Annotated in this window: 44 protein-coding genes (2 of these 44 only partly in view); 26 read left to right on the top strand and 18 right to left on the bottom strand. The window is 66.9% G+C overall.

Annotated elements, in window-relative coordinates; translation table 11 throughout:
• Both HCA61_RS05305 and HCA61_RS05300 read left to right on the top strand, forming a co-directional pair.
• Positions 1-15,122, top strand: partial view of an amino acid adenylation domain-containing protein gene (locus tag HCA61_RS05305; RefSeq protein ID WP_346777490.1) — the 3' portion only. It extends 3,610 nt beyond the left edge of the window; only the last 15,122 of its 18,732 coding nucleotides appear in the window; its start codon lies off the left edge, out of view; it ends in the stop codon at positions 15,120-15,122.
• Positions 15,122-16,891 carry a polysaccharide biosynthesis tyrosine autokinase gene (locus HCA61_RS05300; protein ID WP_169687125.1) on the top strand — a complete coding sequence of 590 codons (1,770 nt, stop codon included), beginning with the start codon at positions 15,122-15,124 and terminating at the stop codon, positions 16,889-16,891. Before HCA61_RS05305 ends, HCA61_RS05300 begins: the two co-directional genes overlap by 1 nt.
• Here HCA61_RS05300 and HCA61_RS05295 read toward each other — a convergent pair.
• Positions 16,862-17,380 (bottom strand): protein tyrosine phosphatase, encoded by a 519-nt coding sequence (locus tag HCA61_RS05295; RefSeq protein WP_169687124.1) that lies wholly within the window; start codon positions 17,378-17,380, stop codon positions 16,862-16,864. The genes HCA61_RS05300 and HCA61_RS05295 overlap by 30 nt on opposite strands.
• 208 nt (positions 17,381-17,588) lie before the next feature.
• Here HCA61_RS05295 and HCA61_RS05290 point away from each other — a divergent pair, with 208 nt between their 5' ends.
• From HCA61_RS05290 to HCA61_RS05280, 4 genes are all read left to right on the top strand, one after another.
• Positions 17,589-17,750 carry a hypothetical protein gene (locus HCA61_RS05290; protein WP_169687123.1) on the top strand — a complete coding sequence of 54 codons (162 nt, stop codon included), beginning with the start codon at positions 17,589-17,591 and terminating at the stop codon, positions 17,748-17,750.
• A 175-nt stretch (positions 17,751-17,925) separates the two neighbouring features.
• Positions 17,926-18,576: a hypothetical protein gene (locus HCA61_RS05285; protein ID WP_169687122.1), complete on the top strand. Its 651-nt coding sequence runs from the start codon at positions 17,926-17,928 to the stop codon at positions 18,574-18,576.
• A gap of 169 nt (positions 18,577-18,745) precedes the next feature.
• Positions 18,746-18,880, top strand: coding sequence for a hypothetical protein (locus HCA61_RS26550; protein WP_277351980.1), 135 nt, complete (start codon positions 18,746-18,748; stop codon positions 18,878-18,880).
• A gap of 78 nt (positions 18,881-18,958) precedes the next feature.
• Positions 18,959-20,155, top strand: coding sequence for an aminotransferase class I/II-fold pyridoxal phosphate-dependent enzyme (locus HCA61_RS05280; RefSeq protein ID WP_169687121.1), 1,197 nt, complete (start codon positions 18,959-18,961; stop codon positions 20,153-20,155).
• A gap of 169 nt (positions 20,156-20,324) precedes the next feature.
• Here the strand turns inward: HCA61_RS05280 and HCA61_RS05275 are convergent, their stop codons facing one another.
• The 4 genes from HCA61_RS05275 to HCA61_RS05260 all read right to left on the bottom strand — a co-directional run bounded on the left by HCA61_RS05275 (position 20,325) and on the right by HCA61_RS05260 (position 22,924).
• Positions 20,325-20,675, bottom strand: coding sequence for a hypothetical protein (locus HCA61_RS05275; protein WP_169687120.1), 351 nt, complete (start codon positions 20,673-20,675; stop codon positions 20,325-20,327).
• Between the two features lie 86 nt (positions 20,676-20,761).
• Entirely contained in the window at positions 20,762-21,439 is a 678-nt protein-coding gene (locus tag HCA61_RS05270) for a PaaI family thioesterase (RefSeq protein WP_346777489.1), read from the bottom strand.
• A 97-nt stretch (positions 21,440-21,536) separates the two neighbouring features.
• Positions 21,537-22,094, bottom strand: a complete 558-nt coding sequence (locus tag HCA61_RS05265; protein WP_169687118.1) for a nuclear transport factor 2 family protein — start codon at positions 22,092-22,094, stop codon at positions 21,537-21,539.
• On the bottom strand, positions 22,091-22,924 hold the full coding sequence (locus HCA61_RS05260; protein WP_169687117.1) for a TauD/TfdA family dioxygenase: 834 nt from the start codon (positions 22,922-22,924) through the stop codon (positions 22,091-22,093). Before HCA61_RS05260 ends, HCA61_RS05265 begins: the two co-directional genes overlap by 4 nt.
• A 94-nt stretch (positions 22,925-23,018) precedes the next feature.
• On the opposite strand from HCA61_RS05260, the gene HCA61_RS05255 reads away from it, so the two are divergent.
• Both HCA61_RS05255 and HCA61_RS05250 read left to right on the top strand, forming a co-directional pair.
• Complete coding sequence (locus HCA61_RS05255) at positions 23,019-23,936, top strand: TIGR03564 family F420-dependent LLM class oxidoreductase (protein ID WP_169687116.1); 918 nt, start codon at positions 23,019-23,021, stop codon at positions 23,934-23,936.
• Positions 23,937-24,099: 163 nt separating this feature from the next.
• Entirely contained in the window at positions 24,100-25,005 is a 906-nt protein-coding gene (locus HCA61_RS05250; RefSeq protein WP_169687115.1) for a type IV toxin-antitoxin system AbiEi family antitoxin domain-containing protein, read from the top strand.
• An 87-nt stretch (positions 25,006-25,092) separates the two neighbouring features.
• Here the strand turns inward: HCA61_RS05250 and HCA61_RS05245 are convergent, their stop codons facing one another.
• The 4 genes from HCA61_RS05245 to HCA61_RS05230 form a co-directional block, all read right to left on the bottom strand.
• A complete protein-coding gene (locus tag HCA61_RS05245; protein WP_169687114.1) occupies positions 25,093-25,371 on the bottom strand; it encodes a PASTA domain-containing protein in 279 nt (92 codons plus the stop codon).
• 61 nt (positions 25,372-25,432) lie between these two features.
• Complete coding sequence (locus HCA61_RS05240; RefSeq protein WP_240958956.1) at positions 25,433-26,332, bottom strand: hypothetical protein; 900 nt, start codon at positions 26,330-26,332, stop codon at positions 25,433-25,435.
• Between the two features lie 45 nt (positions 26,333-26,377).
• Positions 26,378-27,463 carry a potassium channel family protein gene (locus HCA61_RS05235; protein WP_169687113.1) on the bottom strand — a complete coding sequence of 362 codons (1,086 nt, stop codon included), beginning with the start codon at positions 27,461-27,463 and terminating at the stop codon, positions 26,378-26,380.
• Positions 27,464-27,503: 40 nt separating this feature from the next.
• A complete protein-coding gene (locus tag HCA61_RS05230) occupies positions 27,504-28,133 on the bottom strand; it encodes a TetR family transcriptional regulator (protein WP_169687112.1) in 630 nt (209 codons plus the stop codon).
• A gap of 149 nt (positions 28,134-28,282) precedes the next feature.
• On the opposite strand from HCA61_RS05230, the gene HCA61_RS05225 reads away from it, so the two are divergent.
• Positions 28,283-29,743 (top strand): DHA2 family efflux MFS transporter permease subunit, encoded by a 1,461-nt coding sequence (locus HCA61_RS05225; protein WP_169687111.1) that lies wholly within the window; start codon positions 28,283-28,285, stop codon positions 29,741-29,743.
• 111 nt (positions 29,744-29,854) lie between these two features.
• On the opposite strand, the gene HCA61_RS05220 is transcribed toward HCA61_RS05225, so the two are convergent.
• The gene (locus HCA61_RS05220; RefSeq protein ID WP_169687110.1) at positions 29,855-30,721 is read right to left on the bottom strand and encodes an alpha/beta hydrolase; all 867 of its coding nucleotides are present in this window, start codon (positions 30,719-30,721) and stop codon (positions 29,855-29,857) included.
• A gap of 137 nt (positions 30,722-30,858) precedes the next feature.
• On the opposite strand from HCA61_RS05220, the gene HCA61_RS05215 reads away from it, so the two are divergent.
• From HCA61_RS05215 to HCA61_RS05205, 3 genes are all read left to right on the top strand, one after another.
• Positions 30,859-32,103: an amidohydrolase gene (locus HCA61_RS05215; RefSeq protein ID WP_169687109.1), complete on the top strand. Its 1,245-nt coding sequence runs from the start codon at positions 30,859-30,861 to the stop codon at positions 32,101-32,103.
• 93 nt (positions 32,104-32,196) lie between these two features.
• The gene (locus HCA61_RS05210) at positions 32,197-33,720 is read left to right on the top strand and encodes an MFS transporter (RefSeq protein ID WP_247273222.1); all 1,524 of its coding nucleotides are present in this window, start codon (positions 32,197-32,199) and stop codon (positions 33,718-33,720) included.
• Entirely contained in the window at positions 33,707-34,270 is a 564-nt protein-coding gene (locus HCA61_RS05205; protein WP_169687107.1) for a TetR/AcrR family transcriptional regulator, read from the top strand. Before HCA61_RS05210 ends, HCA61_RS05205 begins: the two co-directional genes overlap by 14 nt.
• A gap of 101 nt (positions 34,271-34,371) precedes the next feature.
• On the opposite strand, the gene HCA61_RS05200 is transcribed toward HCA61_RS05205, so the two are convergent.
• Both HCA61_RS05200 and HCA61_RS05195 read right to left on the bottom strand, forming a co-directional pair.
• Positions 34,372-35,151, bottom strand: a complete 780-nt coding sequence (locus HCA61_RS05200) for an enoyl-CoA hydratase (RefSeq protein WP_169687106.1) — start codon at positions 35,149-35,151, stop codon at positions 34,372-34,374.
• Between the two features lie 81 nt (positions 35,152-35,232).
• Positions 35,233-36,117: a LysR family transcriptional regulator gene (locus HCA61_RS05195; RefSeq protein WP_169687105.1), complete on the bottom strand. Its 885-nt coding sequence runs from the start codon at positions 36,115-36,117 to the stop codon at positions 35,233-35,235.
• Positions 36,118-36,253: 136 nt separating this feature from the next.
• Between HCA61_RS05195 and HCA61_RS05190 the strand changes: the two genes are divergently transcribed.
• Genes HCA61_RS05190 through HCA61_RS05180 form a run of 3 tightly spaced genes read left to right on the top strand, consistent with a single transcriptional unit; the run spans position 36,254 to position 40,513 of the window.
• Positions 36,254-37,603: an MFS transporter gene (locus HCA61_RS05190; protein ID WP_346777488.1), complete on the top strand. Its 1,350-nt coding sequence runs from the start codon at positions 36,254-36,256 to the stop codon at positions 37,601-37,603.
• A 34-nt stretch (positions 37,604-37,637) separates the two neighbouring features.
• Entirely contained in the window at positions 37,638-39,341 is a 1,704-nt protein-coding gene (locus HCA61_RS05185) for an acyl-CoA dehydrogenase family protein (RefSeq protein ID WP_169687104.1), read from the top strand.
• Positions 39,341-40,513, top strand: coding sequence for a CoA transferase (locus tag HCA61_RS05180; RefSeq protein WP_169687103.1), 1,173 nt, complete (start codon positions 39,341-39,343; stop codon positions 40,511-40,513). Before HCA61_RS05185 ends, HCA61_RS05180 begins: the two co-directional genes overlap by 1 nt.
• Before the next feature lie 126 nt (positions 40,514-40,639).
• Here HCA61_RS05180 and HCA61_RS05175 read toward each other — a convergent pair whose 3' ends face one another.
• Both HCA61_RS05175 and HCA61_RS05170 read right to left on the bottom strand, forming a co-directional pair.
• Positions 40,640-41,281 (bottom strand): RES family NAD+ phosphorylase, encoded by a 642-nt coding sequence (locus tag HCA61_RS05175; protein ID WP_169687102.1) that lies wholly within the window; start codon positions 41,279-41,281, stop codon positions 40,640-40,642.
• On the bottom strand, positions 41,274-41,888 hold the full coding sequence (locus tag HCA61_RS05170) for a hypothetical protein (protein ID WP_206039672.1): 615 nt from the start codon (positions 41,886-41,888) through the stop codon (positions 41,274-41,276). Before HCA61_RS05170 ends, HCA61_RS05175 begins: the two co-directional genes overlap by 8 nt.
• Positions 41,889-42,039: 151 nt before the next feature.
• On the opposite strand from HCA61_RS05170, the gene HCA61_RS05165 reads away from it, so the two are divergent.
• Genes HCA61_RS05165 through HCA61_RS05150 form a run of 4 tightly spaced genes read left to right on the top strand, consistent with a single transcriptional unit; the run spans position 42,040 to position 45,408 of the window.
• On the top strand, positions 42,040-42,966 hold the full coding sequence (locus tag HCA61_RS05165) for an ABC transporter ATP-binding protein (protein ID WP_169687101.1): 927 nt from the start codon (positions 42,040-42,042) through the stop codon (positions 42,964-42,966).
• The gene (locus HCA61_RS05160) at positions 42,963-43,724 is read left to right on the top strand and encodes an ABC transporter permease (RefSeq protein ID WP_169687100.1); all 762 of its coding nucleotides are present in this window, start codon (positions 42,963-42,965) and stop codon (positions 43,722-43,724) included. The genes HCA61_RS05165 and HCA61_RS05160 overlap by 4 nt, the downstream gene beginning before the upstream one ends.
• Before the next feature lie 50 nt (positions 43,725-43,774).
• Positions 43,775-44,806, top strand: a complete 1,032-nt coding sequence (locus HCA61_RS05155) for a sensor histidine kinase (RefSeq protein ID WP_169687099.1) — start codon at positions 43,775-43,777, stop codon at positions 44,804-44,806.
• The gene (locus HCA61_RS05150) at positions 44,803-45,408 is read left to right on the top strand and encodes a response regulator transcription factor (protein WP_169687098.1); all 606 of its coding nucleotides are present in this window, start codon (positions 44,803-44,805) and stop codon (positions 45,406-45,408) included. Before HCA61_RS05155 ends, HCA61_RS05150 begins: the two co-directional genes overlap by 4 nt.
• Before the next feature lie 59 nt (positions 45,409-45,467).
• Here the strand turns inward: HCA61_RS05150 and HCA61_RS05145 are convergent, their stop codons facing one another.
• Positions 45,468-46,787, bottom strand: a complete 1,320-nt coding sequence (locus HCA61_RS05145) for a diacylglycerol kinase family protein (protein ID WP_169687097.1) — start codon at positions 46,785-46,787, stop codon at positions 45,468-45,470.
• A 140-nt stretch (positions 46,788-46,927) separates the two neighbouring features.
• Here HCA61_RS05145 and HCA61_RS05140 point away from each other — a divergent pair, with 140 nt between their 5' ends.
• Both HCA61_RS05140 and HCA61_RS05135 read left to right on the top strand, forming a co-directional pair.
• Entirely contained in the window at positions 46,928-47,341 is a 414-nt protein-coding gene (locus tag HCA61_RS05140; protein WP_169687096.1) for a hypothetical protein, read from the top strand.
• Positions 47,342-47,355: 14 nt separating this feature from the next.
• Entirely contained in the window at positions 47,356-48,762 is a 1,407-nt protein-coding gene (locus tag HCA61_RS05135; RefSeq protein WP_169687095.1) for a DUF2252 domain-containing protein, read from the top strand.
• A gap of 26 nt (positions 48,763-48,788) precedes the next feature.
• Here HCA61_RS05135 and HCA61_RS05130 read toward each other — a convergent pair whose 3' ends face one another.
• Positions 48,789-50,288 carry an MFS transporter gene (locus tag HCA61_RS05130; protein ID WP_308198770.1) on the bottom strand — a complete coding sequence of 500 codons (1,500 nt, stop codon included), beginning with the start codon at positions 50,286-50,288 and terminating at the stop codon, positions 48,789-48,791.
• Between the two features lie 172 nt (positions 50,289-50,460).
• Here HCA61_RS05130 and HCA61_RS05125 point away from each other — a divergent pair, with 172 nt between their 5' ends.
• From HCA61_RS05125 to HCA61_RS05105, 5 genes are all read left to right on the top strand, one after another.
• A complete protein-coding gene (locus HCA61_RS05125; RefSeq protein ID WP_169687094.1) occupies positions 50,461-51,135 on the top strand; it encodes a hypothetical protein in 675 nt (224 codons plus the stop codon).
• Positions 51,136-51,268: 133 nt separating this feature from the next.
• Positions 51,269-51,475, top strand: coding sequence for a hypothetical protein (locus tag HCA61_RS05120; protein WP_169687093.1), 207 nt, complete (start codon positions 51,269-51,271; stop codon positions 51,473-51,475).
• 90 nt (positions 51,476-51,565) lie between these two features.
• Positions 51,566-52,885, top strand: coding sequence for a UDP-glucose/GDP-mannose dehydrogenase family protein (locus tag HCA61_RS05115; RefSeq protein ID WP_169687092.1), 1,320 nt, complete (start codon positions 51,566-51,568; stop codon positions 52,883-52,885).
• A 179-nt stretch (positions 52,886-53,064) separates the two neighbouring features.
• The gene (locus HCA61_RS05110; protein ID WP_169687091.1) at positions 53,065-54,474 is read left to right on the top strand and encodes an Hsp70 family protein; all 1,410 of its coding nucleotides are present in this window, start codon (positions 53,065-53,067) and stop codon (positions 54,472-54,474) included.
• 399 nt (positions 54,475-54,873) lie between these two features.
• Complete coding sequence (locus HCA61_RS05105; RefSeq protein WP_240958955.1) at positions 54,874-55,509, top strand: endonuclease domain-containing protein; 636 nt, start codon at positions 54,874-54,876, stop codon at positions 55,507-55,509.
• Between the two features lie 77 nt (positions 55,510-55,586).
• Here HCA61_RS05105 and HCA61_RS05100 read toward each other — a convergent pair whose 3' ends face one another.
• On the bottom strand, positions 55,587-56,846 hold the full coding sequence (locus HCA61_RS05100) for a YibE/F family protein (protein ID WP_169687090.1): 1,260 nt from the start codon (positions 56,844-56,846) through the stop codon (positions 55,587-55,589).
• Between the two features lie 307 nt (positions 56,847-57,153).
• A protein-coding gene (locus HCA61_RS05095) for a pyridoxal phosphate-dependent aminotransferase (RefSeq protein WP_169687089.1) crosses the window boundary here: on the bottom strand, positions 57,154-57,671 show its final stretch. 748 nt of this gene lie beyond the right edge of the window; only the last 518 of its 1,266 coding nucleotides appear in the window; its start codon lies beyond the right edge, outside the window — the gene reads right to left on this strand; the stop codon is at positions 57,154-57,156.

The following is a 57,671-nucleotide window of genomic DNA, read 5'->3' as shown; positions in this document are numbered from 1 at the left end:
CCGATTCCGCGAGCCCCGCGGGGCGCGAACTCGCCTACTGGAACACGGCTCTGGGTGGACTCGACTCCGCGGCACCGCTGCCCACCGACCGGCCCCGGGGCGGTGGGTTCGGCCCGGCCGCCACGGTGGAGTTCACGGTCTCCGCGGAGCAGGTCGACGCACTGCGCGCGATCGCCGCTGCTCACGACGCCACCGTGTTCATGGCTGTGCACGCCGCGGTCGCGGTGTGGTTGTCGGTGTGGACTTCGGGTCGCGACATCGCGATCGGCACGGGCACCGCCGGCCGCGACCATCCCGACCTCGACGCCCTCGTCGGCATGTTCGTCGGCACCGTCGCATTGCGACTCGACGTCGATCCCGCCGCGCCGTTCACGTCGTTGCTCACCGCAGCCAGGAGCACCGACGTCGACGCGTTCGCGCATGCCACCGTGCCGTTCGAGCAGGTCGTCGACGCACTCGGATTCAGTCCGTTCAGCGTGATGCTCGCCTACGACAACGTCGACGTCCCCGATCTCGAACTGCCGGGTCTCACGGCGAGGCCGCAGGAAATCGGCTCGGCGCAAGCACGGTTCGACCTCGAGATCTCGATACGTGCCATGCGCGATGGGTCCTTGACGGGCCGGCTCGTCTACGACACGGAACTGTTCGACCACGCCACCATCGCCACGTGGTCGCAGCGACTGGGTGTGGTGCTCGAACATGTGGCGCAGCACCCTACCGCGCCGGTGAGCGATGTGGACCTCGGTGCTGTGCCGGTGACGGTGGCCGAACCCGGACCCGAGGCCACCTTCGCCGAGATCATCGAACGATCCTCGGCGCGGGTGTTCGAGCCGGGTGGCGAGCCGCTCCATATCGCAACTGCTGCGCGTCCGCTGGCGTGGTCGCTGATCGGCAGGGGAGTGGGAGCCGAAGACCGTGTGGCGGTGATGTTGCCGCGCGGGGCGTCGTCGGTGGTTGCGGCCGCCGCGGTGTCGCTGACCGGCGCGGCGTTCGTGCCCGTCGATCCGGGTCAGCCCGCCGCCCGCATCAATGCGCTGCTCACCGACTCCGACGTCGAATTCGCCGTCGCGGGCCCCGGCGTGCCCGTCCCGGCCGGTGTGGAGATCGTGCCGTTCACTGTCGACGGGAACACCCGGGAAATCACCGATGCCGACCGTGTGCGCCCGGTGCATCTCGACAATCTCGCCTATCTCGTCTACACCTCGGGCTCGACGGGCAAGCCGAAGGGCGTGGCGGTGTCGCAGCGCGGACTCGGGCCGCTCGCACACTCTTTCGTCGAGCGTTTCGCGCTGCACGACGACGCCCGTGTATTGCACTTCGCGAATCCGGCTTTCGACGGTGCCGTCCTCGAACAGGTGATGGCCCTGACAGCAGGCGGAACGCTCGTGGTGGCGCCACCCGATGTGTTCGGCGGCGACGAATTGCTCGAACTGCTTCGACGTGAACGCATCACGCACTGGTTCACCACGCCGTCGGTGCCCACCCAGCTCGACCCGGACGGACTCGACCACCTCGAAGTCCTCGCGGTGGGCGGCGAGAGGTGGCCGGAGGAGACCGCGGCACGGTGGTCGCCGGGCCGCACCATGCTGAATGTGTACGGGCCCACCGAGACCACGGTGATCGCCACGTCCAGCACCCCGCTGCGGCCCGGCGACAAGCTCACCATCGGCACCGGCCTCGTCGGTGTCACCGCGGCGGTGCTCGATCACCGATTGCAGCCGGTGCCCGACGGCGTGACCGGCGAGCTCTACCTCATGGGGCAGGGCGTGGCGCGCGGCTACCTCGACGCGCCCGCTCTCACCGCCGAGCGTTTCGTCGCCGATCCTTTCGGGGGCGGACGCATGTACCGCACGGGCGACCTCGTGCGCTGGACCCGTGCGCGGTTCTGGCAGTCAGGGCTACCAAAAGCGCGCACGGGCGACGACGTCGCACTCGAATTCGTGGGCCGCGCCGACCATCAGGTCAAGATCCGCGGGTTCCGCATCGAACTCGGCGAGATCGACACCGTGCTGCAAGACAATCCGGGTGTGCGTACCGCCGTCACCCTCGTCCGCGATGGCGCGCTCGCCGCTTACGTCCACAGCCCCGACACCGAACTCGACGGCCGGGAGATCCGCGAGCGGCTCGCCGCGCGCCTGCCGCGTCACATGGTGCCCGCCACCGTCACCGTGCTCGATGCGGTGCCGCTCACCAGCACCGGGAAGATCGACCGTGCCGCACTGCCCGAACCGGCCGGTGCATCCACCGTCCACGGGTTCCGGAGCGTCACCGAAGAACTCGTCGCGGGGATCGTCGGCGATGTGCTGGGTGCTCCCGCCGTGTCGGGCGACGACGACTTCTTCGCGATCGGCGGCAACTCGCTGCTGGCGACCACCCTCGCAGCTCGCCTGGGTGCGGTCGCAGCGCGACGGGTGGGTGTGCGCGACGTGTTCGAGAACCCCACCGTCGCCGACCTCGCACGCGCGCTCGGCTCCCCGGGCGCGGTCGCCGCCATCCCGCTCGTCCACAGCGACGACACCACCGACGCACCGCTCGCCCCCGCGCAGCAGCGCATGTGGCTCGTCAACCGGTTCGACGTGGCCGCCGGGACGGACGGCGGCGACCACATCGCGTTCGCCGTCGACCTTCCGCGAGACACCGACCTCGACGCGCTGCGCGGCGCGTTCTCCGACGTCATCGCCCGGCACGCGACACTGCGCACCATCTATCCCGACGGCGGTGACGGGCCGCGTCAGCACCTGCTCGACACCGTGGAACTCGACCTCACACCCGTCGATGCACCCGCCGACCTCGACGATCGGATGAACGAGTTCGCCCGAACACGTTACGATCTCACCTCCGACGCGCCGATCCGCGCGAAGCTGTACCGCACCGGCGACGGGTTCACACTCGCTGTGGTGCTCCACCACATCGCAGCCGACGGATTGTCGCTGCTCCCTCTCGGACGCGACGTCGCGACCGCATATGCTGCTCGTCGAGCCGGCGAGACCCCCGACCTCGCCGGTTCTCCGGTCACCTACCGCGACTACGCGCGCTGGCACGCCGCCGTTCTCGGCGACGAGAACGATCCCGCGAGCCTCGCCGCGACGCAGCTGGCGTACTGGAAGCGGACGCTCGCAGGCGCCTCACCGCTGCTCGAACTTCCCGCCGACCGCCCGCGCAGCAACGTCACCACCGGCACGGCAGGGCAGGTCGGTTTCACGGTGCCCGCCGAATTGCACGCGGCGATCGACAAGCTCGCCCGAGCCAACGACGTCACCCCCTTCATGGTGGTGCACGCCGCATTCGCGACGCTGTTGTCGTCGCTCGCCGCCACCGACGACATCGTCATCGGCACGCCGGTGTCGGGACGTACCGATGCCGGGCTCGACGACATGGTGGGCATGTTCGTCGGCACTGTTCCGCTGCGTGTGTCGGTGCGGCCGTGGGAGAGCTTCACCGACCTCCTCGCCGACGCGCGCCGCGCGGATCTCGATGCGTTCGCTCACGCCGACGTGCCGTTCGACCGGATCGTCGCAGCGGTGGACGCGAGCGCGAGCGGGCATCACCCGGTGTTCCAGGTGATCCTCGCCTACGAAAGTTTCGGCATCGACACCTTCAGGGTGCCCGGCACGACCGTGCGCGAGTTGCCGTCGGGCACTGCGCGGGTGGACCTCGAGCTGAACCTTCGCGATCACCGCACCGACGCGGGCACGCCCGCGGGTTTCACCGGAACCTTCAGTTTTCCTGCGGAAATGTTCGACACGGCCACCGTGGTGGAGTGGCGGAAATCGTTTGTGGGTATCCTCGACTCGGTTACCGCAGACCCGGCTCTGCCCGTCGGCGGTATTCCACTGCGTGGCGCCGACCACACCCCCGTCGGCGTCACGCTTCCCCCGGTGGCCGCTTCGCCCATCGATCTCCTTGCCGCTCGCGTCGCCGACGACGCCGAGGCCGTCGCGTTGTCTGCCGACGGACAGTCCCTGAGCTACGGGCAACTGTGGTCGCGTTCGGGCGGACTCGCCGCGGTGCTGCGTGAGCGGGGTATCGGCACCGACGACGTGGTGGCCGTGGCGTTGCCGCGTTCGCTCGATCTCGTCGTCACGCTCCTCGCCGTCGCCCGGGCCGGGGCGATCTACCTGCCCGTCGACGTCACTCACCCCGCGGCGCGTCTGCAGACCCTCTTCGAAGATGCGTCGCCTTCGGTTGTGCTCGCGCAGAGCGGTTTCGACTCACCCGTGCCCGCATTGCACATCGACGACCCCGTGATCGCTGCCCGCATCGACGACGGCGCCGATTTCGACTCGTCCACCCACACCGACAGCGGCGCCTACCTGATCTACACGTCCGGTTCCACGGGCACCCCGAAGGGTGTGCTCGTCACCCACCGCAACCTCGCAACGCTGCTTGCTGCCACCACATTCGATCTCGGTTGTGTCCCCGGTGACGTGTGGACGATGTTCCACTCGCCTGCCTTCGACTTCTCGGTGTGGGAGATGTGGGGAGCGCTCACCACGGGTGCGCGTCTCGTCGTGATCGATCACCACACGGTCCGCGATCCTGCCGCTTTCGCCGAACTTCTCGGCCGAGAGCGCGTCACGGTCCTGAACCAGACACCGCGCGCTTTCTACCAACTCGCAGACCTCGACGTGACCCTGCCCGGCCTGCGCCTCGTGATCTTCGGCGGCGAAGCACTCGACCCGGCGCGGGTGGTGCCGTGGGCGCAGCGGCACCCGCACGCACATGTGGTCAACATGTTCGGTATCACCGAGACCACCGTGCACCTCACCGCGGGGGAAGCCACAGCACCGGGAATCGGCAGCCCCCTTGCGGGGACGGCAGTCGACCTCCTCGACGTGTCGCTGCGGCATGCGTTGCCCGGCGCGATCGGCGAAATGTATGTTGCCGGTGATCAGCTGGCCCGCGGCTACCGCGGGAGGCCCGGACTCACCGCCACCCGGTTCGTCGCCGCTCCCGGTGGGGCCCGCCGGTACCGAACCGGTGATCTCGCCCGCCGCGATCGCGCAGGTGGGCTGCGTTACCTCGGCCGCGCCGACCACCAGATCGAACTGCGCGGCTACCGCATCGAACCCGGCGAGATCGAAGCGGCACTGCTCGCATGCGATGGCGTGTCCGAGGCCGCGGTGCTGCTGCGCGACGACAAGCTCGTCGCCTACCTCGTGGGCGGCGACAGCACCGCTGCGCTGAACGAACTGCGCCGCACCCTGCCCGACTACCTCGTGCCCGCGGCTGCCGTGTCGCTCGGTGAGCTGCCGCGCACCGCCAACGGCAAACTCGACCGCGACGCGCTGCCTGCACCCGAGGTCATCGGTGCCGGAGGAGCGGCCCCGCACGGGCCTGTCGAAGAACTCGTTGCCGAGGTCGTCCTCGATCTCCTCGGTGCGGGCAACGCGAAAATCTCTGCGACCGAAGACTTCTTCCACCTCGGCGGTAACTCGCTGCTCGCCACCCGCCTCGCTGGCCGACTCACCGACATCACCGACGTCGACGTCACCGTCCGCGACATCTTCGACGCCCGCACCGTCGCGGGACTCGCCGCGATCGTTGCGGAGCGCACCGGCGCCGGACGCTCGCGTCCGCCACTGGTGGCCGGTGAGGGCCCCGCCCCGCTGTCGGCAGCGCAGCAGCGTTTGTGGTTCGTCAACCGGTTCGACCCGGCGTCGCCCGGCTACAACCTTCCGTTCGCGGTGCAGCTCGACGGTGATCTCGACGTCGACGCGCTCGCCGCAGCGCTGAGCGATCTCGTCGAGCGGCACCGCACCCTGCGCACCGTGTACCCCACGGCGACCGAACAGGTGCTGCTGCCCGCCGAACGCGTCTCCGCCGACCCCATCGCGACCCCGGCTGATGCGCTCGACGATGCCGCAGCCGAATTCGCGGCTGCCGGTTTCGATCTCACCGTCGACCGGCCGATCCGCACCCGGCTGTACCGGACGGTACCCGGGCGACACGTGCTCGTGGTGGTGCTGCACCACATCGCCGCCGACGGATGGTCGCTGACTCCGCTACTGCGCGACATCGCCGTCGCCTACGCAGCCCGCCGCGCGGGAACGTCGCCGGCGTGGACGCCGCTGCCCGTGCAGTACAGCGACTACGCGCGACGTCAACGCGCGATCGCCGAAGACCAGCTCCCGTTCTGGCTCACCGAACTGGCCGGACTGCCCGACGAAACGACCCTGCCCGGTGACCGGCCGCGCCCTTCCGAACCCACCGGGCGCGGCGCCGCGCATGTCGTGTCGCTCGACGCCGATCTGGTAGACGGCCTGCACGATCTCGCCCGCACCGGACACGCGACGCTGTTCATGGTGCTGCACGCCGCACTCGCGACCCTGCTGCAACGACACGGCGCCGGACGCGACATCCCCATCGGCACCGTCGTCTCGGGCCGTGGTGAACCGCAACTCGACGACCTCGTCGGCATGTTCGTCGGCACCCACGTGCTGCGCACCGACGTGAACCCCGATGCGACGTTCGCCGAGTTCCTCGAGCAGGTGCGTGGCCGCGACGTCGCCGCCTACATGCATCCCGATGCGCCGTTCGAGACGCTCGTCGAACACCTCAACCCCGTGCGCAGCGCGGCGCGTCACCCGCTGTTCCAGGTGTCGCTGTCGCTGAGCCGGCCCACCGTCGGTACCGCCGAACTGCCCGGCGTCGAGGTCTCGGTGCTGCCCATCGACACCCGCTACACGCAGCTCGACCTGCAGGTCACCGCAACCCCGACCGACACCGGACTCGAGATCGAATTCTTCTACAGCACAGACTTGTACGATGAGGCGACCATCACCGCTGTCGCAGACCGATACACCGCGATCCTGCGGGCCGCCGCCGGAGACCCGCACGTCCGCCTCGGCGACATCGACCTCATCGACGGGCAGACCCCCGTCGTGGCGGGACGCTTCGCCGCCTCGACCCGGTCACTGCGGCAGCGCCTCGCCGCGGGCGCCGACTTCGGCGGCGACAACCTGGCCGTGCGCGACGGCGACCGTGAACTCACCTACCCCGAACTCGTCTTCTACGCCGACGATCTCGCCGCACGCCTGCAGGACGAGGGTGTGCGACCGGGCGATGCGGTGGCGTGCGCATACCCGCGGTCGCTGGAATCGGTGCTCGCCGTGTGGGGCGTAGTCCGGGCCGGGGCAGCCCCGATGCTCGTCGATCCCGCCCAGCCCACCGCGCGTCTCGCCGCGATGCTCGACGGTGTCGCTGTCGGAGTGGGGGAGAGCGACACCCTGCCCACCGCGGTGAGGTGGATACCCGTCGACAACGGCACCGACTACGACCCCACCCCGGTGTTCGAGCCTGCGCCCGATTCGCCCGCGTACTACGTGTTCACCTCCGGCACGTCCGGAAACCCCAAGGGCGTCACCATCACCCAGCGTGGTGTGAGCGCCTTCGCCGACGACATCGCCCAGGATCTCGCTGCCACGCCCGGCGACCGGGTACTGCACGTGGCCGCGCCCAGCTTCGACGCGGCGATGCTCGAAATCCTCACCGCGGGGATCTCCGGTGCGACGCTGATCGTGGCCGGCGCCGACAGCTACGGCGGCGCCGCCCTCGGCGACCTCCTCGACCGCGACGCCATCACCCACGCGGTGATGACCCCGTCCACCCTCGCGACCGTGCCGCCGCGCGCCCTGCCGCGCCTGCGGGTGCTCATGCTCGGCGGCGACCGGCTCACGTCCGCGCTCGTCGACCGCTGGTCGCCGGGACGCACCCTGATCAACAGCTACGGCCCCGCCGAAACCACCATGTTCGTCACCAACTCGCGGCCACTGCAGTCGGGCGACGACATCGTGATCGGCAAGCCCGTGCGTGCGGCGTCGGTGGTCGTGCTCGACGACCGGCTGCAGCCGGTGCCCGTCGGCGTGATCGGCGAACTGTATGTGGGCGGCGGACGTCTCGCCACCGGCTACCGAGGAGCCCCGGCCCGCACCGCCGAACGCTTCATTGCCGCACCGGACGGCACCCGCCGCTACCGCACCGGCGATCTCGTGCGGTGGCGCCGCGACGGCACCCTCGAATTCCACGGCCGCAGCGACAGTCAGTTCAAACTGCGCGGGGTGCGCATCGAACCCGGCGAGATCGACGCGGCGCTGTCGGCTCTGAGCGGCGTCGACCGTTCTGTCACATTGCCGTGCAACGGGATTCTCACCTCGTACGTCACACCCGCCGAAGTCGACGTCGACGAGATCCGCGGCGCCCTTCGCAGCGTGCTGCCCGCGCATCTCGTGCCCACGGTGATCGTGCCGCTCGAGGCGATCCCCCTGACCGCGCACGGCAAGCTCGACGTCGCGGCGCTGCCCGCGTTGTCGTCGCCGGAGTCGTCCGAGCCCGCGACCCCCACCGAGATCACGGTGGCACGGATCCTGAGCGATCTGCTCGAGCGTGACACGGTGGGTCGCGGCGACGACTTCTTCGGCATCGGCGGCAACTCGCTGCTCGCGACCGTCCTCGTCGGACGTCTGCGCGACGAGACCGGTGTGAGCGTGTCGCTGCGGACGCTGTTCACCCATCCGACCGTCGCCGCGCTCGCCGCGGTGATCGACGCAGATGGCCCCACACGTGACGACGGGCCGGTCGCGGTGTCGCCGCGACCCGACCGCATCCCGCTCAGCCGCGCCCAGCGTCGCCTATGGGGCCTGGGCACCCTCGCACCCGAGGCATACCGCCTGCACAGCACCGTCCGGCTGCGCGGCCCTCTCGACGTGTCGGCCCTCGAAGAAGCACTCGACGACGTGACGCAACGCCACGAAATCCTGCGCACCGACTACGTCGTCGACGGCGACGGTGTGCAGCAGGTGGTGACCGGACGGGGACGGTGGTCGAGCCGGCTCGAACCCGTCGCGGAGAACCTGCACCTGCTGCATCTCGACGTCGACCACTCGATTGCCGACGGCGCGTCGCTGCGCCCACTGCTGCGTGATCTCACCGTCGCCTATCTCGCGCGGGTCGCAGGGATGGCCCCGCAGTGGGAGCCGCTGCCACTGCAGTACGCCGACTACGCACTGTGGGAGCAGAACCGCGGTGTGCCCGCAGTCGATGCCGAACACTGGCGGCGCGCGCTCGACGGTCTCGTCGTCAGCGAACTGCCCGCGGACCACACCGGCGCCGAGAGCATCGCGCAACGCGTCGACTTCGAAATCCCCAGCGACGTGCGCGAACGTGTCGCGGAGCTGGCTCATGAACACGGCGCCACCGAATTCATGGTGCTGCACGCCACGCTGTCGGTGCTGCTCGCCCGACTCGGCGCGCACGACGACGTCGCGGTCGCCGCCGTCACCGGTGGACGCCACTGGGCGCAGCTCGAAGACCTCGTCGGCCCGTTCCTCGACACCCTGGTGCTGCGGGCGCGCGTCTCGGCCGATATGCCGTTCGCCGGTCTGCTCGCCCAGGTACGCGACTTCGACGTCGCCGCCTTCGATCACACCGCCATGCCGTTCGAGCAGGTGGTCGCCGACATCCACGGCACCCCGCAGGTGGCGCTGGCGGTGCAGGACTTCGGCGTGGAGCCCCTGCAAGTGGGTGAGCTGACGCTCGAAGCCCAGGAAAGCGTCGACGACACACCGAAATTCGATCTGCAGTTCTCGCTGGCTGTGTCGCCCGGTGGCTATGCCGGGACGTTGTTGTTCGACGCCTCCCGATTCGCCGAGCCCACCGCCGCGCGACTCACCGAGCGATTCGTGACGATCCTGGGCGCACTCACCGCCGCACCTGACGCCGCGGTGGGAGAAGCCGAGTTCGCCCCGGTGGCCGAACCTCTCGCCGGCGGTGCCCCTGCACAGGCGCGCACCCTGCCGGAACTGCTGCGCGCCACCGCCGCGGCGCATCCCGACCGCGAAGCGCTGCGCGGCGACGGCATCTCGCTCACCTACCGCGAACTCGACGAACAATCCGACGACCTCGCAGCCGACCTGCGCGCATCCGGTGCCGGGCCGGGCCGGGTAGTGCACATCGACCTGCCCCGCAGCGTCGCCTACATCCGCATGCTGTGGGCCGTCACCAAGACTGGTGCGGCGTTCACGTCGTCCGCCGGCATGGAACCCGCGGGTGTGGGGGAGCAGTGCCCGCCCGACGTCGCCTATGTGGTTGCGACGTCCGGTTCCACCGGCACTCCGAAACGTGTCGCGGTGACGCACCGCGGACTCGGGCCGCTCGCCGCCGAAATCGGGCGCCGCTACCGGGTGAATCCCGGAGATCGTGTGCTGCACGGCTACTCACCCGCCTTCGACGCAGCGCTGCTCGAGCTATTGCTCGCACACACCACCGGGGCAACGCTGGTGGTTGCGCCTCCGGACGTGTATGCAGGACCCGATCTGCACCACCTGCTCGTCGACGAGCACATCACCCACTACCTGTCGACACCCACAGTGCTCGGCACCCTCGACCCCGATGGGCTGCCCGACCTGCGCGTGGTCGCGTCGGGCGGCGAATCGCTCGCACCCGCTCTGGCCGCGCGGTGGGCCACCGGCCGCACGATGCTCGATGCCTACGGACCCAGCGAAGCGACGATCGTCTCGACCCTCGTCGAGATCACCGGCGACGCACCGGCGGGCATCGGCAGCCCGGTGCCCGGCACCGTCGCCCACATCCTCGACGCCCGCCTGCAGCCGGTGCCCGACGGGGCCGTCGGCGAGCTCTACCTCGCCGGTGAAGGATTGGCCGCCGGCTACCTCGATGCGCCCGCGCTCACAGCCGAGCGCTTCGTCGCAGCGCCGGACGGCACCCGCATGTACCGCACGGGCGACCTCGTGCACCGCACCGGCGACTCACTCGCCTACCGCGGCCGCACCGACCGGCAACTCAAGGTGCGCGGCGTGCGCATCGAACCCGGCGAACTCGAAGCGTCGCTGCTCGCACAGCCCGACGTGCGGCACGCCGCGGTCCTCGCGCTCGGCGGCACGCTGGTGGCGTTCGTCGCAGGTCACCAACTGACCGCGCATGACGTGCACGCGTCGCTGTCGCTGGTGGTGCCGCCGCAGCGTATGCCCGGCCGGGTGCGTGTCGTGGACGCGCTACCGCTGACCGGCAACGGCAAACTCGACGTCGCGGCGCTCGAAGCGCTCGATGCCGCGCAACCGTTCGACGACGTCGTGATCGACGATCGCCCGCTCACCGACGCCGAGGAGCTCGTCGTCACGATCGCCGAACACGTCCTCGGCACCCGACCGTCCGCGCACCGAAGCTTCTTCGCGGCGGGCGGCGATTCGTTGTCTGCCGTCGGGTTCGCCGCGCGCCTGACCGACGCGTTCGGCACGGAAGTGCCCGTGCGCGCGGTGCTGCACGCGCCGACCCTCGCGGCACTCGCCCACGACATCGGGGGCGAGCGGACCGACGATGCCCGGGCCCAGCTGCAACGATCCAGCGCTGACGAACCCGCGCCGCTCGCTCCCGCGCAGCGACGACTGTGGCTGCTGAACCGTCTCGAACCCGACACCGCTGCGTATGTCGTGCCGGTCGTCCTCTCGGTCACCGGTGACCTCGACATCGACGCGTTGGCTGCGGCGGTGGGTGACGTGATCGACCGCCACCGGCCCCTGCGCACCGCTCATCTCGACACCGGCCAGATCCTGACCGATCCGCCTGTGCTCGAACACCTCTCACCCACGGATGTCGCCGCCGCGATCGCCGAGACCGTCACGACGCCGTTCGATCTCGTCACCGAGGCGCCGCTGCGGATCCGCCTGCTCGACGTCGAACCCGGCAGCTGGATCCTCGCTGCCGCGGTACACCACATCGTGTTCGACGGCGGCTCGGTCGGCCCGCTGCTCGACGATCTGTCGCGCGCCTACACCGCGCGCCTCGCGGGAGGGGCACCCCGATTCGCGGAGCTGCCCGTCACCTACGGCGACTACGCCCGCTGGCAACGTGAGCTGCTCGGCGATCCCGCCGACCCGGGCGCGCTCGCCGCACGGCAACTCGACTACTGGGCAACCACTCTCGACGGCGTCCCCGACAGCCCGCTACCGCTACCCACCGACCGGCCGCGGCCCCCGCGTCCGACGCACCGCGGCGAGCAGACCGTCGTGCGCCTGGGTGCCGAGCTTCACCAGCGGTTGCGCGAGAGCGCACGCAGCCACGACGTGACGGTGTTCATGCTGGCCCACGCTGTGCTCGTCGCGCTGCTCGCGCGCCGCAGCGGACGCGACGACATCACCGTCGGCACCGTCGTGGCCGGTCGCGGCGACCGCCGGCTCGAGCGTCTCGTCGGCATGTTCGTCGGCACCGTGCCCCTGCGTACCGTCGTCGACCCCGCCCAGTCCTTCGACGCCCTGCTGAGCGAGGTGCGATCCGTGGACCTCGGCGGGTTCGCCCACGCCGACGTGCCGTTCGAAGAAGTGGTCGCGAAGGTCGCGCCGACCCGCGAACGGGCCTACCACCCGCTGTTCCAGGTGCTGCTCACCCACCGCGGCGTGGTCGGTGAGTCGCTGCCGCAGCTGCCCGGACTGCAGATCACCGAGGCCGAGGCCGGTGCGCCGCCCGCGCAGTTCGACCTGGTGCTCGAGGTCGTCGAGCGCGGGCATCGCGACGGCATCGACCTGCGTCTCGTGCACGCCGTCGACCTCTTCGATACCGCCACCGCAGAGTCTCTGCTCGCGGACTACGTGTCGCTGCTCGCCGATGCCGTCGAGCGTCCGGAGGTGCCCGTCGGCGACCTCGACGTCCCCGCACCCGCACCGTTGTCGTCACCCGCCGTCGAGATGCGCACCCTCGTCGACCTGCTCGACGACACCGCCGCCGAGCACCCCGGCGCGATTGCCGTGCAGGGCGGAGACGTGGTGTGGACGTACTCGGGCCTCTCCGCCCGCGCCGACGAGATCGCCGCCGACCTCGCGCGACGCGGCGTGGGCCCCGGCGACGTCGTCGCGATTTCGTCGCCGCGCGATCAGCATTGGCCGCTCGCGGTGTGGGCGGTCGCCAAGAGCGGTGCCGCGTGGGTCTCGGTGGATCCGGCGCAGCCCGCCGCACGCATCGACGCGATCCTGCGCGACAGCGGCGCCGTCCTCGGACTCACCGTCGGCGAGCACGGACCCGGCAATCTGACCTGGCTCGACCTCACCGCCGACCGCGACGACGTGCTGGTGCCCGCGTCACCGATCGTGCGCGTCGACGACGTCGCCTACGTCATCTACACCTCCGGGACGACGGGCACCCCGAAGGGCGTCGAAGTGACGCACCGCGGACTGACCGCCCTCGTCGACCTGCAGCGCGAACGTCTCGGCGCCGCGCCCGGCGTGCGGGTGCTGCAGGCGGCGTCGCACACCTTCGACGCCGCGGTGTTCGAACTGCTCACCGCGCACGCGCACGGGGGCACGCTGGTGACAGCGCCCGAGCACACCTTCGCCGGGGAACCGTTGCAGCAGTTGATCGTCGAACAGCGCATCACTCACGCCAACCTCACGCCCACCGTGCTCGCGACCCTGTCGCCGGAAGTGAAACGGCTGACCCTGGTCGCTGCGGGGGAATCGCTGCCCGCGTCGCTCGCCGGGAAGTGGTCGGGGCACCGGCTGTTCAACGGATACGGTCCCACCGAACTGACCGTCGGCGTGTCGGTGAGTGGACCGCTGCGCGGCGGTGAGAAGCCCGGCATCGGAGTCCCGGTCGCGGGTGCGACCGCGCACGTCCTCGATGCGCGGCTGCACCCGGTGCCCGCCGGCGCGGTCGGCGAGCTGTACGTGAGCGGCAACGGCCTCGCGCGAGGATACCGAAACCGAAGTGCCGATACCGCAACACGATTCGTGGCCGATCCGTACGGCGCGCCCGGCGGGCGGTTGTATCGCACGGGTGATCTCGTGCGGATCGTCCGCGGCGAACTGGAACACATGGGCCGGGCCGACGACCAGGTGCAGATCCACGGCATCCGCGTCGAACCCGCCGAGGTCGACGCCGTGCTCCTCGCCGACCCGCAGGTCGACGCTGCCGTCACCGTCCCGATCGCAGGCGAAGTCGCCCTCGCCTCCTACGTGCAGGGCACCGCGACGAGCGAAAGCCTGCGGCGACGCGTCGCCGCCCACCTCCCACGCCACCTGCGGCCCGCAACCATCACCCTCGTCGACGCCATGCCGCTCACGTCGTCGGGCAAGATCGACCGCGCGGCACTGCCGAGCCCCGACGCAGCCGCGACCGAGTTCGTGGCACCGGTGGGGCCGGTCGCGCAGACCGTCGCCGCACTCTTCGCGCGGCATCTCGACGTGCCCGTCGAAAGCGTCTCGGCGGACCGAGGGTTCTTCGATCTCGGTGGAAGTTCCATCACCGCCGTCGCGCTGGCCGGTGATCTGCGCACCGCACTCGATCGGGACATTCCACTCGAATGGCTCTTCACTGCAACGACAGTCGACGAGCTGGCCCGGCTCATCGAGCGCGGCGGCGACGTACCCGACCCGTTCGCGACGATCGTCGAACTCGCCGCGGGCGACGCCCGTCCGCCGCTGTTCTGCATTCACCCCATCAGTGGGCTCTCGTGGACCTACCGCGGACTCGGCGAGTACCTGGACGGCCGCACCCTCTACGGGGTGCAGGCCACCGGATCGGGGGACATGGCGCACAGCATTCCGGAATTCGCCGCGCGGTATGTCGACGCCATCCGTAAAGTACAGCCCGATGGTCCCTATCACCTGCTCGGATGGTCGGTCGGCGGCACCATCGCTCACGAAATCGCTGTGCAGCTACGGGAAAGCGGCGACCACGTGGGGGTGCTTGCACTGCTCGACACCCTGACACCGGAAACCCTTCCGCTCGGCGACACCCCCGAGCGGGACACCGCCGTCGACACCGCGTCGCTGCCCGACGACCTCGCGGGCGACGTGCTCCGTCGGGTCGACGCGGCAGCCGAAGCCGTCGAAGCCGCCGCGCTGCGCCACACACCACGTACCTACGAAGGCGACATCGACTTGTTCGTCGCCACCCCCGATCTCGACCGGCACCCAGAGCTCGCTGCGACCTGGCAGCGATATGTGCGCGGTCTCGTCGTCGAACACCCTGTGCCGTACACGCACTCGGAGTTGACCGGTTCGGATGCAGTCCGTTCGATCGGCCCGGCCCTTGCCAGTGCGCTGGCAGACCGTGACGACCGTCCCACCGTGCCCGCTGGGTGCGCAGTAACCGCAACGAGGGAGACGCCCTGATGGAAGTACACGATTACCTGCGAATTCTGCAGGCGAGGTGGAAGATCGTCGCCGTGACGACGGTCGTCGCGGTCCTCGCCGCGCTCGGTGCGTCACTGCTCACCACTCCGCAGTACGAAGCGAAGACGCGGATGTTCGTGTCGACGTCGTCGGGCGGATCCGTGCAGGAGATCTACCAGGGCAACCTGTTCTCGCAGCAGCGAGTCGCGTCGTACACCAAGCTGCTGACGGGCACGAACCTCGCCGAGCGCACCATCGACACGCTCGGATTCACCGACATGACACCCAACGAGCTGGCCTCGAAGGTCACCGCGGCGTCGGCACCCGACACCGTTCTGATCGACATGGCCGTGACCGACCCGTCGCCCGAGCGGGCTCGCGACATCGCCAACGCGATGTCCGACGAGTTCGTCACCATGGTCCGGGAACTCGAAACCCCCGAGAACGGTGGCCCGCCCACGGCGCGTGTCGTGGTGGAAACCCACGCTGCGACCCCGGCTGCGCCGGTGACGCCCAAGACCATGCGCAACGTCGCGCTCGGCCTGGCCGTCGGTGTGCTGCTCGGTATCGCCCTCGCGGTGCTGCGCGACCGCCTCGACAACACCGTCAAGGATCGCGAAGCCATCGAGGAGATCGCCGGAGCCGGTGTGGTCGGTGTGATCCCGATGGACAAGGCGCGGCAGGACACGCCTCCCATCTCGTTCGTCGACGCCAACAGCGGCGACGCCGAGGCCTACCGGGAGATGCGCACCAACCTGCAGTTCCTCGAAGTGGACCACCCGCCGCGCTCGATCGTGGTCACCAGCGCCCTGCCCACCGAAGGCAAGACGACCACCGCGATCAACCTTGCGCTGGTGCTCACCGAGGCCGGGCACACCGTCGCACTGGTCGAGGGCGACCTGCGTCGTCCCCGCGTGTCGAAGTACCTCGGCGTGATGAGCGGCGCTGGTCTGTCGACGGTGCTCGCGAACCAGGCCTCGATCGCCGACGTCATGCAGACCACCAAGTACGACGGTCTGTGGGTGCTCGGCGCGGGCGCGTTGCCGCCGAACCCGTCCGAACTGCTGGGCTCCGACCACGCCCGCGATGTGCTCGAAGACCTGCGGTCGCGGTTCGATTACGTCATCATCGACGCGCCGCCGCTGCTGCCCGTCACCGATGCCGCTGTGCTCAGCACCATCACCGACGGCGCTCTGCTCATCGCGCGCCACGGCAAGACCACCAAGGAACAGCTCTCCCGGGCGGTCGGGAACCTGCGTGCGGTCAACGCGACCGTGCTCGGCACGATCCTCAACATGACCCCGGCGAAGGGCCGCGGCGGCTCGTACGAGTACCGGTACTACTACGAGACCGACAAACCGGCCGACGTCAGTGCGACGACGACGGCGGCACCGGTCGCGGCGCAGCGGGTTGTGAATCCGCCCGTTCCACAGCGTCAGAGTGAGCAGTCCCCGCGCCGTGCAGTCCCGCAGCACCAGGAAGGGTCCGATTCGGGTCAGCATGCGACGCCCGACGCGACGCAGGCGATGCCGTATGGCACCGGTGGTGACCATCCGCGCAGCAACGGCCACGGCAACGACTCGTGGCGGGTATCCGAGTTCCCACAGGCGCCGGCACGTCACAGCGACGAGCAGTACCCGCCGCAGGCGTACTCGGCGGTGCGACCGACCAACGGTCATGCGGCCGAGCACCAGGCGTCGCGGCCGGTGATCCAAGCAGCGCGACGCCCGGTCGACGAATCAGACCCGGATTCGGGCAAGCAGGGGTAGCAACAGATCGGCAATCTCCGAACCGACCGCGACGAACGTCTCCTCGTCCTGGCCCATCGGATCGGTGATGTCTTCCGGTCCGGGCTCAGCATTGTGCTGAGTCCGGGCCGCTGCCAATTCTGCGACGGTGGTGGCGTTGCTCGCCTCCATGAGACGGGCCGCTTCCTTGAGCGTGAACGTCACGCGCATCATGCGCGGTGCTACCTCGACGACCTTGTTGCGCTGCCGTTCGCTCATGGTGATGACCATGTCGGAGTCTTCCGCGAGCGCAGGTGTGATGCGCTGGGCGGTGAATCCCTCGGGGTCTCCGCCGAGCTGCTGCAGCACGAGCGCTGCCGTGGGTTCCATCCCGTACCCGACCATTGCGCGGGTTCCACCGCTGTGCGCGGTGAGATCGGCCCGGCCGGCCTCTGCCGCGTATGCGGATGTCAGGCGTTCAGCGGTGGGAGAGCGGCAAACGTTTCCGGTGCACACAAAGAAGATCCGCATTGGGCGATCGTAGGGGACGCCGCCGGGCGTGTCGGGTGTGGGACACCGCCGTGTGGTGTTGCAAACATGTTGTATTTCGCCCGGGCTGTATTGCTGCCGAAGAAAGTCCAGGTGAGCGACGAGGTGTGTCCGTTTCGTGACAGGAGTGTTGCCGTTACGTCCGGTAAGGGCGTTTGGCACGCCCCTCGATTTCGCGCACACTGAGCTCATGTGGTGGTGGATCGCGGTGGGACTGGTGGCGTGGCTGGCAGTGTCGGCCGCTGTCGCGTTCGCTGCGGGGGTGTTCCTGAGGGTGGCCGAGCGAGAAGAAGAGCTCGTCGAATTGCAGCGAGACCAACGCGATCATGCGCGGCCGCCGCTGCTGAACTGACCTTCCCGATTCCTCGAAAAAGGGGACATTTCGGTTCTTCCCGACGCGTGTCCCTCTTCGTCGCGACACGGATCGTTACCTGCGATAACGTGCAGATGAAGCTGTGCCTGAGAGAGGTCGGTTTCGCGTGCCGCTCACGACGCGGGCGCACCAGAAAATTTCGGGGAGGAAATTTATGAATTCTGTCGCGAAGAAAGCTGCCCTCACTGCCGCCGGTGCCGCTGCGCTGGCATTCGCCGTCCCGGGTGTCGCATCCGCTGCCGGCCCCAACGTGTCCGCTTCCGCGGACGACACCTCGATCACCGTCGACTTCGATCTGCCAGAAGGCTCGGTGGAACTCGGCGCCACCTGCGTCACCTACGTCCTCGAGCCGGGCACCGTCGACACCGCGACCCCGTCGGGCCGCATCGACAACCAGCCCGCGGGCACCAAGTTCTCGGTGAAGAACACCCAGACGTCCTCGGCCACCTATGTCAAGGACGGCGCACCCGCGCAGACCGGCGCTCGCGCGCTGACGCCGGGCACCTACGAGGTCTACTGGGGTTGCCAGGACGCCGCCGGTGCCACCTACGACAACATCTTCGACGCGTCGGGTCGCCCGTTCGCGAAGGAGCCCATCACGGTGACCGTCGGCGGTGGCGAAGGTGCACCCGCCGAGTCCGCGCCGGCTCCTGCTCCCGAGGCGGCTCCGGCGCAGGCCGGGCCTGTCTCTGATGAGCCGGTGACGACGCCGGAACCGCCGCTCGACGAACTGCCCATCGATCCGATCCAGTGGTTCCTGGACTTCATTCGCGATCTGCTCGCCCCGCAGTCCTCGCAGCCGTGAGCTGAGCTCGTAGTTCCGGCGGTGCCGCCTTCTGCTGGCACCGCCGGGTCGCTACGAGGCGGTTTGGCAGAGCCCGATTCCAGAGCTATAGTGACGTCGGTCACTCACACGGGGTGGTTGTGACCTGCGTCCGCCGGGCATACCGGCGTCGAGTGCGACGAGGATTGACTTGAGCACCTGCACCACCGATTCGACGTTCGACAGCTCCGCCGCACCGGGGAGCACCGAGTGGATCAAAGCCCACCTCGCGCGGATGGATGAAGACGTCCAGAGCGACGATATGGCAGTAGACCGACGCAACTGACGTCACCGCGTGCTGCGAAGGCAGCCGCGCGTTGCCTGCAGCGCGCGGCTGTCCGTAGCGGGAGTGTTCGGAGGATCGATGGCCGGTGTCCCCGGTTTCGACGATCTCGAGATCGATGCGCTGTCGTCCCGCGCGGGGGCGAAATGGGCGCAAGCGACAGCGGAAGGATTGATTCCCTCCTGGGTCGCAGATATGGATTTCCCTGTAGCGCCGGAGATTCGGCGTGCGCTACTCGAACGGATCGAAAGTAGCGATCTCGGATACCCGGACTGGTTCCGAGGCACACCGCTCCGCACGGAATTCTCTCGGCGCATGACCGCGCGATACGGGTGGGAACCCGATCCGGATGCGGTACGCGAGCAGACCGACCTCATCCAGGCGCTGCAGATCATCCTGCATCTCGCCACCACTCGCGGCGACGCCGTCGCGATCCAGACTCCGAACTACCCGCCGTTCCTCGCCACGATCAGGCGAATGGGTTTGCAGCAGATCGACTTTCCGTTCTTCGATACCGGTGACGGATGGGAACTCGACTTCGAGACCTTCGAGCAGGCGGTCTCGCGATATCGTCCCCGCGTCCTCGTACTGGTGAACCCGCACAATCCGACCGGACGCGTGCACACCCGCGACGAGCTCGAGCGCATCGCGGACCTCGCCGAACGATTCGACATTCTCGTTGTCAGCGACGAGATCCACGCCGAGCTGATCTACGAACCGCACCGCCACATCCCGTTCGCGTCCATCAGCAGTGCCGCCGCCGCGCGCACGGTGACGATCACGTCGGCGAGCAAGGCGTTCAATCTCGCCGGACTGCGATGCGCTGTGGTGCACTACGGATCGGCAGGGCTGCTGTCCCGGCGCGACGGTGAACCGTTCGATCTGTACGGGGCGGTGTCCGTGCCGGGAGTGGTGGCAACACTGGCCGCCTGGCAGGATGGCGATGCCTGGCAGTCCGACCTGCTGCGCGTGCTCGAACGCAATCGCCGACGCGTGCACGACGTGCTCCGCACCGAAGTTCCCGCCGCCCGGCACCACGTCCCCGAAGCGACCTACCTGTCGTGGATCGATGCCGGTCCACTGGGAATCGACGACCCCGTCGACCGCATCGGCAAGAGCGGGGTTCTCGTCGACGGAGGTGCGCGGTTCGGGCGGGAATCCCGAAACCACGTGCGGATCAACTTCGCAACGTCGGACGCGATTGTCGGGAGGATCCTCGACGGTGTGGTCGCCGGACTGTCGACAGGCGGGCGCAGGAAAGCCCCGCCGGCGAATTGAGGGGGGAGGAGCCAGCGGGGCTCTGCGCTGCATCTCCTGTGTCGGGGAGGACTTCAGGGAGACACGGCCACGCGAAGTGGCCGTTGGCAAGTCTAAGTGAGCGTGAGTGATTCGTCCAGGATCGAGACCGGATGGTGATCTGACTCCGAGACATAGGCGATCTTATGGTCTAATCACCGACGCGGACGGGCACCGGGCGAGTGTCCTCGGAGTGTCGCCGGCCGGTTCTGTTCGCGGGTCGGCGACGCTGCCGCCGACGCCGGGCCCGGATGCTGTACCAGCAGCCCCACGCGGCGATGCACAGTCCCACGGCCGACAGCAGATCCGATTCGGTGAGACCATGATTCGGCGTCACCACATACAGGACACGACCCTCGATGGGACCGTTGAGGAGCACCCACAAGCAGGAAGCGACGGCTGCGGCGAGGCTGGACAGCAGATGTGGGCGGGCGAGACACCACGTCGACGCCGCGAAGAGCGAACACATCGCGACGAGAGAATAGAACTCGACATTCTCCACGGGCGGTCACCGTCCTTCGCGCTGCGTACCCGCACCACTCTACGCAGCGGCCCCCGCACCCGCCGTAGCGGCGCGAGTGTTCCGGGTTACTGCGTGGAGCCCTGGAGTCCGGTGCGCTCGCGCTGCTCGAGCATCCACTTCGGGGCGATGAAGACACCCTCGGCTTCCACGCACACCCCGTCGGGGCCGGAGATGAAGCCCTTCGCGAACGCTTTCGCACCCTCGATCCGATCGAGCTGCGCCTCGCAGTGCAGATCACCGAGTGGGGTCGGCCGCCGATACTTCACGGTCAGCGTGCCCGTCATTCCCGGAGCGCCCGCATGCCGGGCAGTGTCGCCGAGGAGCTGATCGAGCACCAAGGCGGAGACTCCGCCGTGCGCGAAACCGGCGGGGCCCTCGTAGCCGGCGTGGAGATGGAAGTCGGCCCACACGCGGCCGTCGTCCTCGAACTGGAACTCGAGCGGCGGCGCGATCGGGTTGCGCAACCCGATCGCGGCATTCCCCCAGGTCCGGAAGCTGCCGGAGTCGTTGAAGCGGGTGCCGTACGGCCCGGATTCCCGATTCCGTTCCAGGATCGACCGGGCCTCCGAGAGGTGCTTGCGAGCCTCGAGGATCTCGTCGTCGCCCCCACGAGACTGGATGGACAGCACGATCAGATCGCGCAGATCCTGGGCCAGCGGCTGGTAGCGTGCGGCCTGAGCTGCGATTTCTTCGTCCGACAACCCATCGTTGACGTACAGTCGGAAGGTGTCGAGCGAGTCCATCATCGTGGGGTATCTCCAATTTCGCGCAAAATCAACTCTCCCATCCGAACAGGGCACGTATGCCCTTGTCAAAAGGAGTAGCCGCTGATCGGGACTGTTATCGCCAGCGAGCGGGGGCATCGGAGTCCGCCTCGAGGGGGCGCTGATAGGACAGATCGGACGTGTCGCGGGTGCCTCTGAGGAAGGCCTGTTTCGTGAAGTACGGCGACTGCAGAAGCGACGCATCGGCCGAGGCGCTCCACTCCACCGTCGACCTCCGCACCGCGATCCGCCACGTGCCGTCGCGCTTGACGAGCCGGTCGATGTATCGACCGCTCATCAATTGCACTGTGGACGAGCCTTTTCCGAGAAGGCCGACGATGACGTAGCTCTCGCAGTGTGCGGTATCGCCGTCGATCTCGCACGTGTGGGTGGTGATGTTGTGGGTGTGAGCGTCCGCCGTCGCGGCATGGACGGAATTGGCCCACTGCGCATAGTCCGGTCCGCTGTTGACGGTCGCGCCGTGCTCGTCGACACCGTCGTCGTGATACGTGCCGCCGAGAAGCTCTGTGTCGTGTCGGTCACACCCGCGCGCGTGGTTCGCGATGCAGTCGAGAATTGCGGCCCGATCCATCAGGTACTGCACGTTGCGCTCGAGGTCGGCGAGATCGGTCATGCCACGGCCTCCTCGCCCACGAGGGTGGTGCGGTGCAGAAGGCGCGGTGACGTCGCCGAATACGGCACAGCGCGGTGCAGCATGCCCGTGTTGTCCCACAGCACGAGGTCGCCGGGCTGCCAGTGATGACGCAGCGAGAACCGCGGCTGCGTCGACCACGCGAGCAGGCGGCTGATCAGGGCTTTACTCTGCTCCTCGGGCCAGCCCACGACGTGCGAGGCGGTCGCGCCGATCAGCAACGACTTGCGGCCGCTGCGTCGCGTCCACACCAGCGGATGCTCGCGCTCGGGCACCCGAGCCCACGCCGCCTCCTGCTTCTCCGTCGGCTCGGGGTTGGCCAGACGCTGGGCGGCGGCGAAGCTGTGCACCACGCGGAGCGTCTCGAACTCGGCCTTGTCCCGGTCGGAGAGGGCCTCGTACGACGCGTAGGTGTTCGCGAACTCGGTGTCGCCGCCCTCGTCGGACACCTGCAGCGCAGTCAGCAGCGTGCCCTTCTGGGGGACCTCGTCGGTGGCGCCGTCGATGTGCCAGTAGAAGGTGCCGGTGTTGTACGACGCCAGGACCGTCTTCGCGGGGTCGAGGCTGATCGCGGACACCTCGGGGTGGTCTTCCTGGCCGCCCATCGGCGGGACGACGACCTCACCGAGCATGCGGCTCAGTTCGACGAGGTCGCCGTCGGTGATCTTCGCTTCGCGGAACACCACGACGCCGTACTCGTCGACCAGTTCCTGGCAGCGCGCGGCGGCTTTCGGGTCGGTGAGGGTGTGGCCTGCGACGCCGGTGATTTCTGCGCCGATTCCTTCGGAGATGGGGGTGGCGTCGGCAAACAAGGGGCGGCCTCCAGGTCGGGCAAGAAGTAGATAGTCTCTTCATGAGAGTACTATTCTCGTTGTGTATTAGTAAGGTTCTCCAAGGAGGCTCGTGGTGCGGATCGGGTTGACAGGTGGCGCATCGACCACCGACAAGATCGTGAATCAAGCACAGAAAGCGGAGGCCGACGGCTTCTCGTCGCTCTGGTACGCCAGCACGGTCGCGGGCGACCCCCTCACAGCACTCGCCATCGCCGGTCGCGAGACGTCCACGATCGAACTCGGTACCGCTGTGCTCCAGACCTACCCCGTCCACCCGCTGCTGCAGGCGAACCGCGTTGCGGCAGTAGCGGAAGCCATGGGACGCCCCGGCTTCACCCTGGGCCTCGGTCCGTCGCACGAATCTCTTGTGCGTGACGTGTACGGCATGTCGTACGACCGGCCCGGCCGCAACACCGAGGAATACGTCCGCATCGTCACCGCGCTCCTCCGCGGCGAAGACATCGACTACCAAGGCGGAGAATGGAGTACGCGCAGCGAGGGTCGCATGGCGCGTGTCGCGCATGAGGTCCCCGTGCTGCTCTCGGCGATGTCGCCTCGGATGCTGCGTGTCGCGGGGGAATACGCCGACGGCACGGTGCTGTGGATGGCGTCGGCGAAGGTCGTCGAATCCGTCATCTCACCTGCCATCCGCGCCGCAGCGGAGAACGCGGGCCGCCCGTCGCCGCGCATCGTCGCGGGGCTGCCGGTCGCGGTGCACGACGACGCCGACGAAGCGCGCGCCGCGGTCGCTGCGACCGCCACCATGTACGCCGGTATGCCGAACTACCAGCGTGTCCTCGAGGTCGGGGGAGCGAGCACTCCCGCTGACGTCGCGATCGTCGGCAACGAAGCCTCCGTCCAAGCTCAACTTCAGGGCCTGCTCGACGCCGGCGCCACCGACGTCTGGGCCGCGATCTTCCCCGTCGGCGACGACGTGCGCGGCTCGGTCCAGCGCACCCGAAACTTCTTGAGCTCACTGACCACCCGATAGTCCCCTTCCCGCGCGGAAATTCGTTTCCCACACCCGCAAAGAGCGTTGTGGGAAGCGAATTGCGTCGCGGGAGTTATCCACAGCTGCCGGAGCCATCCACAGATCTGTCGCTTCCGTCGAATCCGGCACGTGTCGGGTGTGCCGCGATGAGAGTTTCGGTGTCATGACCCCACCGAAACCCTTCCGCCGCAGCGACGCTCTCAGCTCAGGTCTGAGCGACTCCGAAGTCCGTCGGGGACTCCGGACCGGCGAACTGGAACGCCTCGCTCCCGGGATCTATCTGGACGGCCCTACCGCCGAGGGCCTCGACGCGATCGAACGACATCGAATCCGAGCGCACACCACGGGAGCAGGACTGCCCGACGGGACCGCGATCAGCCATGTGTCTGCCGCCGTTCTGCACAGACTGGCGTTGTGGCGTCCCGATTTGAGCCGCATCCACGTGACCCGTGACGGGCGATCCGGTGGCCGTCGCGGCGCCGGACGTCATGTGCATGTCGTACACCTCGGCGCCGACGACGTGGTCCAGGTCGACGGAGTGCCGTGTACGACCATTGCGCGGACAGTCGCGGACCTCGCCTGTACGGCACCGATCGACGAGGCCGTGATCGCCGGGGATTCGGCGTTGGCGAGAAACCCTTCTTTGAAGGCGGCACTACCGGAGGCCCTCGAAACCCTCGGCCGACGGCAAGGCATCGCCGCAGCGCGACGGATCATCGCTTTTCTCGACGGACGTAGCGAAAGCCCCGGTGAGTCGTTGAGCCGGTTGCGGATGGAACAGATCGGGTTGCCCGCCCCCTCACTGCAGGAGGCTGTGCACACCTCGGACGGCGAATTCGTTGCTCGCACCGACTTCTACTGGAAGGAGCATCGAATCGTCGGCGAGTTCGACGGCATGGGTAAGTACAGAGAGGACGCCCCCGACGTTCTTCGTCGGGAGAAGCTTCGGGAGGACGCGCTACGCGATCTGGGTTTCCAAGTGATCCGCTGGACGTGGGCGGAACTGCCCCGGTTCGACGTCGTGCGTGCCCGCTTCGATCGGGCAGTTGAGCGGGCGAGGCGTCACTAGCGATCGTGCGGTCTTCCTGCGCGGATACCAGCTTCCCGCGTCGGCGATTGTCGTTGTCGGAAACTGACGGGCGCGCGGGAAGGGCGACTACGCCGGATCGAGGGCCGCGGACTCGTCGAGGCCGGGCACCGGGGAATGCGATCGGCTGCCGCTGTTCTGATTCCACAAGATCACTTCGGAGCCCGGCTCGGCGTCGGTGGCTCCGTTCGGTTGTTGCGCGATGATCACGCCGGTGGTCGGGGCCGGCTCGCCGTCCGGGCCCACCGGCGTGAATCCGGCTCCGAGCACCATCGTGCTGGCATCGTCGGCGTCGAATCCCACGACGTCCGGCACCTTGCGCGTCGGTCTGTCCCGCATACTGCGCATAACTCGCAGTGTACGAGGCTTGGGGGGAATTGGGATCAGACAGCGTGCGGTGTTCGGTGGGCTAGCGCTTCGGTCGCGCAAGGGTGATCGTCAGCAGGGTGAGCAACTTGTCGTCCGCACCGGAATCGACGAGTGCGACCTTGACCACGGAGTGGTCGTCGGCGTCGCGGACGATCGTGCCGTGCGATCGCGCCGGGCCCTTCTTCACCTGCGCCAGGTAGTGGACCTGGATGTCGGTGGCGACGAGGCCGGGACGCATCGCGTGCGCGGCGGCCTCGCCGAGCAGGGCCTGTGCGCCGCCTTGGATGGTGCCGATGGAATTGGCGACGAATCCGGTGAGATCGAGCTCGAACTCGCCGTTGGCGGCGTCCACCTCGCGGAGATTCAGGCGGGAGAAGACGTCGTCGTCGATAGGGACCGGCGGGTATTCGCGAATCGTCCCGACCCACTGTTCGGGCGTGTACGACGCGACATCGCCGTGGGTCGCGGCGGAGCGGGGGAGGCGCACGAACGTGACGAGACCGCGTGCGGCGAGGGTGAGGCTGCCCGTGCCGGGGGTGTCGATCGAGTTCGCGATCTCACGCAGATCGGTGACGCCGTGCGTGTCGTACACGTCGGTCTCCACCAGGATCGTCTTCTTGCCCACGCGGACCAGCTTGGCGTCGATTGCGATCGGCCCGGGACGCAGGAAGCCGGCGGCATGGATCGAAAGATCCTGTGTCGCGGTCCAGTCGGGGGAGCCTACGACGAGAGCCGGGGACGAGGCGACGATGTCGACCAGCGTCGTGAGGAAACCGAGCGATGCCGTGCCGCTGGGATTGCACAGCTTCTCGGTGACGATCGCGCCCATGATCGCGCGGTCCCTCGAAACCTGGAGCGATTTGATGCCGAAATCCGAGGTGAAAGTGTGGTCTGCGGACACGGTCATCCCTCCCAATGCGGAAATGCCATTCTCATTCATGGAAATGACTCTTCCATAAAAGTGTGCGTAGCGGGAGGGCTACGTTCAGCCTCGGTGCCCCGACCCGCTGGCCGCCAGCCGGATGTAGAGGAGCTTGTCGCGCGCAGCCAGGGCGCTGACCTCGGGCGATCCGACACGGAACAGACTTCCGTTGCGCTCGACCCCGAGCACGATCTGACCCAGATGACGAGGGTCCTGACCCACCTCCTCTAGGTCCACAGCGCGCTCGGCGATGGTGAACCCCTCCTCCGGAGTCAGAATGTCCTCGATCATGTCGACCACGCGGGGAGAGCTCCGCGCGGCACCGAGGAGCCGGCCTGCGGTCTCCGACGAAACCACCACCGTATCCGCGCCGGAGCGGCGCAGTAGATGCGCATTCTCCGACTCGCGGATCGCGACGACGATCTTCGCGTTCGGGTTGATCTCGCGGGCAGCGAGAGTGATGAGCACGGCGGTGTCGTCGCGGTTTGCTGCGACAATCACCGATGCCGCACGCTGTACCCCCGCGACACGCAGCACGTCCTGTTTGGTCGCCGAACCGTGCACGGTCACCAGACCTTGCCCCGCCGCACTCTCGAGGACCACGGGATCGGTGTCCACCACCACGATCCGCGACGGCGGAACCTCGTCGCCGAGCATCGCGTCGACCGCGGAACGGCCCTTGGTGCCGTACCCGAGGACGACGGTGTGGTCGCGGACCCGGCGGCGCCAGCTCTGGATGCGGAACGTCTGACGCGAGGTCTCGGTGAGCGCACCCAGCGTCGTACCGACCAGCACGATGAGGAAGAAGACGCGCAGCGGCGTGATGACGAGGACATTCATCAGTCGCGCGGACGGGGTGATCGGCGTGATGTCGCCGTAGCCGGTGGTCGAGAGCGACACCGACGCGTAGTAGAAGCAGTCGAGCAGCGACAGCTCGTTGTCCTGGGCGTCGCGGTAGCCGTCGCGGTCGATGTAGACGAGTGCGACCATCACCAACAGGGCCACCAGGGCGTAGCCGATGCGCCGCACGATCGCGCGCGCCGGGCTGGTCGACATCTGGGGGACTCTCAGCACACCGACGAGAGCGAAGTCGGGGCGTTCCGTGAGCTGATCGGACCGGCTGAACCGGGCTCGCAACCTGTCAGGCATTACGTCACTCTTGCACGCGAGTGGTCGCTCCGTCGAAGTATCAGGTGACGACGATTTCGCGGAGGTCGGTTCGGATGGTGCGGTAGATCTCCACGAGGTCGGCATCTTCGCCGCGTTCGATGCGCCGGACCCAGGTGTCGAACGCGATACGCGAGACCACACCGGCCGATTCGACGAGCAGCCGCGCGAACGATTCGGAGCGGAGTCCGCGCAGGCGTTCGGCGACGCTCGTGGTGATGCGGCACATGGCCAGGGCATCGGCGGTGAACGCGGCGGCGCGCAGGTGGTCGTCGGAGGCGATGAGCCGGCGGGTGCGCAGAATGCGCTCCCGCGTGGTCTCGGAGCCGGTCAGGAGCCGCTGCAGTGAGCGCTCGTAGAAGGCTTCGATGCCCGACAGGTTGATGTCTTCCTGCGGAACTGACCGAAGCCATTCGACGATGTCGGATTCGAGTTCGCGGTCCGGGCCCCACACCGATTCCTCTTTGGTGGCGAAGCATCGAAAAAATGTGCTTGAAGACACACCGGCTGTTCGGGCAATCTCGTCGACGGTCGTAGCGGCGAATCCCTGGCGTTCGAACAGCGTCAGGGCAGCTTCGGAAATCTCGAGACGCGTCTCCTGCCTGCGCCGTTCTCGCAGGTCCGGGACACGTGCCTGGGTTTTCGGGGTCATCGGTGGGTTCCTTTCACCTCGGACCGCAACGTTGAAAGTCCGGGTCAATCTAACAGTGAAAATCAAGTTGACAGTCACTTCCAAGCCGGGCGAGACTTTCACGGTTGTCGCATTCGCGATCGATATACCCATTCAGGAAGCAATCGGATATGCAGTCACCTCAGTTGGAAGACCAGGCCGACGTCGGTCGCGAGGGCGATCTGGAGCCGGGCAGCAAGGTGCTGATCGGTGTCCTCGTCGTCGCGGCATTCGTCATGATCCTCAACGAGACGATCATGAGCGTCGCGCTGCCGCCGCTCATGGTGGATCTCGACATCACCGCGAGCACCGCCCAGTGGCTCACCACCGGCTTCATGCTCACCATGGCGGTCGTCATCCCGATCACCGGCTATCTGTTCGAGCGGTTCACGCTCCGCCAGGTGTTCATCGCGTCGATGAGCGTGTTCAGCCTCGGCACACTGCTCGCGGCGTCCGCACCGGGATTCGAACTGCTCCTCGCCGGTCGCGTGACGCAGGCCGCAGGCACCGCCATCATGCTTCCGTTGCTGATGACGACGGTGCTGCGCGTGGTGCCCGCCCACAAGCGCGGCGGCATGATGGGCATCATCTCCATCGTCATCTCCGTGGCTCCCGCTATCGGCCCCACCATCTCCGGGATCATCCTCGACGCCCTCGACTGGCGCTGGATGTTCTGGATCGTCCTGCCCATCGCACTGATCGCGTTCGCCATCGGTGTCGTGCTGGTCAAGAACTTCACCGAGACCAAGAAGGTCCCCCTCGACGTCCTGTCGGTCATCCTGTCGGTCTTCGCATTCGGCGGCATCGTCTACGGCCTGAGCAGCATCGGCCATTCGGCGGAGGAGTCGAGCATCCCGGTGTGGGTGCCGCTCGTCGTCGGTGTGGTGGCGTTGGCTGTCTTCGTGCTGCGCCAGCTGTCGCGGCAGAAGGACGGACGCGCGCTGCTCGACATGCGTCCGTTCGGTTACCCGGTGTTCAGCATCGGCCTGGGCATGGTCGTCGTCAGCATGATGGCGATGTTCGGCGCATTGATCCTGCTGCCGCTGTACCTGCAGAACGTGCGCGGCCTCGACACCCTCGAGACCGGCCTGCTGTTGCTCCCGGGAGGCCTGGCGATGGGCCTGCTGTCGCCGTTCGTCGGACGCGTCTACGACCGCATCGGTGCGCGCCCCCTCGTCATCCCGGGTGCCGCTGTGGTCAGTGCGTCGCTGTGGTTGATGACGCTCCTCGATGCGGAGTCGTCGACGCCGCTGATCGTCTGCGTCCACGTGATGCTGATGCTCGGTCTGGCATCGGTGATGACGCCCCTGATGACGTCGTCGCTTGGATCGGTGCCGTCGGAGCTGTACTCGTACGGCAGCGCGATCTTCAACACCGTCCAGCAGCTCGCGGGTGCGGCAGGTACGGCGCTGTTCATCACCGTGATGACGGTGACCGCCACGTCCGCCGCATCCGAAGGTGCCAGCGAGCTCGCTGCGAATCAGGACGGCATCCACACGGCGTTCCTGTGCGGTGGCGCGGTGTCGCTGCTGGCGGTGGTCGCGGCCTTCTTCATCCGCAAGCCCGCGACGACGCTCGCCGAAGCGAAATAGCTGCGCAGACGTGAACCTCGCGGGGCCGTGAAGCACGCAACGCAAAGGTCAGGCTCGCAACGCCGGTGGTCGACCATTCGTGTTGCGAGCCTGACCTAAAGGGTGCGAGCCTCAGCCGAGTATCTCCCGCAACACTGCGGCGAAGCCTTCCGGGTCGCCGGGGGTGCCGTATCCGTCGCCGGTGAACCCGGCGTGGCCGCCGGGAAACATGGTGAGCTCGACGCCCAGCCGCTTCGCGACCTCCGCTGCTGCGCGAGCCGAGACCTCACCCGTCGACTCCCTGCCCGCTCCGATCGCGATGCGGGTCGACGCCTGCGCCAGTGCGCCGAAGTCGGGTTCGTATCCGGTGCACGACTGCAGATTCTGGCTGAGCAGAGCGTCGTCGCGGGAGCCGTCGTCCTCGGTGCTCATACCGAACATCGACGGGTCGGGCGCGGGCACGGCGAGATAGGACGGTTCCAGTGGGCCCGTTTGCGACAGCATCATCGCGAACTTCGCCATTGCCGGACCCATCCCGCTGCGCTGGTAGCTGGCATCGATGTCGTCGATCACCGCTTTGATCACCGAGTGGTCGGGCAGGAGTGGGCACGCCGGCGGTTCGTGCGCGATCAGCGTCCGGACTTGTTCGGGATGTACCGTGACCAACGCGAGGCCGTTCACCGCGCCACCGCTGCTGCCGAACAGATCGACCGGGCCGACGCCGAATGCATCGATGAGGCGGTGCAGGTCGTCGGCGTGCAGTTCGGGCGTCGAGAGGCCGGGGGTGTCACGGGGGCTGCGCATGACGCCGCGCGGGTCGTAGGTGACGACCGGGCGATCGGAGAACTGTGTCGCGAGTGCCGCGAACCCGTTTGCGTCCATCGGCGAACCCACCAGCAGTAGGGGAGTTCCGGACTGCAGGTCGCCGCGGACGTCGTAAGTGAGGGTGGCGCCGGGAACCTCGAGAGTTGCGGTGATGGGGCGGTCGATTGTGGTCATGCAGTAACAGACCCGACTCGACGACAGAACTCATCGGCCTGCTAGGGAACAACCCGACCGTCAATACCCACACGCCGAATCCCGGGCTCGGGAATACTGGAGAGCGTCCGAGTTCACCTCGATCGAAGGACCGAATTGTGACCAGCTCCGACGACATGACGATCGATCCTGCTCTGATCGACCTGTACAAGGACCTTCACAGACATCCGGAACTCGGATTCCAGGAACATCGCACCTCTGCCATCGTGGCCGAGCGATTGAATGCTCTCGGGTTCGAGGTCACCACCGGTGTCGGGAAGACCGGAGTGGTCGGGGTGTTGAAGAATGGCGCCGGACCGACCGCATTGCTTCGCGCCGACATGGATGCCCTCCCTGTCAAGGAGGACACCGGCCTCGACTACGCCAGTACCGCTACCGCCGTGGACGAACACGGCGAGACGAAGCCGGTGGCGCACGCGTGCGGTCACGACATGCACATGACGTGCCTGCTCGGCGCAGCGCAGATTCTCTCCACTGATACTGCGAGTTGGTCGGGCACACTGCTCCTCGTCTTCCAACCGGCCGAAGAGTTGGGTGCGGGAGCCCAAGCCATGGTCGACGACGGGCTGTTCGACAGGTTCCCCAAACCGGATGTGGTGCTCGGTCAGCATGTGGCGCCGCTTCCGGCAGGCAAGATCGCCGGACATCCCGGTCTCTCGTATGCGGGGTCGGACTCGCTGCGCGTGCGTGTGATCGGCCGAGGTGCGCACGGGTCGATGCCGGAAGCATCCATCGACCCGATCGTCATTGCGGCCGAGGTCGTATTGCGTCTGCAGACGATCATCTCGCGCGAGATCCCGAGCACGGCGACCGCGGTGCTCACGGTCGGCTCCGTTCATGCCGGAAATGCGGCCAATGTCATTCCCGGTGAGGCGGAGCTCCAACTGAACATCCGCAGCTACGACGCGGGGGTACGGCAAAAGATCCTCGACAGCGTCGACCGCATTGTTCGCGGCGAATCTGCGACAGCGGGCGCCCCGGAAGAACCTGAAATTACCTCGATCGAGCGGTTCCCGGTGGTCACGAACGATCCTTCCGCCCTGAACAAGACGTTGGATGCCTTCGCTACGTGGTTGGGGGCGGACAAGATCCTCGACCCGGGGGCGGGCGCGGGCAGCGAGGACGTCGGAGTCCTCGCCACGAGCGCAGGTGCGCCCCTGGCGTATTGGCTGCTCGGAGGAGCGGATCCGTCGGTGTTCACCACGGGCGACATGACGGATCCCGCGCTGCTGAAGGTGCCGTCGAACCACTCGCCGCACTATGCGCCGGTCATCGAACCGACCATGACGATCGGGGTCACGGCATTGGTCACCGCAGCGCGAACCTGGTTGCCGGTGACGTAGCGGATTGTCGGCGCCCCTGCACAGGGGCGAAGCTCCTCACAACATCCCTTTCGGGTTCTACAACAGTCCATATGGACTGTTATGGTTCTGCGCGTGACCGAAGAACAGACCCTTGCACCACGCGCCGGACGTCGCGAATGGTCGGCCCTCCTCGTCCTCGTCCTCGTCGTGGTGTTGATTGCGGTCGACAACACAGTGCTCTACCTGGCCGTGCCGTCGATGGCCGCCGACATCGACCCCAGTTCGACGCAGTTGTTGTGGATCGGCGACATCTACTCGTTCGTGCTGGCAGGTCTGCTCATCACGATGGGCAACCTGGCCGATCGCATCGGTCGCAAACGGTTGCTGCTCATCGGTGCTGCAGGGTTCGGTGTCGCATCCGTCATCGCGGCGTTCGCACCCAACCCCGAAACCCTCATTGCTGCACGCGTTCTGCTGGGCGTGGCAGGCGCGACGCTGATGCCGTCGACGCTGGCGATCATTCGTGCCACATTCCTCGACGCGAAACAACGCACGACGGCGATCGCCATCTGGGCGATGGGCGCCACCGGAGGCGCCGCGATCGGTCCGCTCGTCGGCGGTGTCCTGCTCGAGAACTTCTGGTGGGGCTCGGTGTTCTTGATCAATGTGCCGGTGATGGTGATCGTGCTGGTCGCCGGGCCGATGCTGCTGTCGGAGTCGCGCGGTAGCTCCGCTCTGACGATCGACGTGATCTCGGCGTTGTTGTCGATCCTCGCCATCGTCCCGGTGGTGTACGCCGTGAAGCACTGGGCCGGTAGCGGGCTGGACTGGAGCGTCCCGGTCACCGCGGTGTTCGGCCTGACCATGGGCTACCTCTTCGTGCGCAGGCAGATGCGACTGCCGAATCCGTTGCTCGACCTCTCGTTGTTCCGAATGCCCGCTTTCTCGGGTGCCGTGGCCGCCAACGGCCTGGCGATCTTCGCGTTCCTCGGGCTGCTGTACTTCTTCTCGCAGTACCTGCAGCTTGTCCGCGAATACGGCCCGCTGAAGGCAGGTTTGGCCGAACTGCCGTCGACGATCGCATCGATGATCGTCATCCTGTTCGTCGGTGCGCTCGTGGCACGTATGGGAACCGGTCGCGCGATCGGGCTCGGGCTCGCGACGGGAGCGATCAGCCTCGCCGGGCTCGGCCTGACCGTTTCGATGTCCAGCTATTGGGGCCTCGGTCTGTCGCTGGTCCTCCTCGGCCTCGGTGTCGGTATCGCGATGACACTGTCGACCGACGCCGTGGTCTCCGCGGTTCCCGCGGAACGTGCCGGAGCCGCATCCTCGATCGCGGAGACCGCTTACGAGCTCGGCGGAGCCTTGGGAATCGCGGTGCTCGGATCCGTTCATCTGGCGATGTACCGGTCGCATCTCGATCTGCCCGCGGGTACCGACCCGTCCGACGCGGCGACCGCCGAAGATTCGCTGGTTTCGACCGTCGCGACCGTCCTCGACCCGATCGTGGTCGACCATGCCCGGTCCGCGTTCGCGACAGCGGTGCAGACCACGTCTTTCGTCGCCGCGGTGATCCTTGCGGTCTCAGCCGTGGTGGCCTGGCGTGTGATCCCGTCTCCGCGGGGTGCGACAGTGGGGACCCATGAAGCGCACTGATCAGGTTGTCACCCGCGACAAGGAACGCACCCGCCGAGCGATCCTCGAAGCCGCCGAGCAGATGTTCGCCGAGCGTGGTTCGAAGGTCAGTCTCGCCGATATCGCTGCTGCGGCGGGGGTGACCAAAGGTGGCTTGATGCACCACTTCCCGAACCGCGACGCTCTGGTCTACGGCGCGCTCGAAAACGGCATCCTGCGCGTGTGGGAGGAAGTACACGCCCACGTCGAGCTGTCGGAGAACAGGCCCGGAAAGTTCACCCGAGGCTATGTGCGCGCCCTCACCGGGGGCAGTGCCTACCTCATGGACATCTTCAACCCCGGTACTCTGCTCGCCACACTCGGGAACTCTGCGGAGGTCGAGGCGCTGTATGTGCGGGACGCCGAGAAGTGGGACGCCGCATTCGCTGCAGACGGCCTGCCATGGCCGCGTGTGCTGGTGATCCGGTCGGCGGCCGAAGGGCTCGCCCTCTCGGTGGCGAGCCCGTATCTGAGCAGCAACGACCTCGATCTCGCGCGTGCGGAACTGCTGGCGCTCACCGAGGAGCACTAGCGCTGCGGAAGTAAGCAGGGCAAATGTAAACCTCGCAGGGCTGGTGGGTGACCACTGGTCCTGCGAGGTTCCTGTTTCGTCTGCTTACTTCGGTGCCAGGCCTAGGCGTTCTGCGCGCGTCCCCGCCCGATGACGTCTGCACGCCGATCCGCGACACGGTCGGGCGTGAAGCTCTCCAGCCACGACCGGGACGTCTCGTTCTCGACCCGCAGGGCGGGGTCGACGAGATGTTCTTCGGCCCGACGGTACGACGCGAGCAGCGTGCGAACGCCGGGCTGGTCGTTGCCGGCGATCGTCTCTGCAAGCGCGAGTGCAGCGTTCAGGAGGGCGTCGTGCTCGACGACCTCGGTGACCAGCCTGGCCCGTAGTGCGGCGTCGGCATCGACGAAGTTCCCCGACAGGCTCATGCGCCGCGCGAACCCGCGACCCACGGCGGCGGGCAGGCGCGACGTCAGCCCCCAGCCCGGGAGCACTCCGACGCGGGCGTGGGTGTCGGCGAATCGTGCGCGCGTCGAGGCGATGAGAATGTCGCATGCGAGAGCCAATTCGAGGCCACCGGTGATGGCGGCACCGTTGATCGCGCCGATCACAGGCTTCGACAGCGGCGTCCACGGATGCCCGACGGGAATGCTCTCGTCCTCGACCTTCAGGAGCGTGTTGCCGCCGGATCCGAGTTCCTGGAGGTCGAGACCCGCGCAGAAGGCGGGGTCGGAGCCGGTGAGGATGACGACGCTGGTCTGGTCGTCGGCGTCCGCTGCGGCGAGTTCCGCGCGCAGGGTATCGATGAGCGCCGAGTTGAGCGCGTTGCGTTGCTGCGGTCGGTTGAACGTGAGAATGCGGACGGGTCCGCGCTGTTCGACGAGCAGGATCGATTCCGGCACAGCTTCTCCTCGGTGCTCTCGTGCTGCAGTGCTGTCCTGCTGCGAATTGACCTCTGTCTACCCGATGTGAAGTGTGCGGCGCTATCGGGCGCCGGGCATTTCGCGTAGCACCTCCAAGACCCGCTGGAGCGCGGGAGCGGTGTTGCCGCGTCGCCATGCGAGCGCGATCGGAAGTATCGGGCCGCCGTCGAGTGGGAGGTACTGCACGCCGTCGACGGTGATGTGCGCGGTCGACGCCACGACGACGGCGATCCCGACACCCGCGCCGACGAGAGCCAGGAGGCTGTACGGGTCGGGGGCTTCACGAGCGATGGTCGGTGCGAATCCTGCCGACGCGCACACGGTGAAGGTGGCATCGCGTACGAGTGAGCCGTGTGCTGCGGGATAGACCACCAGCCGTTCACCTGCGAGATCACCGGGTTCGAGAGTGTCTCGGTCGGTAAGTCGATGCCCGGCCGGTACCGCGACCATCAGGGATTCGTGTCGCACGGTCTCGGTGGCGAAGTCGTCGGGGACGGGGAGGCCGACGATGCCCATGTCGAGCAGGCCCTGGGCGACGAGATCGAGCACTTCGCCCGAATAGGTCTGGGGGCGTAGATCGAGTTCGATGCCGGGATGGTGATCCGCGAGCTCGCGGGTCAGCTCGGACAGCACGGTGTAGCCGCTCGCCCCGCCGAATCCGACGCTGACCACGCCGGTCTCTCCGGCCGCGGTCGAGCGCACCACCGCGCGTGCCACCTGGAGCTGTGCTGCGATCACCCGCGCCGGGGGCAATAATGCCGTGCCTGCGGCGGTGAGCTGCACCGATCTGGTGGTGCGCTCGAACAATCGGGCGCCGAGTTCTCGTTCGAGGGTGCGGATCATCTGGCTCAGCGGCGACTGTGCGATGTGCAGCCGTTCCGCGGCCCGCCCGAAATGCAGTTCCTCGGCAACCGCGAGGAACGCCTGCAGCTGACGGAATTCCATGTCTCCCTCGAATAAGTGGAATATCCACATAATCATGTTTGATTAAGTCTTGGACTTTACACGATAGTCCGTCGATAGTGATACACGCCTCATTCATTCGCGGACATGGCCCGCACGACACACCTCGGAGTGCATCGTGAATCCAACCCCAGAGCACGCCGCGCACGACACCAAAGCTGCGCGCCGAGCCGGTGTCACCGCCTTCGTCGGCACCACGATCGAGTGGTTCGACTTCTACATCTACGGCACGGCGTCCGCGCTGGTGCTGGGCAAGCTGTTCTTCCCCGACGTCTCCCCGGCGATCGGCACGCTGGCCGCATTCGCGACCTTCGCGGTCGGATTCATCGCACGACCACTCGGTGGCGTGGTCTTCGGCCACTTCGGCGACAAGTTCGGACGCAAGAATGCCGTCATCACCACTCTCGCGATCATGGGCATCGGCACTGTCGGCGTGGGCCTGCTGCCGACCTACGCCCAGATCGGTATCTGGGCGCCGATTCTCCTGGTCCTGTTGCGCGTACTGCAGGGCATCGCGATGGGCGGGGAATGGGGAGGTGCCGTCCTCATCGCCACGGAATTTGCCCCACCACGCAAGAAAGTGCTCTACGGTGCGTTCGCGCAGCAAGGATCACCTGTGGGCAATCTCCTTGCGACAGTGGCCTTCCTCGGTCTGACCGCGATGTCCGACGCCGCATTCGAAGGCTGGGGTTGGCGAATCCCGTTCGTTGCCTCCGCCGCACTGGTGATCGTGGCCCTCTACATCCGGCTGCGGATCCAGGAAACCCCCGAGATGAAGGCGGCCGTCGAGACTCAGGAGAAGAAGCGTCTTCCGCTGGCCGAGGTGCTCAGCACGCACAAGACAGTCCTGCTGCTCGGAGTCGGTGCGGTCGTTGCAGGTGTCGCGATCACGTACGTCAAGACGACCTTCGCGCTGGCCTGGGCCACGACAGATCTCGGGTTCGATCGGGGCGACTTCCTGCTCGTCATCACCCTCGCGCTGGTCGCGCAGGTCATCGTGCAACCGTTCGGTGCCATCCTCGCAACCCGGATCGATGTGCGTCGAGCAGTGCTGTGGATGCTGATCCCCGAGCTCGTCGTCCTGCCGCTGATGTTCGTGCTCATCCAGACCGGCTCGCTCACCTGGGCGATCATCGGCATGGTCCTCGCGACGGCGCCGCACGCGATGTACTACGCGGCGCTGGCGGGCATCCTCGCGCAGGTGTTCCCCACCCACATTCGTTACACGGGGATCTCGCTGTCGTACCAGCTGTCGACGGCGATCTTCGCGGGCACCGCTCCGATGGTCAGCCAGTTCCTGCTCAATCGCACCGGCACGATCTGGCCGGTCGTCGGACTCGGGCTCGGATACGTCCTGCTCTCGCTGATCTGCATGACGGCGCTCCTGCGCCGATCGGCCACCGCACCCGGTGCCGACGCCGACTCCGCGGACCCCGCACCCGCCCGCACACCCGCTGCCACGCACTGACTTCCGCCGAGAACACACTGCCGAAAGGACGACGATGAACTACGCACACGAGGACCCAGCACTCCAGGCAGTGCTCGACCAGTGGATCGGCGAACCCGACCGTGAACTCACCGAGCGTCTTCTCGACCGCCTGGGTGCGGACGCTGCACAGCGACTCGACGCACTCGCCACCACCGCCAATGCGCACCCCCCGACACTGCGCCAATACGACCACGATGGTGAGCGCATCGACACCATCGACTACCACCCCGCCTATCTGGAACTGTGTCGCGCTGCCTACTCGGAGTACGGGCTCTCCGCACTCTCGCATCGCCCCGTCCACGGCTGGACGGACGTGCCCCCGCACCTCGTCAAATACCTCGCGTCGTACCTGTTCGTGCAGGCCGAGTTCGGGCTCGCATGCCCGGTGTCGATGACAGATGCCGCTGCCCGCACGCTGCGCATGTTCGGCGATCCCGACGTGTTCGGGCCCTACATCGACGGACTGACCTCCACGGACCCGGACGCGGCGCTGACCGGCGCGATGTTCATGACCGAGACGCAGGCCGGAACCGACATCGCGCAGACCGAGACCCGTGCCGAACACGACGGCACCGAGTGGCGCCTGACGGGCCGTAAATGGTTCGCCTCCAACCCGGACGCCGACGTCATCGTCACGCTCGCTCGGTTCCCGGGCGGCACCGAGAATTCCACACGCGGCGTGGGAATGTTCATGGTGCCCAAGCGACTTACCGACGGAACGCGGAACTCGTACACGATCGATCGGCTCAAGGACAAACTCGGCACCCGCTCGATGCCCAGCGGTGAAGTCACGCTGCACGGCGCATACGCCATACAGGTCGGTGAACTCGACCGCGGTTTCCGTCAGATGACCGAGATGCTCAACACCTCCAGGCTCTCCAACGCGATGCGCTCCAGCGCGCTCATGCGCCGCGCTCTGCGGGACGCGGTCGAGCACACCCGGGTACGGGAAGTGTTCGGCAAGAAACTGTTCGACCAACCGCTCATGCGCGCGACACTGCTGCCGCTCGCACTCGACGCCGAGGCAGCGCTCGCACTCGTCGCCTACAGCGGCGCCACCCTCGACCGTGCCGACCGCGGTGACGACGCTGCACGCAGCATCGTCCGGATCCTCACCCCCGTCGCGAAGCACTACATCTGCAAGCGGGCACGCACTGTCACCGGCGAGGCGATGGAGATCCGCGGCGGCAACGGATACATCGAGGACCGGGTGTTCGCGCGACTCGTCCGCGACTCGCACCTCGGGTCGATCTGGGAGGGCTCGAGCAACGTCATCGCCCTCGACGTCCTGCGCTCCATGCGCAAGAACGGTGCACACCGCGACCTGGCGGTAGCGATGCGCGCGATGCTCGACTCCGCGGGAGGCGACTGCGCACCTGCCGTCCAGGAACTGCGGGAACGGTGGGATGTGCTCGAGGCCAAGGGGGAGGAACTGCTCGCGGGCGACGACGTGCGCGCTCAAACCCTCTGTGCCACCTACACGGACGATCTCGCGCGTACCGTGATGGCCACGCTGCTCGTCGACCTCGCGTCCGGCCACATCGCCCGTGGTCGTGGATACCGGTCGCTGCTGGTGGCCAATGCTTACCTCAGCGGCCTGGCCGGCGAACCGAATGCCGTCGCGCTGGCACACCTCGATGTCGTCGTCGACGGCACCGATATCGACCCGTCCGTTGCGCACGCCGCGGCGACGGACTCACTCGCAGGAGCACACTGATGACCGACAATCCCGTCACCGGACCGGCGCCCCTCGCCGGCGTCAAAGTGGTCGATCTGTCCAAGATCCTCGCCGGACCCTACGCAACGATGTCGTTCGCCGACCTCGGTGCCGATGTCACCAAAGTGGAACATCCCGATGGCGGCGACCCCACACGCACGTGGGGCCCACCTTTCGTCGGGGACGACGCCACCTACTATCTCGCGGTCAACCGCGGCAAGAAGTCGGTGACCCTCGACCTGAAATCGGAGGAGGGACAGCGGATCGTCCACCGCATGCTCGAGGACGCCGACGTCGTCGTCGAGAACTTCAAACCGGGCAGCGGGCTGCAGAAGATCTTCGACTACCGCGCATTGTCGGAACGGCACCCGCACCTCGTCGTCCTGCACATTTCGGCGTTCGGCGACGAAGGGCCCCTGGCAGACCAGCCGGGCTACGACATGGTCGCCCAGGCGGCAGGCGGACTGATGTCGTTGACCGGCGAGCCGGGTGGGGCGCCTATGAAGGCCGGTTACGCGATGGGTGACCTCGGCGCAGCCCTGTTCGGTGTGATCGGCGTGCTCGCGGCCCTGGTCGAACGGAGCCGAACCGGACGTGGCCAGTACGTCACCACCTCGCTGTTCGAATGCCAGCTCGCGATGCACGTCAACTGGGCCACCAACTACTTCGCGACGAAACAGCGTCCGCATGCACTCGGCTCAGCGCATCCCAACCTTGCTCCGTACCAGGCATATCCGGCCAGTGACGGCTACTTCGTCGTCGCGGTCGGCAACGACGGATTGTGGGATGCCCTGTGCCGGGCGATGGGTCGCGCAGAACTTGCGACCGACCCGCGGTTCCACCGCAACCGAGACCGCATCGAACACCGGGACGAGCTCGAACAGGTGCTCACCGCGGTGTTTGCCGCGCACACCGTCGAGTACTGGTGCCGGGTACTCGAGGAACACGCGGTGCCGGTCTCGCCGATCCGGCACCTCGACGAGATCTACGACGACCCGCACACCGCCGCGATCGGCATGATCGGCACCGTCGACCACGCGTCGGGTCCGCTCGAACAGATTGCTTTCCCCGTCAACTTCGGGGGAGTGCGACCCCGGCTGCGCTCGGCGCCACCGGTGCACGGCGAGCACACCGACGATGTGCTGGAGAAGTATCGGACCGTCCCCGTCTGACATTTGTCCTGATTCGGGTATCTGGTATCGGGAGGACGGCGATGTGGCGCGTGCGTCGTTTCCTCATGGGCCCCACATCCACCATCCCCATGTCGATTGCGGACAGCGGGAGATGGATGTGGACGCTCAGACGAGTGTTGCGTTGTATGCCGCGAGGTGGGATCTGATCAACTCTGTCCCGGCGCGGTCATCGAGCTTGATCGGGCCCCGGGACACGGTCATCAGCTCATGCAGCCTCACACCTGCATGGGGTGTGATCGTCATGATGACGGAGAACTTGTCCTCGTCGTTGCGTGCCCGGTACTTGATGCCGAGCGCGCCGTCGGTCCCGCGCAGGATGGATGCTGCCCAGTCTCGGGTGGTCCGGTAGTCGACGGGGTCGCATTTCGTCAGCCAGGTGTCTTGGCCGATCGCTGCCAGATGAGAGCCGTGCAGCAGTGCGACCGGGACATCGTCGGTGACGGTGACCTGGGACAGGACTCGACCGGCCAGCTTGGCCTTCCTCAGGATTCTGGGAACGTGATCATCCAACGGGAGCGACTGGCAGTAGGTCTCCGCTATGCACGTGGAGATGTCCTCCCCGAAATAGGTGTAGTGGTACGACCCGTCGGACGAGTCGAACCGTCCGCCTCCCGATCCCGCCGGGGTCGGATTCAGGGTCAAAGCCCCCCGGTCCGGGTCGCCGGAGTGGATACGCCAGAGCGTGGTTCCGGCGGTGAGCGACCCGATGTGCGCGGTGACCGATGCCGGTGGTGGGCGGTTAGGCAAGGTCGTCCGCGATCTCGGCATCCAGCAACGCGCGCACGGCGTCGAGCGATCCCTCATTCAGAAGTTGGGCCGGAGACTTGCGATCTTCGGCCGACGGGTTGGGTGAGAGCCACCATGACGCGACACCCCACGGGTCATCTCGGGCGCCGAGATTCACGTTGCCTTCCCGCGCTACCTGATTCGCCTCGTCGGACTGCGAGAACTGAAACGCCGGATACCGGAACTTCCCGGCCCGTTTGAGTCCGATGACTTCGCCTTTGGTGCTGAGTTTGCGTAGCGCATCGCTGGGGTTGGCCCAGTTCTTGTTGTACTGGTTTGCGACCTCTTTGGCGGACAGGTGCGGGAATGACAGGATGTGTTCGACGGCGTCGCTCAGGACGGTCTTTTCGTCGAGGATGTCGTCCGATTCGATGAGTTCGAGGATCGGGTCGTCTCGATCGATCCGTCCGGCGAGCATGATGTGGCTGACCCTGTCGGCGATCAGGCGCATGCTTGGTCTTCTGTACAGCTCGGCTCGCATCCGGGCGATGAATTCGTGGTCGCTCATGCTGCTGCGCTGTTGTTGCGGATCGGGCTGGTAGCTCGAGCCTGCAGGCTTGTGTGCCATGTCCCTCCTCGGTGCCCTGAACCCGATTCTATATAGAAGTCTACCATAGATTTCTCGGGTGGTGGCAGGGGTCCCCGTCTGACATTTGTCATCGTGATCTTGTGACGGACGGGGATCGCGGCGCACCCCGCGACACAGCAGACTTCTGATCATGAACAACAGGGATGTCGCAGCCATCGAGCTGCACGACGTCGTCAAGAGTTTCCGGCCCCGAGGCGGCGACGAAGTACACGCCGTCGACCACCTCGACGTGACCGTGCGGCGCGGCGAAATCGTCGCGCTGCTCGGCCCGAACGGCGCGGGCAAGACCACCACTCTCGACATGGTGCTGGGCTTCACCGAACCCACCACCGGGGTGGTGTCGGTCTACGGGAAACCGCCACGGCACGCCATCGCCGCAGGCCAAGTCTCTGCGGTACTCCAGACCGGCGGGCTGCTGCGCGACCTCACCGTCCGCGAGACCGTGCAGATGATCGCCTCCACCTTCCCCGAACACCGCGACGTCGACGAAGTCCTCGAGCGGGCCGGGGTCACGAAGCTCGCAAGCCGGATGGTGTCGAAATGTTCGGGCGGTGAACAGCAACGACTGCGCTTCGCCCTCGCCCTGCTGCCCGACCCCGACCTGATCGTCCTCGACGAACCGACTGCGGGGATGGACGTCGGTGCCCGCCGCGAATTCTGGTCCACCATGCACGCCGAAGCCGACGCCGGACGCACCGTCGTCTTCGCCACCCACTACCTCGAGGAAGCCGACGCGTTCGCCGACCGCATCGTCATGATCGCCGACGGACGTGTCGTCGCAGACGGCCCGACATCCGAGATCCGCACGATCGCCGCGGGACGGGTCGTCTCGGCCGACATCGCCCACGGACGCGAAGATGCGATGTACGCCGCGCTGAAGTCGCATCCCGGCGTCGCCGACATCTCGGTGATGGGTAACCGGATCGAAATCAGGGCAACCGATTCCGACGACGTGGCCCGCATGCTCCTCGTCGACCTCGGCGCTACGAACCTCGAAATCACCGGTGGTTCACTCGAAACCGCGTTTCTCGCACTCACCGAGAAGGTGCCCGCATGACCACTACGTTCATTCGCCTCGAGTTGCGCCGCAAGTTCCGTGATTACGTGAGCGTCTTCTTCATCGCGGTCCTGCCCGCCTTCTTCTACATCATTTTCGGTGCATCGCAGTCGTATTCGTCCGAATCGGCCGGCCACGGCAACGTCGCCATGTACATCATGATCTCGATGGCCGCGTACGGCGCGGTCACCGCGACCACCGGAATAGGCGGGATGGCCGCCGTCGAACGCATGCAGGGGTGGGGACGTCAACTCGGTCTGACGCCGCTGACAGACGCCGGGTTCGTCGCGATGAAGGCCACTGTCGCGCTGGTGTTCGCCGCGATCCCCATCGCTCTGATCTTCATCCTCGGTGTGTTCACGGGAGCATCGGGGGAGTGGAGCGCCTGGATCCTGAGTTCGATCGCTGTGCTCGTCGGCGCTGCCGTGTTCTCCGTGTACGGCCTGATGTTCGGTCTCGCATTCCGATCGGAAGCGGCTGTCGGGGCCGCGAGCGGCAGCCTGGTGGTTCTCGCGTTCCTCGGCAACATCTTCGTTCCCCTCTCCGGCACGATGCTCGCCATCGCGAAGTTCACGCCGCTCTACGGCTACGTGGCGCTCGCCCGGTACCCTCTGACCGAGGGCGTCCTGATCGACAGCAACGGCAACCCGCTACCTGCCGAACCGCTGTGGGTACCGGCGCTCAACTTGTCGGTGTGGGCGGTGATCTTCGTGGTTCTCTCGACCTACCTGGTGAAACGAGGGCGGGGCCGGCAGTGACCGAAAGCGGACGAACGGACGAGGACCCGTGGGCTCGATTCGGATGGTTCATGGCCACCGTCTGGCTCCTGTTCCTGATCTACCCTCTGTCCGAGGTGCTGACCACAGGATCGACCCTCGGCAGGGCGCTCGGCAGTGCAGGCATCGCCGCATTCGCGATCGTGTACATCCACGGATTCCGTTCGCTCTATACCGAGAAGACACCCCCGGCCCGCATCGCGGCCGTCCACCTCCCGCTTCTGGTGCTGCTGATCGGCGCCGTGAGCCTGCACATCGGTACGGACGCACTGGGTATGAGTGCATTCGTCGTATCCTTCGCGATGTTCACGCTGACGTTCGTGCCCAGGATGATCGTCCTTGTCGTCGTCGCCGCTGTATGCCTGCTGGTTCCGTGGTGGAACGGGACCCTTCGTGACGACTTCTTCTATACGTTGATCGTCGTGCTGGTGGGTGGGATCACCGCCGTGATCCGCGCGGTCGGCGACCGCGACGACGAGTACAACGCACTGCGCAACGAACTCGTGATCGCCGACGAACGCGACCGCGTCGCCCGCGACGTGCACGACGTCCTCGGCCACAGTCTCACCGCGGTCACCGTCAAAGCCGAACTGGCCGAACGACTCGTCGACGCCGACCCGCAGCGCGCGAAGGCGGAGCTCGCTGCGATCCGTTCCCTCACCCGTGAAGCCCTCGGTGAAGTACGGGCCACGGTCACAGGGCTGCGGGTTGCGCGGCTCGGCGACGAACTCGACCGCGCAACCGCCGCACTCGGCGACGCCGGGATCGACGTCGAAATGCGCGGCGACGCCTCCGTCGTCGACCCCCGCTATCGCCTTGTGCTCGGCTGGGTGCTGAGGGAAGCGGTCACCAATGTGGTGCGGCACAGCAACGCGCAGCACTGCGAGATAGACCTCGACGGACATTCGTTGCGCGTCACCGACGATGGTGTGGGCACCGACGGCATTCGCGAGGGCAACGGCCTGCGGGGTCTACGCGATCGAGTCCGATCGGCGGGCGGGAAATTCACCGTCGGTGCCGGGCCCGCGGGGGTAGGCACAGAGCTGAAGGTGGAGTTCGGATGATTCGCGTGTTGTTGGCCGACGACCAGGCGCTCGTGCGTGGTGCGTTGGCGGCCCTGCTCGGACTCGAAGGCGACATCGACGTCGTCGCCGAAGTGGGCAGAGGCGACGAGGTCGTCGACGCCGCACGGTCGAGCAACGCCGAGGTGTGCCTGCTCGACATCGAAATGCCGGGGCTCGACGGGATCACGGTGGCCGGGGAACTCGCCCGCGAACTTCCCGGCGTGCGGTCGCTGATCGTCACCACCTTCGGCAGACCCGGCTACCTGCGCTCTGCCCTCGAAGCGGGTGCGTCGGGGTTCGTCGTCAAGGACACGCCCGCCGCCGAACTCGCCGAAGCGGTGAGGCGAGTTCGGCGAGGCGAACGTGTCGTGGATCCGGCGCTGGCTGCCGAGTCCATCGCCGGTGGCAACAATCCACTCACCGACCGCGAACGCGACGTGCTGCGCGCGGCACTGGACGGTGTCCCGGTCGCCGCGATCGCCTCTGTTGTGCACCTGTCGCAGGGGACGGTGCGCAACTACCTGTCGTCGGCGATCGGGAAGACGGGGACGACGACAAGGGTCGAAGCGGCACGGCGAGCCCAGCAGAACGGGTGGATCTGAGCGTGACGCCCGTGCTGGGACGACGTCGGCTATTCCGTCCGACCATCACCCCGGGGTGCTTATCCGTACCTTGCAAGCGCACGCAGCCGTACCCAATCGACCGGAGGCGATGACGGCTTGGTGCCCGGGCGCTCACGGGGCACCCGCACCCGCAACGCCCCCGGCTCGATCGTGCACCGCACCGGCGTGGTCAACAAGAGAGACTCACCGTCCACCCCCACCGAGATCTCGGGTGTGTCGGCGTCGATGATCACCTCGGACGTCTCGTGCTGGGTCAGGCCGCGCGCATGGGCTCGTCGTAGCAGGGAGACTGCCTGGCCGGCGCCGGCGACCGACACCGTCACGACGCCGAGCAGCCCCCGGTCGAGCCGGTCCCGGCGACTCATGCCCGCGAGGTCGCTTCCGCCGTAACGGTTGTTGCTCACCAGCACGGCCTGCGGGGAGCGGACGGTGACGTCGCCGATCTGCGCGACCAGATTCGGGCCGGACTGTCCGGCAAGCAGATCCGGAAGCATCTTCAGCACGGTCCGAGTCTTGTCGTCTCGGTAGGCGGGGCTACGTACCACCTCGGCGTACACACCGAACGACGCGTTGTTGACGAACGCCCGCCCGTTGATCCGCCCGAGATCGATGCGAATGTCGACGCCGTCGCGGAGCGCATCGAGGCACCGCGTGGGATCGTCGCGATCGAGCCCGAGGTCCATCGCGAAATGATTGCGTGTCCCGGCGCTGATCACCATGAACGGCACCCGAAACTCGGCGGCGACCGCAGCGACACGTGCCTGGGTACCGTCGCCGCCGGCAACGCCGAGCAGATCTGCGCCGTTCATGACTGCCCGGCGGGCGAGTTCATCGACGGCGGAAAAGTTCGTCTCGTCGAGCAGAACCACTTCGGCGCCGAGTTTCTCCGCTTTGTGCTGAAGATCGAACCGCGTGACCTTTCCACCCCCGGATCGGGGGTTCATGATGAGGAACGGGTGGCTCGGTGGTGTTGCCGGGATCTCCAACATCACCTCGTCAGAAGCCTTGCGTCGCAACGCTGCACGAGCGCAGGTCGTTGCGAGGACTGCGAGGATCAGCGACGCGATCACCACTGCGAGCAGATTCGCCCGGATGAAGAACACGAATACCGTCAGGGGTGCGAGCACCGCTACGGCCAGGGTTGCCCAGCGAAGCGCACCACGGCCGGCGAGGAACCAGTACAGGGCGGCCACGAAAACCACCGCACCGCCGACCCCGATGAGGAGAATCCCCATCGTGCTCAGCAGACCGGCGAACAGCACCGGGACGGCGACGGCGAGGAATGCGAGGGCGAAGGCAGCACGCGCCCACCAGCGCTGACCGGGTGTTCCGTTCTCGATGATCAGAGTTTCGGGCATGCCGGCCCACCTCTCGCACGCTGGCCCACGGTAGCTATCCGAGTATCGTGTTACGTCGGAATTGTGCCGTTATGCCGTCGAACCGTCCACAAAGGCGCACACTTGATTCCGTCCAATACATATTCGAGACGGGAACAGTCATGGCCGGAGAGCTGGATACCAAGCAGGCTGTCGCCAAGGGAACTGCCATGGGCGCAGCAATTCTTCTTGTCACCGTCGGTGTTCTGCAGATATTCCAGGGCATCGCGGCCATCGCCAAGGACGAAGTGTTCGTCACCGGCATCGAGTACATCTACAAGTTCGACTTCACCACGTGGGGATGGATCCACCTGATCCTCGGCATCCTCGTCACGCTGACGGGTCTGGTTCTGTTCACGGGCGCTCTCTGGGCGCGGTTCGCGGCGATCTGCATCCTCTGCTTGTCGATCGTCGCCAACTTCCTGTGGCTGCCCTACTACCCATGGTGGTCGATCCTGATCATCGCACTCGATGTCGTCGTCATCTGGGCAATCGTGACATGGAACCCTGACCGGGTTGATTCCGGCCAGGTCTGATCGGGCGAGTGCCGATGTCCGCTTCCGGTGTGGTCGCGCACCTGTCCCGTGAAGAGCGAGCACAGCGCGGTCGTGCTGCTCGGAAGGTGACTCCGTTGGAGTCGCTCGCCGAAGTCGACACGGATTCCGCACGCGACCCGATCGGTTTGCTCGAGCAGCAGGCGATGTCACGAGTCCGGGAGCTCGTGCCGGTGCGGTACGGGCGGATGTCGGCGTCGCCCTTCCCGTTCTATCGGGGTGCGGCCCTCGTGATGGCCGACGACTTGTCACGCACCCCGAATTCGGGTCTGCACACGCAACTGTGCGGGGATGCGCATCTGAGCAATTTCGGGATCTTCGCGACTCCGGAACGCAAGCTGGCGTTCGACGTCAACGATTTCGACGAAACCTACCCCGGCCCGTTCGAATGGGATGTCAAGAGGTTGGTGGCGAGCCTGGCCGTCGCGGGTCTCGAGAACGGGTACCGCCGTAAGCACATCAAACGGATCACGCGGGCGTGCGCCGCCGAGTATCGGGAGACGATGCTCGTCCAGGCGGGGCGCGGCAATCTCGCGGTGTGGTACTCGCACATCGAGCCGACGACCGATCTCGTCGAGCTGCGGGACGTACTCGACACGACGATGAAGAAACGCACCCGCAAGATGCTCGAGAAGTCCAAGACCCGCGACAGCGTCCAGGCGTTGAGCAAACTCACCGAGGTCGTGAACGGAGAGCGGAAGATCATCCACAATCCGCCGCTGATCGTTCCGCTGGAAGAAGCGCTCGCCGTGGGTGACACCGCGGCGCTGTACGAAGAGTTGCATCAGCGCATGCACGCGTACCGGTCGACGTTGCAGTGGGACCGTCGCGTTCTGCTCGAACAATTCGAGTTCGTGCAGGCGGCCCGCAAGGTCGTCGGTGTCGGTAGCGTCGGTACCCGGGCGTTCATCTTCCTGCTGGTCGGCGCCGACGACGGAGACCCGCTGTTCCTGCAGGCGAAAGAAGCGCAGAAGTCGGTGCTGTCCGGATACGTCGACGGCCCGATGTTCCAGAACGAAGGCGAACGGGTCGTCAACGGCCAGCGGCTGATGCAGGCGACCAGCGACATCTTCCTCGGCTGGGAACAGGGGCCCGGCGTCGACGGTGTACGACGCGACTTCTACCTACGGCAGTTGCGCGACGGCAAGGGGTCGGCCGCGGTCGAGGTCATGTCGCCGGAAGGTCTGGCTCTGTACGGACGGCTGTGCGGACGGACCCTGGCCTACGCGCACGCCCGCAGTGGCGACCGCATCGCCATCGCCGAATACCTCGGATCAGGAACCGAATTCGACGAGTCGATGATGGCATTCGCGAAAACGTACGCGGCGCGCAACCTCGAGGATCATGCGCTGCTGGTCGACGCGATCGGTCAGGGAAGGATCACCGCCCGACCCGGCCTCTGAGACGAGTGATCGCGCAGAGCCGGTCCCTACGGCTTCGCGTCGGTGCTTTCGGTCGTAGGCTGCTCGGCCGGACGCTCTTCGTCCGCACGAACCGGACGGGCGAAGCACAGGGAAGCAACGAACCCGATGGCCAGCACCGCCGCAGGCAGCAGTGTCGACTCGGCCATCGCCGAGCTGAAACCGTCGCGGACGAATTCGGGGATCTCGCCGGACATGCCCTCCATGCCGCCGCCCCCACCGGACAGCCCGTTGGCAGATAGGCGCGCGGTGATGAGGGCGCCGATGGCTGCACTGCCGAGGACAGCCCCGACCTGCCGGGTCGTGTTGTAGATGCCTGAGCCCGCGCCGGCCTGGTGCGGCGGCAGGTTGCGTGTCGCGGTCGCGGCGAGCGGCGACCAGATGAAGGCGTTGGCGATGCCCATCAACGAGATCGGCAGCAGTAATTCCCAGATCGCGACGTGCGGGGTCATCACCAGTGCCAGCCATGCCAGCGAAATTGCGAGCATCAGGAACCCGGGTGCCGCGATGTAGCGCGGATGCGTGCGGTCCACCAACTTGCCGACGAACGGGGCGAGCACACCGGACAGCACAGCCATCGGCACCATCAGCAGAGCGGATCCGGTCGGGGACAGTTCGCGCACACTCTGCGCATAGAACATCAGGGGCAGCATCATCGAGGTGATCGAGAAGCCCATCGACGTGATCGCGATGTTGGCCATCGAGAAGTTGCGGTCGCGGAAGAGGACCAAGGGGAGCAGGGGTTCGTCCTTGTTGCGCGACTGGTTCCAGACGAACAGCGCGAGCAGGACGAGTCCGGACCCGATCATCAGCCAGATCCGCAGCGACCAGTCGTAGGTGTTGCCCTCCTGCAGACCGAACACGAGAAGGAACATGCCCGCAGCGCTCAGCACGACACCCGGAATGTCGAATTTGTGCGGGTGTGTCTCGAGTGCGGGGACGTACCGCATCGCGGCGAGGAAGGCGATGACGCCGACCGGCACGTTGACGATGAAGATCCATTCCCAGCCGAGACCGTCGACGAGGATGCCGCCTGCCAGTGGGCCGACCAGTGTTGCGACGCCTGCGGTCGCGCCCCACAGGCCCATCGCCGTGCCGCGCTTGTCGGGCGGGAAGGTGCGGGTGATGACGGCCATCGTCTGCGGGGTCATCATGGCGGCGCCGAAACCTTGGAACACCCGCGCGATGATCAGCATTTCGATACTGCCGGACAGGCCACACCACAGAGACGCCACCGTGAACAGTGCAAGGCCTGTCAGATACAGCCTCTTCGGGCCGTAACGGTCGCCGAGGCGCCCGGTGATCAACAGGGGCACTGCGTACGCCAGGAGGTAGGCGCTGGTGACCCAGACGACGCTGTTGATGTCGGCGGAGAAGGCTTCGAGGATTGCCGGATTCGCCACCGCAACGATGGTGGTGTCGACGAGGATCATGAAGAAGCCCAGGCACAGCGCCCACAGCGCAGGCCAGGGCCTGGCGTAGGTGTGCTGCTGGCTCGTATCGGTCACGCGCTGTTCCTCACCGTTCGTTTCGTCTCGGCGACCGGCGAGCAAGGTAATCGTCCGGAACGATCAACGGCACCCGGCCACGGAAGCTCAGACGCATCAACGTACACCCACCATCGGACAACGTACGGACGCTCGCACACGAGGGTTCCGCATTCAGGAACGAGGGTTCGGCATGGGCGACGATTCGCTCACACCCGAGGGGGGCTCGCCTCGCGCGGAGCGCCGCTGGACTGCATCGGCGTTCGTCCTGGCTGCGATGGCCGTGCCGTTCCTGTTGCCCGCGCGCTATTCGCCGGGCACCGACTGGTTCCTGCCTGCGATCGAAGGTTTTGTGCTCCTCGCGCTGATTGTCGTCGATCCGGGCCGGATCGACCGGCCCGGACGATGGGTGCGGGCGTTGTCGATTGCGCTCGTGGTGGTGATTGCCGCAGGCGCGGCGTGGGGTGCGGGGCGACTCGTATGGGATCTGCTCCACGGCGCCCCGCAGACAACGGTGCCGAACGAGTTGCTTGTGGCGGGAGCATTGGTGTGGCTGCAGACCGTGCTCGCGTTCGCCTTTCTGTACTGGGAACTCGACGGCGGTGGACCCGTGACCCGCCATCTTCGGCCACCGGCCCATCCCGATCTGGCGTTTCCCCAGCAGGTTGATCTGCGCCTCGCGGCGCCCGGATGGCGGCCGATCTTCGTCGACTACCTGTACTTGGCCCTGACCAACGCGACCGCGTTCAGTCCGACCGACGTCATGCCGCTGGCACGGTGGGCGAAGCTCACGATGGCGGTGCAGTCGCTTCTGTCGATTGTCATCCTCAGTCTCGTGGTGGCAAATGCAGTGAACCTGCTCGATTGAGACTCGGCCGAGCTGCCACGTCCGCGCGGCGCAAATCGGATGTTTCGGGCGGACCGGGGCGGTGCTGTGGCATACCACAAAATCAGGCCGCGATCAGGGTGACGAACCCTGGGTCGAGGGGGATGATATTCACATGAGCGCCACCGCGGAGGATCAGGGTATATCCCGAGTGATCCAGCAGTTGAGCAGCCGTTTCCCCCAAGTTCCCGTCGCAGATATCGAGACGCTGGTCGCCGACCTCAGGGCCGAATTCGATGGTCGCAAGATCAGAGAGTTCGTGCCGTTGTTCGTCGAACGTCGAGCACGTGTCCTCCTGTCGGGGATGCCGGCGCCCGGCTGAGTTCGCCCGGGCGGGGATGTACACCGGCCGTTCGCGCGATGCTTCTCGCGGTTTGCCCGTCGCTCACATCCGTTGCGTAACAAGTCAGGTATGCGCTGCGCAGTGTTCGGAACAGGGTACTTGGGAGCGACGCACGCGGCCTGCATGGCCGAGCTCGGGCACGACGTGCTCGGAGTCGACATCGACGCCGGCAAGATCGCGAAGCTCGAAGCAGGTGAGGTGCCGTTCTACGAGCCGGGCCTGGCCGAGTTGCTCCGCCGCAATCTCGAGGCCGGTCGACTGGCCTTCACCACCTCGTACGAGGACGCGGCAGCGTTCGCCGAGGTCCACTTCATCTGTGTCGGGACGCCGCAGAAGCAGGGGGAGTACGCGGCGGATCTGTCACACGTCAACGCCGTCGTCGACGCACTGAGCCCGCTCCTCACCGAGCCTGCGTTGATCGTCGGCAAATCGACGGTGCCGGTCGGGACGGCAGTCGACCTCGCAGCACGGGTGCGCGCTGCGGCACCGGCCGACATCGAACTCGTATGGAATCCCGAGTTCCTCCGCGAAGGGTTCGCGGTGCAGGACACCCTGTCGCCGGATCGTCTCGTGTGCGGAGTGGAGCGCAAGGGCACAGGGCGCGGCGAAGCGATTCTGCGCGACGTGTACGCGACGCTGATCGACCGCGGCGTGCCCTTCCTCGTCACCGACCTCGGCACTGCGGAACTCGCGAAATCGTCGGCGAATGCCTTTCTCGCCACGAAGATCTCGTTCATCAACGCAATCGCCGAGGTCTGCGAGGTCGCAGGGGCCGACGCCGTCGAACTCGCCGACATCCTCGGACACGACGAACGGATCGGCCGGCGCTTCCTGGGCAGCGGGCTGGGATTCGGTGGCGGATGCCTGCCGAAGGACATCCGTGCCTTGATGGCCCGCGCCGGTGAACTGGGCGCCAATCAGGCGCTGCATTTCCTGCGCGAGGTCGACAGCATCAACATGCGTCGACGGACACGGATGGTGGAACTGACGAGACGAGCGTGTGGCGGCTCGGTCCTCGGCGCACGAATCGCGGTTCTCGGAGCAGCCTTCAAACCGGGCTCCGACGACGTCCGCGACTCTCCGGCGCTCAACGTCGCCGGTCAACTGCAGCTCGAGGGCGCTGCGGTGACGGTGTTCGATCCGCAGGCAATGGACAACGCCCGACGGGTGTTTCCGACCCTCGGTTACGCGACGAGCGCCATCGAGGCATGCACTCGGGCGGACGCGGTGCTCGTGCTCACCGAGTGGCCCGAGTTCCGTGACCTCGACGCGACGGCGATCGCGTCGGTCGTCAACACCAAGTCGGTGCTCGACGGTCGGGCGTGCCTCGACCGAGAAATGTGGGAAAGCGCCGGATGGGCCTATTCGAGGCTGGGCGTCGCAGTTTGATGGTTACTTCACGTATTTGATAGTTACTTCACGTAACTGTCACGCGAGGTTCGGCGTGGCGAACCCGGAGCGATGCCGACCCGAGTGATATGGAAAAACCTATTGGGTACCATCGTCCGGGTGCGAGGTGCCGGGGGTGGCTGACAGCCGGCGCGACAAACGACTGTCGAAGGCGGCTGATGAGTTCGGTTCTCGGGGTAACCGTGGGGGAAAGCGCCGTCCGGATTGTGCGTCCTATCGACCGGACTGCACCGTCGGCGGGATTCCAATTCCAAGTGGTGGAGGCGGGCAAGGACGAGCCCACTCGGCTCGCTGCCCGCACACTCGGGGTGCTGAGCCAGACCGGTATCGCCGGGGAGCCGATCGATGCGTTGGGCATCGTCTACCGTGACGAGGCTCAGGCCGAGCGTATTCGCGCGGCGCTTGCCGTCGAGCACCTGAGCAATTTCACGCTCGTCTCCGAACCGGAAGCAGCGCTCGCGTACCTGCAGGCGACCGGTGAGCTGGGCAGCGACACCGCCGTGTTCTACGACCTCGGCGACTCCGGTCTCACCGTCACCATCGTCGATCTCGGCCTCCGTGAGGTTCTTGCCGAACGCACCGACACCATCGGGGGCCGCATCTTCGATCAGGTGATCCGCGAGCACCAGCTCGATACCAACGGTGTGTGGCGGCCTGACGACCCGGCGACCGACGACGAACTGTCGGCGCAATGCCGGGAGGCAAAGGAGAAGTTGTCGGCGACCGACAGTGTCGCCGTGCCCGGTGCAGCCGGTGTCGTGCTGATGTCGCGCGACACGTTCGACCCGCTCATCGCTCAGTGTGTGGAGTCGTCGGCGCAGTTCGTGCACCATGTCATCGCCCGTTCGGGCCGCAATCCCGACGCGGTCGTCCTGCTGGGCGGGGGCGCTCACATCCCGCTCGTGCAAGAAGTCCTGCGCTCGTGGATCGGGCTTCCGCTGGTCGTGCCCCACGAGCCCGAACTCGTGCTCGCCAAGGGCGGTGCGATTCTCGCCGGCAAACCGTCGGCCCCGCAGTCGGTGAGCTCCCTGACCCGCATCGTTCCGCCCGCGGCGGACATGTCGGCGGTCACCGAGCAGATCCCGGTGGTCACCGCGCCGGTGCAACCTTCCGCTCAGCCGGAACCTGCCGCCACGGTGAAGAAGTCGTGGATCGGCGCGCTGAGCCACCGAGGACCCGAGGTGAGTGGCAAGCAGATCTCCGGCGCCGGTCTCGCCGGAACCGCGCTGGCCGTGGTCGCGGTGATCGGCGTGAGCCTCGGTGCAGGTAACGGCCTGTTCTCCGGATCATCCGACGACGACGGAGCCAGCCCCACCGAGACGTTCGTGACGCCCACGACGTCGCGCAGCGTCCCGCGTCCGCAGCCTGCCGTCGCACCGGCCACCGTCACCACCACACCTCCCGTCACCACGACGGTGACGCAGAGCGAACACCGCCCGGTTCCCCCGTCGCCGGAGCCCTCGCCGCCACCGCCGCCGCAGCTGATCCCGGGAGTTCAGCTTCCCGTCATCGAGCTGCCGACGATCGAGCTACCGCCGCTCCCGCAGATCCAGCTTCCGGGGCTCTGAGCGAGCTTCCTCCGTTTGCTCGGGTTTCCTCGGGTCGTGAGGGAAGGGGAAGCCGGGTTGGTGGGGGAAGGATTATCCACAGGCGCCGGAGTTATCCACAATGTCGCCTTTGCTCGGTTTTTGGGGCTCGTTTTGGGGCAGGCTCACTGCATGCCGGATCCCACAACGCTCACCCGCGCCCTCCTTCGTTCACGCGGCGTCTCCGACGACCGCATCACCTAAGCGATTCGGAACGGAAGTCTCGCACCGATAGCGCGCGGACTGTATCTCCGTCGGATCGACTACGACGCGCTCGACGCCTTCGGCCACCATCGCGTCCGCGCCAGGCATGAAGGGTCCCGACTCCAGCCCGGTCACGCGCTCAGTCATGTCTCCGCGGCCCTCGTCCACGGATTCGGCGTGTGGGATGTCGACCTGAGCCGGATACACGTTTCGGGGAGCAAGGGGCGGATTACCGAAAGCACGTATCGGCACCAGACCCGATTCTCCGACGGGGACCTCGTCGACATCGGTGTTCCTGTCACCTCGACGGAGCGGACCATCGTCGACCTCGCCCGGTCACTGCCTTTCGAGCAGGCAGTGGTTGCGGGAGACTCCGCGCTGAGGCTCGATCCTTCCGCCCGAGATCGGCTTCCCGACGCCGTGCTCTCCGCATCGTGGGGCCATGGCGCGGCGGCTGCCCGCGCGGTCGTCTCGTTCCTCGACGGGCGCAGCGAAAGTGTCGGTGAGTCCCGGTCGCGGGTACGCATCGCCGAGTGCGGCCTACCGACGCCGATCCTGCAGCAGGCCGTCCGGGCTCGCGATGGACGCACCTACCGTCTCGACTTCTTCTGGAAGGACAGCGGAGTCATCGGTGAGTTCGATGGTCTCGGCAAATACGACGACCGTCGCGACCTGGTGGCGGAGAAGCGACGCGAAGACGCTCTACGCGAGCTCGGATTCCAGGTCGTCCGCTGGACATGGCGCGACCTGGACCGATTCGACGCCGTCGCCGCCTGCATCACACGCGCGGGCAAGAGCCGAAAGCATGCGTGACGCAAATCTTCCCCCAACAATCCGGTTTCCCGTTCCCTCACGACCCGAGGAAACCCGAGCGACCGGAGGAAGATTTGTCACCGTGAGTGACGGCCGGCGGGTGCGGCCGGGGCGCCGGTGCGAGCGAGCACCGCGGCGATGCCGGTGGTGAGCGGCACCGACAGCGTCAGCGCGATACCACCGACACACGCGCGAACCACCTCGATGGCGACGGCGTCGCCGGTGACCACATCCGACACCGACCGGCCCGCGACGGAGAACAGGAGCAGAAGCGGCAGTGCGCCACCTGCGTAGGCGAGGACGAGGGTGTAGACGGTGCTGGCGATGTGATCGCGACCCACGCGCATCGCCGAGACGAAGATCTCACGGCGAGAGGCCCGCGGGTCGAGGCCGGCAAGCTCGAACGCCGACGACGCCTGGGTGATCGTCACGTCGTTGAGTACACCGAGCGAACCGATGATGAAACCGGCGAGCAGCAGCCCTGTGATCGACACCTGCTCGATATAGAGCTGTACGTCGGTGTTCTGTTCTTCCGACAGACCCGTCAGGTGCGTCATCTCGATCGCGACATACGACAACACCGCAGCCAGGGCCATCGACGCGAGGGTGCCGAGGAGTGCGGAGCTCGTCCGCAGATTGACGCCGTGTGCGAGATACAGCACCGCGTAGAGGATCAGCGAACCACCCACCAGCGCGACCGGGACGGCAGGCTGCCCGTCGAGCAACGCCGGGAGCATGAACATCACGAGGACGCCGAATGCGACACCGAGCCCGATCAGGGCGCGCAGACCGCGCCACCGGGCGACCACGATGACGACGATCGCGAACGCCGCGACGATCAGCGTGAGCGGCAATCCGCGGGCGAAGTCGTAGAACGAGTACACCGTTGCGCCGCTCGGATCGGTCTGGCGCACCAGGCGGATCGAATCGCCGCTGTGCAATTCGGGTTGGCCGGGGCCCGGAATGACTTCGAGCAGAGTGCGGGTACCGGCGTTGGGGCCCGACTCGATGTCGATGACACTGCGCTCGCATTCGAACGACTCGGTCGGCGGCGGCGTGGGCTCACCCGTGAACACCCGGCCCATCGACGCGCTTCCGCACCACCCGCTGCTCTGCTCGACGACCGTTCCGGCCTCGGTGACGACGGCGCCGCCGTCGGAGGTCTGGAACGGCGCGGGAATGTCGACGGATTGCTCGCTCGGCCAGAGCATCGCCGTGCCGACGAGCACCACCGCGCCGATCGCGACCAGGAGGCCGACGACGATCCTTGCGGCGAGGGGAGCGAGTGGAGCGGGTCCGTCGAAGTGGCCGTGTCCGTGCCCGTGTCCATGACTCACCGCAACAGGCTAGCCATAGCCGGAAAGAAGATCCGTGTCGGGGGAGAAAGGGCTGGTGGTGGCGGGGAGCAGGGGGTGTCCCCGCCACCTTCACCTGGCTTCGCACAGGGGGGGATGGCGTGAGCCAGGGAGCCCGGCACTCGAGGTGCCGATGACCAAGGTACTTGTAGTTTCACCAATCGGGGAAGCTGTTTACCGTGTGGGTCTGGTCACCCTGGGCAATTCGCTGGCGTCGATTCGGGTAGACCTCCTGCGACCTGGTATTTTCCGAGCCAGGACTGCCCAGATATCCGTTTGGCAACGATTCCTACTGCTTGTAGCTGGAGAGGAAGTTGCCGAATCGCTCGATCGCCACCGCAAGGTCGCGTGCCCACGGCAACGTCACGACGCGCAGGTGATCGTGGTTCGGCCAGTTGAAGCCCGTGCCCTGCACCATGAGGATCTTTTCCTGCAACAGCAGATCCTGGACGAGTTTCTCGTCATCGTGGATTTCGTACACCTCGGGATCGAGCCTCGGGAACGCGTACAGCGCGCCGCGCGGCTTGACGCAGCTGACGCCGGGGATCGCGTTGAGACGTTCCCACGCGACGTCGCGCTGCTCGAGGAGGCGCCCGCCGGGAAGCACCAGATCGTCGATGCTCTGGTAGCCACCGAGCGCCACCTGGATCGCGTGCTGTGCCGGGACGTTGGGGCACAGGCGAGTGGAGGCGAGCAGATCGATGCCTTCGAGGAACCCGGACGCGTGCTCCTTGGGACCGGTGATAACCATCCAGCCCGACCGGTACCCGGCTACCCGGTAGGCCTTCGACAGGCCGTTGAACGTCA

Source organism: Rhodococcus sp. HNM0563 (assembly GCF_012726195.1).
Lineage (GTDB): Bacteria > Actinomycetota > Actinomycetes > Mycobacteriales > Mycobacteriaceae > Rhodococcus.
This window is presented reverse-complemented; position numbering and strand designations above follow the sequence as displayed.

What these genes read in the sequence shown, in the direction of transcription:
- HCA61_RS05300 (WP_169687125.1), top strand. Translation starts at nt 15,122, where the DNA reads ATGGAAGTACACGATTACCTGCGAATTCTGCAGGCGAGGTGGAAGATC.
- HCA61_RS05295 (WP_169687124.1), bottom strand. Translation starts at nt 17,380, where the DNA reads ATGCGGATCTTCTTTGTGTGCACCGGAAACGTTTGCCGCTCTCCCACC.
- HCA61_RS05290 (WP_169687123.1), top strand. Translation starts at nt 17,589, where the DNA reads ATGTGGTGGTGGATCGCGGTGGGACTGGTGGCGTGGCTGGCAGTGTCG.
- HCA61_RS05285 (WP_169687122.1), top strand. Translation starts at nt 17,926, where the DNA reads ATGAATTCTGTCGCGAAGAAAGCTGCCCTCACTGCCGCCGGTGCCGCT.
- HCA61_RS05280 (WP_169687121.1), top strand. Translation starts at nt 18,959, where the DNA reads ATGGCCGGTGTCCCCGGTTTCGACGATCTCGAGATCGATGCGCTGTCG.
- HCA61_RS05270 (WP_346777489.1), bottom strand. Translation starts at nt 21,439, where the DNA reads ATGGACTCGCTCGACACCTTCCGACTGTACGTCAACGATGGGTTGTCG.
- HCA61_RS05265 (WP_169687118.1), bottom strand. Translation starts at nt 22,094, where the DNA reads ATGACCGATCTCGCCGACCTCGAGCGCAACGTGCAGTACCTGATGGAT.
- HCA61_RS05250 (WP_169687115.1), top strand. Translation starts at nt 24,100, where the DNA reads ATGACCCCACCGAAACCCTTCCGCCGCAGCGACGCTCTCAGCTCAGGT.
- HCA61_RS05245 (WP_169687114.1), bottom strand. Translation starts at nt 25,371, where the DNA reads ATGCGCAGTATGCGGGACAGACCGACGCGCAAGGTGCCGGACGTCGTG.
- HCA61_RS05240 (WP_240958956.1), bottom strand. Translation starts at nt 26,332, where the DNA reads ATGAATGAGAATGGCATTTCCGCATTGGGAGGGATGACCGTGTCCGCA.
- HCA61_RS05235 (WP_169687113.1), bottom strand. Translation starts at nt 27,463, where the DNA reads ATGCCTGACAGGTTGCGAGCCCGGTTCAGCCGGTCCGATCAGCTCACG.
- HCA61_RS05230 (WP_169687112.1), bottom strand. Translation starts at nt 28,133, where the DNA reads ATGACCCCGAAAACCCAGGCACGTGTCCCGGACCTGCGAGAACGGCGC.
- HCA61_RS05225 (WP_169687111.1), top strand. Translation starts at nt 28,283, where the DNA reads ATGCAGTCACCTCAGTTGGAAGACCAGGCCGACGTCGGTCGCGAGGGC.
- HCA61_RS05220 (WP_169687110.1), bottom strand. Translation starts at nt 30,721, where the DNA reads ATGACCACAATCGACCGCCCCATCACCGCAACTCTCGAGGTTCCCGGC.
- HCA61_RS05205 (WP_169687107.1), top strand. Translation starts at nt 33,707, where the DNA reads ATGAAGCGCACTGATCAGGTTGTCACCCGCGACAAGGAACGCACCCGC.
- HCA61_RS05195 (WP_169687105.1), bottom strand. Translation starts at nt 36,117, where the DNA reads ATGGAATTCCGTCAGCTGCAGGCGTTCCTCGCGGTTGCCGAGGAACTG.
- HCA61_RS05185 (WP_169687104.1), top strand. Translation starts at nt 37,638, where the DNA reads ATGAACTACGCACACGAGGACCCAGCACTCCAGGCAGTGCTCGACCAG.
- HCA61_RS05180 (WP_169687103.1), top strand. Translation starts at nt 39,341, where the DNA reads ATGACCGACAATCCCGTCACCGGACCGGCGCCCCTCGCCGGCGTCAAA.
- HCA61_RS05170 (WP_206039672.1), bottom strand. Translation starts at nt 41,888, where the DNA reads ATGGCACACAAGCCTGCAGGCTCGAGCTACCAGCCCGATCCGCAACAA.
- HCA61_RS05165 (WP_169687101.1), top strand. Translation starts at nt 42,040, where the DNA reads ATGAACAACAGGGATGTCGCAGCCATCGAGCTGCACGACGTCGTCAAG.
- HCA61_RS05160 (WP_169687100.1), top strand. Translation starts at nt 42,963, where the DNA reads ATGACCACTACGTTCATTCGCCTCGAGTTGCGCCGCAAGTTCCGTGAT.
- HCA61_RS05155 (WP_169687099.1), top strand. Translation starts at nt 43,775, where the DNA reads ATGGCCACCGTCTGGCTCCTGTTCCTGATCTACCCTCTGTCCGAGGTG.
- HCA61_RS05150 (WP_169687098.1), top strand. Translation starts at nt 44,803, where the DNA reads ATGATTCGCGTGTTGTTGGCCGACGACCAGGCGCTCGTGCGTGGTGCG.
- HCA61_RS05145 (WP_169687097.1), bottom strand. Translation starts at nt 46,787, where the DNA reads ATGCCCGAAACTCTGATCATCGAGAACGGAACACCCGGTCAGCGCTGG.
- HCA61_RS05140 (WP_169687096.1), top strand. Translation starts at nt 46,928, where the DNA reads ATGGCCGGAGAGCTGGATACCAAGCAGGCTGTCGCCAAGGGAACTGCC.
- HCA61_RS05135 (WP_169687095.1), top strand. Translation starts at nt 47,356, where the DNA reads ATGTCCGCTTCCGGTGTGGTCGCGCACCTGTCCCGTGAAGAGCGAGCA.
- HCA61_RS05125 (WP_169687094.1), top strand. Translation starts at nt 50,461, where the DNA reads ATGGGCGACGATTCGCTCACACCCGAGGGGGGCTCGCCTCGCGCGGAG.
- HCA61_RS05120 (WP_169687093.1), top strand. Translation starts at nt 51,269, where the DNA reads ATGAGCGCCACCGCGGAGGATCAGGGTATATCCCGAGTGATCCAGCAG.
- HCA61_RS05115 (WP_169687092.1), top strand. Translation starts at nt 51,566, where the DNA reads ATGCGCTGCGCAGTGTTCGGAACAGGGTACTTGGGAGCGACGCACGCG.
- HCA61_RS05110 (WP_169687091.1), top strand. Translation starts at nt 53,065, where the DNA reads ATGAGTTCGGTTCTCGGGGTAACCGTGGGGGAAAGCGCCGTCCGGATT.